This is a genomic window from Herpetosiphon geysericola, assembly GCF_001306135.1.
In the GTDB taxonomy this organism is placed as follows: domain Bacteria; phylum Chloroflexota; class Chloroflexia; order Chloroflexales; family Herpetosiphonaceae; genus Herpetosiphon; species Herpetosiphon geysericola.
Window position 1 is genome coordinate 402,033 of record NZ_LGKP01000022.1, and the last position, 57,010, is coordinate 459,042.

At 48.2% G+C, this 57,010-nt stretch carries 64 protein-coding genes, 4 tRNA genes and 1 pseudogene (1 of these 69 running past the window's edge); 37 read left to right on the forward strand and 32 right to left on the reverse strand.

Annotated features, from left to right (window positions below; all coding sequences use genetic code 11):
• Positions 1–23: 23 nt before the first annotated feature.
• Positions 24–827, reverse strand: a complete 804-nt coding sequence (locus SE18_RS14635; protein WP_054535205.1) for a YceI family protein — start codon at positions 825–827, stop codon at positions 24–26.
• Positions 828–853: 26 nt separating this feature from the next.
• On the opposite strand from SE18_RS14635, the gene SE18_RS14640 reads away from it, so the two are divergent.
• The 4 genes from SE18_RS14640 (at position 854) to SE18_RS14655 (ending at position 6,177) form a co-directional block, all read left to right on the forward strand.
• Entirely contained in the window at positions 854–1,807 is a 954-nt protein-coding gene (locus SE18_RS14640; RefSeq protein ID WP_054535206.1) for a phosphotransferase, read from the forward strand.
• A gap of 211 nt (positions 1,808–2,018) precedes the next feature.
• On the forward strand, positions 2,019–3,152 hold the full coding sequence (locus SE18_RS14645; protein WP_054535207.1) for a cystathionine gamma-synthase: 1,134 nt from the start codon (positions 2,019–2,021) through the stop codon (positions 3,150–3,152).
• A 95-nt stretch (positions 3,153–3,247) separates the two neighbouring features.
• On the forward strand, positions 3,248–4,294 hold the full coding sequence (locus SE18_RS14650; RefSeq protein WP_054535208.1) for a TPM domain-containing protein: 1,047 nt from the start codon (positions 3,248–3,250) through the stop codon (positions 4,292–4,294).
• On the forward strand, positions 4,288–6,177 hold the full coding sequence (locus SE18_RS14655; protein WP_054535209.1) for a coiled-coil domain-containing protein: 1,890 nt from the start codon (positions 4,288–4,290) through the stop codon (positions 6,175–6,177). The genes SE18_RS14650 and SE18_RS14655 overlap by 7 nt, the downstream gene beginning before the upstream one ends.
• A gap of 52 nt (positions 6,178–6,229) precedes the next feature.
• Here SE18_RS14655 and SE18_RS14660 read toward each other — a convergent pair whose 3' ends face one another.
• From SE18_RS14660 to SE18_RS14685, 7 genes are all read right to left on the reverse strand, one after another.
• A complete protein-coding gene (locus SE18_RS14660) occupies positions 6,230–6,562 on the reverse strand; it encodes a hypothetical protein (RefSeq protein WP_054535210.1) in 333 nt (110 codons plus the stop codon).
• Positions 6,563–6,652: 90 nt separating this feature from the next.
• Complete coding sequence (locus tag SE18_RS27190) at positions 6,653–6,982, reverse strand: hypothetical protein (RefSeq protein ID WP_152976659.1); 330 nt, start codon at positions 6,980–6,982, stop codon at positions 6,653–6,655.
• 34 nt (positions 6,983–7,016) lie between these two features.
• Positions 7,017–7,331: a hypothetical protein gene (locus SE18_RS14665; RefSeq protein ID WP_054535211.1), complete on the reverse strand. Its 315-nt coding sequence runs from the start codon at positions 7,329–7,331 to the stop codon at positions 7,017–7,019.
• 35 nt (positions 7,332–7,366) lie between these two features.
• On the reverse strand, positions 7,367–7,846 hold the full coding sequence (locus SE18_RS14670) for a hypothetical protein (protein ID WP_054535212.1): 480 nt from the start codon (positions 7,844–7,846) through the stop codon (positions 7,367–7,369).
• Between the two features lie 111 nt (positions 7,847–7,957).
• Complete coding sequence (locus SE18_RS14675) at positions 7,958–8,353, reverse strand: hypothetical protein (protein ID WP_054535213.1); 396 nt, start codon at positions 8,351–8,353, stop codon at positions 7,958–7,960.
• A gap of 71 nt (positions 8,354–8,424) precedes the next feature.
• A complete protein-coding gene (locus SE18_RS14680) occupies positions 8,425–8,925 on the reverse strand; it encodes a hypothetical protein (protein WP_054535214.1) in 501 nt (166 codons plus the stop codon).
• Positions 8,926–8,942: 17 nt separating this feature from the next.
• Positions 8,943–9,413: a hypothetical protein gene (locus SE18_RS14685; protein WP_054535215.1), complete on the reverse strand. Its 471-nt coding sequence runs from the start codon at positions 9,411–9,413 to the stop codon at positions 8,943–8,945.
• 250 nt (positions 9,414–9,663) lie between these two features.
• On the opposite strand from SE18_RS14685, the gene SE18_RS14690 reads away from it, so the two are divergent.
• The 4 genes from SE18_RS14690 to SE18_RS14705 all read left to right on the forward strand — a co-directional run bounded on the left by SE18_RS14690 (position 9,664) and on the right by SE18_RS14705 (position 12,125).
• Entirely contained in the window at positions 9,664–11,628 is a 1,965-nt protein-coding gene (locus SE18_RS14690) for a LamG domain-containing protein (protein ID WP_152976660.1), read from the forward strand.
• 147 nt (positions 11,629–11,775) lie between these two features.
• A tRNA-Arg gene (locus SE18_RS14695) sits at positions 11,776–11,851 on the forward strand.
• 27 nt (positions 11,852–11,878) lie between these two features.
• Positions 11,879–11,970: transfer RNA gene (locus tag SE18_RS14700), tRNA-Ser, on the forward strand.
• Between the two features lie 79 nt (positions 11,971–12,049).
• Positions 12,050–12,125 (forward strand) — tRNA-Arg (locus SE18_RS14705).
• Positions 12,126–12,158: 33 nt separating this feature from the next.
• On the opposite strand, the gene pnuC is transcribed toward SE18_RS14705, so the two are convergent.
• The 4 genes from pnuC to SE18_RS14725 form a co-directional block, all read right to left on the reverse strand.
• On the reverse strand, positions 12,159–12,794 hold the full coding sequence (gene pnuC / locus SE18_RS14710; protein ID WP_054535217.1) for a nicotinamide riboside transporter PnuC: 636 nt from the start codon (positions 12,792–12,794) through the stop codon (positions 12,159–12,161).
• Between the two features lie 7 nt (positions 12,795–12,801).
• Complete coding sequence (locus SE18_RS14715; RefSeq protein WP_054535218.1) at positions 12,802–13,806, reverse strand: AAA family ATPase; 1,005 nt, start codon at positions 13,804–13,806, stop codon at positions 12,802–12,804.
• Positions 13,807–13,815: 9 nt separating this feature from the next.
• Entirely contained in the window at positions 13,816–14,580 is a 765-nt protein-coding gene (locus SE18_RS14720) for a slipin family protein (RefSeq protein ID WP_083469918.1), read from the reverse strand.
• 293 nt (positions 14,581–14,873) lie between these two features.
• Positions 14,874–16,280, reverse strand: a complete 1,407-nt coding sequence (locus SE18_RS14725) for a DUF1986 domain-containing protein (protein ID WP_054535220.1) — start codon at positions 16,278–16,280, stop codon at positions 14,874–14,876.
• 318 nt (positions 16,281–16,598) lie between these two features.
• Between SE18_RS14725 and SE18_RS14730 the strand changes: the two genes are divergently transcribed.
• Positions 16,599–18,110, forward strand: a complete 1,512-nt coding sequence (locus SE18_RS14730; protein WP_152976661.1) for a helix-turn-helix domain-containing protein — start codon at positions 16,599–16,601, stop codon at positions 18,108–18,110.
• 73 nt (positions 18,111–18,183) lie between these two features.
• Entirely contained in the window at positions 18,184–19,632 is a 1,449-nt protein-coding gene (locus SE18_RS14735; RefSeq protein ID WP_054535222.1) for an outer membrane protein assembly factor BamB family protein, read from the forward strand.
• 45 nt (positions 19,633–19,677) lie between these two features.
• On the opposite strand, the gene SE18_RS14740 is transcribed toward SE18_RS14735, so the two are convergent.
• From SE18_RS14740 to SE18_RS14750, 3 genes are all read right to left on the reverse strand, one after another.
• A complete protein-coding gene (locus SE18_RS14740; RefSeq protein WP_054535223.1) occupies positions 19,678–20,463 on the reverse strand; it encodes a hypothetical protein in 786 nt (261 codons plus the stop codon).
• 50 nt (positions 20,464–20,513) lie between these two features.
• Positions 20,514–22,058, reverse strand: a complete 1,545-nt coding sequence (locus SE18_RS14745) for a hypothetical protein (protein ID WP_152976662.1) — start codon at positions 22,056–22,058, stop codon at positions 20,514–20,516.
• A 219-nt stretch (positions 22,059–22,277) separates the two neighbouring features.
• Positions 22,278–23,822 carry a hypothetical protein gene (locus SE18_RS14750; RefSeq protein WP_054535225.1) on the reverse strand — a complete coding sequence of 515 codons (1,545 nt, stop codon included), beginning with the start codon at positions 23,820–23,822 and terminating at the stop codon, positions 22,278–22,280.
• 222 nt (positions 23,823–24,044) lie between these two features.
• On the opposite strand from SE18_RS14750, the gene SE18_RS14755 reads away from it, so the two are divergent.
• The 5 genes from SE18_RS14755 (at position 24,045) to SE18_RS14775 (ending at position 28,274) form a co-directional block, all read left to right on the forward strand.
• Positions 24,045–25,526 carry a menaquinone biosynthesis decarboxylase gene (locus SE18_RS14755; protein ID WP_083469919.1) on the forward strand — a complete coding sequence of 494 codons (1,482 nt, stop codon included), beginning with the start codon at positions 24,045–24,047 and terminating at the stop codon, positions 25,524–25,526.
• A 170-nt stretch (positions 25,527–25,696) separates the two neighbouring features.
• Complete coding sequence (locus SE18_RS14760) at positions 25,697–26,524, forward strand: hypothetical protein (RefSeq protein WP_054535226.1); 828 nt, start codon at positions 25,697–25,699, stop codon at positions 26,522–26,524.
• Between the two features lie 119 nt (positions 26,525–26,643).
• On the forward strand, positions 26,644–27,831 hold the full coding sequence (locus SE18_RS14765) for a thiolase family protein (RefSeq protein WP_054535227.1): 1,188 nt from the start codon (positions 26,644–26,646) through the stop codon (positions 27,829–27,831).
• Positions 27,832–27,884: 53 nt separating this feature from the next.
• On the forward strand, positions 27,885–28,085 hold the full coding sequence (locus tag SE18_RS14770; protein ID WP_054535228.1) for a hypothetical protein: 201 nt from the start codon (positions 27,885–27,887) through the stop codon (positions 28,083–28,085).
• Positions 28,086–28,199: 114 nt separating this feature from the next.
• Positions 28,200–28,274: transfer RNA gene (locus SE18_RS14775), tRNA-Lys, on the forward strand.
• 433 nt (positions 28,275–28,707) lie between these two features.
• On the opposite strand, the pseudogene SE18_RS28350 reads toward SE18_RS14775, so the two are convergent.
• The 17 genes and pseudogenes from SE18_RS28350 to SE18_RS27200 all read right to left on the reverse strand — a co-directional run.
• A pseudogene (locus SE18_RS28350) lies at positions 28,708–29,697 on the reverse strand (recombinase family protein); the annotation flags it as partial.
• A 191-nt stretch (positions 29,698–29,888) separates the two neighbouring features.
• A complete protein-coding gene (locus SE18_RS14795) occupies positions 29,889–30,245 on the reverse strand; it encodes an ASCH domain-containing protein (protein ID WP_054535232.1) in 357 nt (118 codons plus the stop codon).
• Positions 30,246–30,254: 9 nt separating this feature from the next.
• Complete coding sequence (locus SE18_RS27530; protein WP_160319514.1) at positions 30,255–30,413, reverse strand: hypothetical protein; 159 nt, start codon at positions 30,411–30,413, stop codon at positions 30,255–30,257.
• Entirely contained in the window at positions 30,397–30,657 is a 261-nt protein-coding gene (locus tag SE18_RS14800) for a hypothetical protein (protein ID WP_054535233.1), read from the reverse strand. The genes SE18_RS27530 and SE18_RS14800 overlap by 17 nt, the downstream gene beginning before the upstream one ends.
• Positions 30,658–30,685: 28 nt before the next feature.
• Positions 30,686–30,916, reverse strand: a complete 231-nt coding sequence (locus SE18_RS14805; RefSeq protein ID WP_054535234.1) for a hypothetical protein — start codon at positions 30,914–30,916, stop codon at positions 30,686–30,688.
• The gene (locus SE18_RS14810) at positions 30,913–31,134 is read right to left on the reverse strand and encodes a helix-turn-helix domain-containing protein (protein WP_054535235.1); all 222 of its coding nucleotides are present in this window, start codon (positions 31,132–31,134) and stop codon (positions 30,913–30,915) included. Before SE18_RS14810 ends, SE18_RS14805 begins: the two co-directional genes overlap by 4 nt.
• Entirely contained in the window at positions 31,134–31,940 is an 807-nt protein-coding gene (locus tag SE18_RS14815; RefSeq protein ID WP_054535236.1) for an ATP-binding protein, read from the reverse strand. The genes SE18_RS14810 and SE18_RS14815 overlap by 1 nt, the downstream gene beginning before the upstream one ends.
• Entirely contained in the window at positions 31,927–32,991 is a 1,065-nt protein-coding gene (locus tag SE18_RS14820) for a hypothetical protein (protein WP_054535237.1), read from the reverse strand. Before SE18_RS14820 ends, SE18_RS14815 begins: the two co-directional genes overlap by 14 nt.
• 53 nt (positions 32,992–33,044) lie before the next feature.
• Positions 33,045–33,812: a hypothetical protein gene (locus tag SE18_RS14825; protein ID WP_054535238.1), complete on the reverse strand. Its 768-nt coding sequence runs from the start codon at positions 33,810–33,812 to the stop codon at positions 33,045–33,047.
• On the reverse strand, positions 33,809–34,270 hold the full coding sequence (locus tag SE18_RS14830; RefSeq protein WP_054535239.1) for a hypothetical protein: 462 nt from the start codon (positions 34,268–34,270) through the stop codon (positions 33,809–33,811). Before SE18_RS14830 ends, SE18_RS14825 begins: the two co-directional genes overlap by 4 nt.
• A 109-nt stretch (positions 34,271–34,379) precedes the next feature.
• Positions 34,380–34,607 carry a hypothetical protein gene (locus SE18_RS14835; protein WP_054535240.1) on the reverse strand — a complete coding sequence of 76 codons (228 nt, stop codon included), beginning with the start codon at positions 34,605–34,607 and terminating at the stop codon, positions 34,380–34,382.
• Positions 34,582–34,791 (reverse strand): hypothetical protein, encoded by a 210-nt coding sequence (locus SE18_RS14840; RefSeq protein WP_054535241.1) that lies wholly within the window; start codon positions 34,789–34,791, stop codon positions 34,582–34,584. The genes SE18_RS14835 and SE18_RS14840 overlap by 26 nt, the downstream gene beginning before the upstream one ends.
• Positions 34,781–34,999: a hypothetical protein gene (locus SE18_RS14845; protein ID WP_054535242.1), complete on the reverse strand. Its 219-nt coding sequence runs from the start codon at positions 34,997–34,999 to the stop codon at positions 34,781–34,783. The genes SE18_RS14840 and SE18_RS14845 overlap by 11 nt, the downstream gene beginning before the upstream one ends.
• Positions 34,983–35,333, reverse strand: a complete 351-nt coding sequence (locus SE18_RS14850) for a hypothetical protein (RefSeq protein WP_054535243.1) — start codon at positions 35,331–35,333, stop codon at positions 34,983–34,985. Before SE18_RS14850 ends, SE18_RS14845 begins: the two co-directional genes overlap by 17 nt.
• A 269-nt stretch (positions 35,334–35,602) precedes the next feature.
• The gene (locus SE18_RS14855; RefSeq protein ID WP_152976663.1) at positions 35,603–35,812 is read right to left on the reverse strand and encodes a hypothetical protein; all 210 of its coding nucleotides are present in this window, start codon (positions 35,810–35,812) and stop codon (positions 35,603–35,605) included.
• 106 nt (positions 35,813–35,918) lie between these two features.
• Positions 35,919–36,257, reverse strand: a complete 339-nt coding sequence (locus tag SE18_RS14860; RefSeq protein WP_054535245.1) for a hypothetical protein — start codon at positions 36,255–36,257, stop codon at positions 35,919–35,921.
• A gap of 23 nt (positions 36,258–36,280) precedes the next feature.
• Entirely contained in the window at positions 36,281–36,493 is a 213-nt protein-coding gene (locus SE18_RS27200) for a hypothetical protein (RefSeq protein WP_152976664.1), read from the reverse strand.
• A gap of 117 nt (positions 36,494–36,610) precedes the next feature.
• Between SE18_RS27200 and SE18_RS26795 the strand changes: the two genes are divergently transcribed.
• The 22 genes from SE18_RS26795 to SE18_RS14970 all read left to right on the forward strand — a co-directional run.
• Positions 36,611–37,012 (forward strand): helix-turn-helix domain-containing protein, encoded by a 402-nt coding sequence (locus tag SE18_RS26795; RefSeq protein WP_083469920.1) that lies wholly within the window; start codon positions 36,611–36,613, stop codon positions 37,010–37,012.
• A 388-nt stretch (positions 37,013–37,400) separates the two neighbouring features.
• A complete protein-coding gene (locus SE18_RS14870; protein ID WP_054535247.1) occupies positions 37,401–37,916 on the forward strand; it encodes a hypothetical protein in 516 nt (171 codons plus the stop codon).
• 566 nt (positions 37,917–38,482) lie between these two features.
• Complete coding sequence (locus SE18_RS26800; RefSeq protein WP_160319515.1) at positions 38,483–38,857, forward strand: helix-turn-helix domain-containing protein; 375 nt, start codon at positions 38,483–38,485, stop codon at positions 38,855–38,857.
• Positions 38,858–39,952: 1,095 nt separating this feature from the next.
• Positions 39,953–40,432, forward strand: coding sequence for a hypothetical protein (locus tag SE18_RS14880; RefSeq protein WP_054535249.1), 480 nt, complete (start codon positions 39,953–39,955; stop codon positions 40,430–40,432).
• A 2,390-nt stretch (positions 40,433–42,822) separates the two neighbouring features.
• Positions 42,823–44,013 carry a hypothetical protein gene (locus tag SE18_RS27990; protein WP_236706878.1) on the forward strand — a complete coding sequence of 397 codons (1,191 nt, stop codon included), beginning with the start codon at positions 42,823–42,825 and terminating at the stop codon, positions 44,011–44,013.
• 92 nt (positions 44,014–44,105) lie between these two features.
• The gene (locus tag SE18_RS14890; RefSeq protein WP_054535251.1) at positions 44,106–44,840 is read left to right on the forward strand and encodes a hypothetical protein; all 735 of its coding nucleotides are present in this window, start codon (positions 44,106–44,108) and stop codon (positions 44,838–44,840) included.
• Positions 44,841–44,919: 79 nt separating this feature from the next.
• Positions 44,920–45,828, forward strand: coding sequence for an excalibur calcium-binding domain-containing protein (locus tag SE18_RS14895; protein WP_054535252.1), 909 nt, complete (start codon positions 44,920–44,922; stop codon positions 45,826–45,828).
• A gap of 199 nt (positions 45,829–46,027) precedes the next feature.
• The gene (locus tag SE18_RS14900; protein WP_054535253.1) at positions 46,028–47,137 is read left to right on the forward strand and encodes a type I restriction endonuclease; all 1,110 of its coding nucleotides are present in this window, start codon (positions 46,028–46,030) and stop codon (positions 47,135–47,137) included.
• 51 nt (positions 47,138–47,188) lie between these two features.
• A complete protein-coding gene (locus SE18_RS14905; protein ID WP_054535254.1) occupies positions 47,189–47,656 on the forward strand; it encodes an SHOCT domain-containing protein in 468 nt (155 codons plus the stop codon).
• 47 nt (positions 47,657–47,703) lie between these two features.
• Positions 47,704–47,961, forward strand: coding sequence for a hypothetical protein (locus SE18_RS14910; RefSeq protein WP_054535255.1), 258 nt, complete (start codon positions 47,704–47,706; stop codon positions 47,959–47,961).
• A 418-nt stretch (positions 47,962–48,379) separates the two neighbouring features.
• The gene (locus tag SE18_RS14915; RefSeq protein ID WP_160319516.1) at positions 48,380–49,132 is read left to right on the forward strand and encodes a TIGR04255 family protein; all 753 of its coding nucleotides are present in this window, start codon (positions 48,380–48,382) and stop codon (positions 49,130–49,132) included.
• Positions 49,116–49,535 (forward strand): hypothetical protein, encoded by a 420-nt coding sequence (locus SE18_RS14920; RefSeq protein WP_152976665.1) that lies wholly within the window; start codon positions 49,116–49,118, stop codon positions 49,533–49,535. The genes SE18_RS14915 and SE18_RS14920 overlap by 17 nt, the downstream gene beginning before the upstream one ends.
• Entirely contained in the window at positions 49,536–49,943 is a 408-nt protein-coding gene (locus SE18_RS14925) for a hypothetical protein (protein WP_054535258.1), read from the forward strand.
• Between the two features lie 155 nt (positions 49,944–50,098).
• Positions 50,099–50,362 carry a hypothetical protein gene (locus SE18_RS14930; RefSeq protein ID WP_054535259.1) on the forward strand — a complete coding sequence of 88 codons (264 nt, stop codon included), beginning with the start codon at positions 50,099–50,101 and terminating at the stop codon, positions 50,360–50,362.
• 168 nt (positions 50,363–50,530) lie between these two features.
• The gene (locus tag SE18_RS14935; protein WP_054535260.1) at positions 50,531–51,031 is read left to right on the forward strand and encodes a hypothetical protein; all 501 of its coding nucleotides are present in this window, start codon (positions 50,531–50,533) and stop codon (positions 51,029–51,031) included.
• Positions 51,032–51,044: 13 nt separating this feature from the next.
• Positions 51,045–51,440: a hypothetical protein gene (locus SE18_RS14940; protein WP_054535261.1), complete on the forward strand. Its 396-nt coding sequence runs from the start codon at positions 51,045–51,047 to the stop codon at positions 51,438–51,440.
• Between the two features lie 3 nt (positions 51,441–51,443).
• A complete protein-coding gene (locus tag SE18_RS14945) occupies positions 51,444–52,199 on the forward strand; it encodes a peptidoglycan recognition protein family protein (RefSeq protein ID WP_054535262.1) in 756 nt (251 codons plus the stop codon).
• Positions 52,200–52,400, forward strand: coding sequence for a hypothetical protein (locus tag SE18_RS14950; protein ID WP_054535263.1), 201 nt, complete (start codon positions 52,200–52,202; stop codon positions 52,398–52,400).
• A 64-nt stretch (positions 52,401–52,464) separates the two neighbouring features.
• Entirely contained in the window at positions 52,465–53,031 is a 567-nt protein-coding gene (locus SE18_RS14955) for a terminase small subunit (protein ID WP_054535264.1), read from the forward strand.
• Positions 53,012–54,736: a hypothetical protein gene (locus SE18_RS14960; RefSeq protein ID WP_054535265.1), complete on the forward strand. Its 1,725-nt coding sequence runs from the start codon at positions 53,012–53,014 to the stop codon at positions 54,734–54,736. The genes SE18_RS14955 and SE18_RS14960 overlap by 20 nt, the downstream gene beginning before the upstream one ends.
• Entirely contained in the window at positions 54,736–56,301 is a 1,566-nt protein-coding gene (locus SE18_RS14965) for a hypothetical protein (protein ID WP_054535266.1), read from the forward strand. Before SE18_RS14960 ends, SE18_RS14965 begins: the two co-directional genes overlap by 1 nt.
• Positions 56,298–57,010, forward strand: partial view of a minor capsid protein gene (locus SE18_RS14970; protein WP_054535267.1) — the 5' portion only. 283 nt of this gene lie beyond the right edge of the window; the window shows 713 of its 996 coding nt (coding positions 1–713); its start codon is at positions 56,298–56,300; its stop codon lies off the right edge, out of view. Before SE18_RS14965 ends, SE18_RS14970 begins: the two co-directional genes overlap by 4 nt.

Sequence of the window (57,010 nt, forward strand, 5' to 3'; positions counted from 1 at the left end):
TTTACATTTCCTCGTCAAATCAACTATTGGGCAACTGCCTTAGCAACCAAATCCAAGGTCAACAACACTTCATCTTCGGCCTTGAGCATGCCGCCAATATCAGGAGCATCAACATTGAAGCTGCTCATATTGAATTTGGTAGTGGCTTTGCCGGTCAAGGTATCGCCATTCAACGTTGCGGTCACATCAAAGGTCATTGGGTTGGTGGTATCGTGAATCGTCATATCGCCAGTAATCTTGAAGGTGAATTCGACGCCTTCTTTGAGATCGCTTGGCAAGTCGCTAATCACAGCATTCTTGAACACAGCGTTGGGATATTGCGATGATTCCAGCCATTCGCGGCGAATTGCATTGTCGCGGCGTTCGCTATCCGATTGCAATTGGCTGATGTCAACCACAATCTCGCCAACTTGTGAGTTAGCTGGGGTTGCGGTATCGATCAAAATATCGCCAGCGATGGCTTTGGTTACGCCAACTGCATCAACGATTTGGTTATCTTTCAAGAAGGTTTCGCGCACTTGATAGCTAGCACTTGATTGGCTGGCATCAATGCGGTAGATTTTAGCACCAGCAGCGGCTGGCTGTGAAGCATCTGTCGTAGGTTCGGTGCCGGTTGTGGCGGTCGCAGCTGCGCCTGTATCGCTGGCAGTGGTTGGGGTTGCTGGTGCGGCAGCAGTTGTTGGAGCCGTTGTTGGCAAGACCAAGGTTGCGGCGACTGGTGTGCTCGTCGATACCTCTACATCAGATGTGAGCCACAAGCTATAGGCGATAACGCCAATGATTGCGACGGCAATAACGCCGCCAATAATTAAACCAATTTTCTTCATCGAAGAATCCTTTCGTGAGCTAAATTATGCAACAACTCGATCTTTTGTGGGAAACTGGCGATGCCGCTCAAGCATTGCAACAACGCTTTGGCTGGGATGCTGCCAGTGCCAACGCGTGGGTGTCCGCGTTGCTCCACGAGCACTATGGCCTTGCTGAGATTCAAATCTTGCGTTGCAGCATTAGCGCTGGCAATGCAATTCTTTGGCTCAACAATGATCATGATCGCTGGATTTTTAAGATCAGCGTTGATCAAGGCCGTCATGCGCAAATCGAACAAAGTGTTGAGCTTCAACACTGGCTTTCAGTACAACAAATCTCTGTCCCGTTGATCGTCCCAAGCAAGGCTGGCCAACGAACGCTTAAGATTAATGAACGATGTGTATATCTCCAACAGTGGCTCGATGGCACGCCGCCTGACCCTGAGTCTAGCCAACAGTTGTGGAGAATTGGTGAAGCAACTGCTAAGCTGCAACAATGCTTCACGAGTTATCCCGCTGCCGTAGATCTGCCGCAAGTTTTATTTCCGTTAGATCAAGTCTGCATGGGCTTGGCTGCATGGTTGGGTGATACAGCTGGAGCTGAGCCATTGCAGCACCAGCTTAATCAACTGGCGCAACAAGGGCTTGAGCATTTGCCGCGTGGCGTGTGCCATAACGATATTCGCGCCGCCAATCTGTTATTCAAAGCTGATCAGCTGCAAGCAGTTTTAGATTTTGAAGAAGTTGGCTGGCGCTGCTTGGTGCTGGAATTAGCGTGGACAGCAGTTCATGGTTTGACGCTGTATCGCAATTGGCAACCAGCTACGGTGGCTCAACAACAAGCAATTATCGCTGGCTATCAAACGATTCGGCCTTTGTATGCTGATGAGCTGGCGATTTTGCCAAGCTTGTGTCGTTTACAAAGTCTTTACCTTTTATGTTCGCAAGGTTCTACGGCGCTGGATGCAATTGAGCGCTTAAAAGAATTAAATTGGGATTAAAAATCACCCCTAAATCACCAGCATGTGGGATGGCGTTTGGCCTAAATTGCGCTATACTGAAATCAAACCTTCTCCTCTCTCTTCTCTCCCACAAGCGGCTCCATTATGCGAGCCGTTTGTGGTTTTAGGCGCTTCCTTCACTCAACAAAAGCGGCGTGCTATAATCGCAAGTAGGCAATGTCGCCTTTTTTGCATACGAAGGAGCACACTTGTGGATTATGGCTTTGCAACCCGCGCCATCCATGCCGGGCAAGACCCAGAATCAGTAACCGGCGCAGTCATTGTGCCAATTTATCAGACTTCAACCTATGCCCAACGTGGCGTTGGCGACCATACAGGCTATGAATATTCACGCACCGATAACCCAACCCGCACCGCGCTCCAAACCTGTTTAGCTGCTTTGGAAGAGGCAAAACACGCTTTGGTGTTTGCTTCGGGTTTGGGTGCTTCGACGACCTTAATGCTGATGCTCAAAGCTGGTGATCATGTGATTTGTGGCGATGATGTGTATGGCGGCACTTATCGCTTGTTCCAACGGGTGATGACCGAGCACGGCCTGAGCTTTGATTTCGTTGATATGGCTGATCCTGAGGCAGTGCGGGCGGCAATTAAGCCAAATACGCGCTTGATTTGGCTGGAAACTCCCACCAATCCGTTATTGAAACTGGCTCCAATTGCCGCAATTACCCGGGTTGCCCGCGAGCATGGCATTTGGACGATTGTCGATAATACCTTTGCCTCGCCCTACAACCAACGCCCAATCACCTTGGGAGCCGATATGGTCTTACATAGCACGACCAAATATATTGGCGGCCACAGCGATGTGGTTGGCGGCGCAATTATGACCTCGAACGATGAGCTGTATGAGAAATTGAAGTTTTTGCAAAATGCCGCCGGTGCTGTGCCAGGCCCCTTTGATTGCTGGTTGGTGCTGCGTGGGGTCAAAACCTTGAGCATTCGCATGCGCGAGCACGAACGCAACGCTTTGGCAATTGCCCAATTTTTAACCGAACATCCTGGGGTTGAAAAAGTAATTTACCCAGGTTTGCCATCGCATCCACAACACAATTTGGCCCGCGAGCAAATGCGCGGCTTTGGCGGCATGATCTCGATTTTGCTCAAAGGAGGCGCCGAAGCAGCCAATGCGATGGTCACCAAAACCAAGCTTTTTACCCTCGCTGAGAGCCTTGGCGGGATTGAATCGTTAATTGAAGTGCCAGCGGGCATGACCCATATGAGCGTTGCTGGCTCGAAACTTGAAGTACCAGCCAATTTAGTGCGGCTTTCGGTAGGAATCGAAGATATTAATGATTTATTGCGCGACCTTGAGCAAGCACTTGCGTAGTAGTAACGGTAAGGCGCTATAGCCATGGCTTGGATTAGGCTATGGCATTCGCGCTTCCTAATCCAAGTTTGGTTCTTTCTTGTTGGAGGTTGGCTATGAAACAACGTCGCTGGGGCATATTGATGCTCTGGATGCTCAGTTTGATGCTCTTTGCTGCGCCTAGTTTTGCCCAAAGCGGCAAAGTGGTGATCGATAACAACGGGGTTGATATTGACGAAAGTCGGATCAATACCGCTGCCCGCCAATTGACTGATAAAGGCGCATTGGTGGTGGTCGTGCTGACCGACAGCACTGGCGGCCAAAGTGAAACCGCCTATTTGGATAGCCGCCTCAAAGATCTGGGCATTGGCAATAGCTCAAAGGCTGGCGATCGTCCAAACAACGTTTTGATTTACTATGTCTCGTTTGATCCACGCTATAGCTCAATTTTGCCAGGCAGTGCCTACAATCAAGCGCTGACCACTGGCAATCAATCGGACGCGATTCGCAATAATCAGCTGAATGCAGGGCTTAAGGCCAACGATCCTACGCGAGGATTGGTCGATGCGCTGACCGCAACCTCGCGGGTGATCAGCGATCCTGCTGGCGCAGCTTCGAGCAGCTCGCAAAGCAGCAGTAGTAGCAGTGGGATTGGCTCAAGCCTGGTTTGGATTATTGTGATCATTGCGCTGGTGGCGATTGGCTTCTTTGTGGTGCCGGGCTTGCTCAAGCGCCGTTCAAGCCAAGCTGCCGAAGCAGGAGCACAAGTCAATACGCGGGCACGCTTTGATCAAGCCAAGAAAAACGCTGGGATTGCGATTGCAGATCTTGCCCAAGCAATGCGTGATGCAGGCGAAAAACAACGCTTTGATAAAATTAGCTATCCAACCACCCAAGCCAATGAATTAGAAAAGCGGCATCGGGCTGCTGAAAGTAGTTTTACCCAAATCAAAGTTCAATTTGATGATATTAATGAACGGATTGATAACGTCGCAAATCCTTCAGTGACCGATTTGGAAGGCGCTGCTGGAGGCTACGATGGCATTACCAACCAAGTTCGTCAATTGACCAGCGAATTGCAAGCAATGGATGGACTTCGCAAAGAGCTGGATACGATCAATGCCCAAGCGCCAGCAGAGGTTGACCGCGCAAAAAAATGGTAACCGACGCTGCCGATTTGTTGCAACGGATTGGTGGAAAACAGGCACAAGCCCAAGTTGCCACGATTCAGCAACAAGTAATGCAGGCCGCTCAATCATTAGCATCAAAACATGCTAACGATGCTCGGCAATCTGCGAGTGTAGCGTCGGAACAATTGATCAAACTGCAACCATTGCTTGATCGGCTCAAAAGCGCCGAGGCCCAACTTAAGGCCGCCGAGGAATATTTGCCAAGTATCAATGGCAAGCGGGCTGCTGGCGTAAAACAGCTGGTCGCCGAAGGCACGCAAGTGTTGCAAAATGCCGCTGTGCAAATTACCGAAACTGATGCCAGCGATTTAGTTGATGAAGCTGAGCGGATTGCCCAACGTGCCTATAAACTTGGGCCTGATTTCGCCAGCACCCAACAATCGTTCAATCAACGGCTCGAAGCAGTTAATGCTCGCGGCCTTGAATTGAATGGTCGTTTGGAAGCAAGCCGCAACGAGTTTGCTGAAGTCAATCAATATGCGCCCGAATCGTGGAGCGATATTCGTGGCAATGGCAGCGAAGCAGCTTCAGCAGTTGCGCAAGCGCACCAACTTTGGCAAACAGCGCAAGCCAAAATCGCCCCCGACCAAGATGATTGGGCTGGTGGCTTGGAAGAGTTGGAAACTGCCGAAGAGCGTTTGGTTTATGCCGATACCTTGTTAAACGCAATTAGCAAGCGTTTGGCCGATTTGCGCGAAGCCCAAAAGAGCGCCACGAATCAAATCGAAGATGCCAAGCGCGATATTAAACTTGGCTGGGGCTATGTGCGAAACAACGATGCTGATGTGGGCAAAGCGCCAGAAAAAGCCTTATCCCAAGCTGAATCGTTGTTGCAAAATGTCGAAAGCCAATTGACGCGCGAAAAGCCCAATTGGATTAGCGTTTTGCAACAGGTAACCCAAGCTCGCCAATATGCCGACCAAGCCTTGGCTGGTGCGCGTTCTGAAGTTGAAACCATGAACGCCAAGCGTGCCCAAGCCAAAGATTTGGCCAAAGCTGCCCAAGCAGAGCTTGGCAAATTGCAAAACTTTGCCCAGTTGCACCCTGTCGATGCCAAACCTGAGCATCGCAAAAAAATCGATGCCATTGGGCGCACGCTCTCTGAAGCCGATACCGCGTTGCTTTCAGCCGATCGCAGCGAGGAAGAAGCACGGGCTGGTGCTTTAGATTCGGCAATTGGTGGCTATAACACGGTTATCAGCCAAGCAGCGCCATTGTATAGCGCGATGTACGAAAGCTTTCAATCGTTGGAAGTGTTGCGGCGCGAAGCTTCGGAAGCGGTGCAAGTGGCCCAACAATCGCTCAACAACGCAAACCAATGGTATACCCAATATGGCCATGTCTTGCCTGCTAATTCCAATGGGCGGAGTTTGCTGAGCAAAGCCCAACAAACGCTGCGCCAGTACAATCCGAATGCTGATGCAGAGGAATTGAAAAAGATTGCGGCCAGCGCCCGCGAAGCCAATGGCTATGCGCATGAAGCGGCCCAAATTATTCAAACTGCGTCGCAAAGTTATCAACAAAGCCATCAGCCACAGTATGGCGGCCAGTATCAAAGCGGCCACTATTCTGGGCGGCGCGATAATGATGTTGGCGATTTGCTGACTGGGATGTTTATTGGCTCGATGATGAACAGCGGTCGTGATCATCACCATGGTGGTGGTTGGGGCAGCGGTGGCGGCGGCTGGGGCGGTGGTAGCTCCGGCGGCGGCAGCATCTTTGATAATAGCTCTAGCGGCTCCGGCGATTCCGGCGGCGGTTGGGGCGGCATGTTCAGCGGCGGCTCTGGCGATTCCGGCGGCGATTGGGGCGGCGGTGGCGATAGTAGCTCCGGCGACTCCGGTGGTAGTTGGTAAATAAGCAACGAGCGCTGTACTCAAAAAATGAGTGCAGCGCTCGTTTTTGTAATTAAACCATGATTGATAGCAACCAAATGGTTCCAACAACGAGTTCGATGGTTGGTAATCCAAGCATTATCCAACGCATCAATGGTGATGTTTGTTTAATCAATATAAAGCCAATAACCAATAATGCGAGCGAAAATATCACACTCATTATTAGGCCTAAAAAGATCATGCTGATACATATACCTTCACGATCAAAATCACAAGTGCCAACTTTAAGTGAAAAAAAGCCAATCCCAAATAAGCTCGTATTTAATATATTCAAACTCGCTACTATCATAATGCCAAGCTTCGGTTTTTTCGGGTTTGTTGGCACATGATAATCGATTTCTGGCATACAAATCCTGTTCAAGTTCAATACCCTTCATTTGAGCACAGAAACGGACTGATGTAAGGGGAGATGTAGGCTATGCTGCTAAAAAATAAGTTATGACCACATAAACCAAAGAATGATGAAGCTCAAAACAGTTAGGCATGGCAGACCAAGCGTAATCCAACGCATCAATGTTGATGTTTGCTTAATTAATATAAAGCCAATCAACAATAATACTATTGAAAATATGCCACTTATGACTAGTGCTAGTGCTAGCATGCCGCGACAAACGGCTTCACTATCAACGCCACATGCTCCACCGATAATCGAAAAATATACAAGGCAAAAGAAGCCTGTATTTAATAGATTCAAGCTTGCTACTAAAATTACGCCTAAGCGGGATTGTTTAGGGATTTCTGGAACATGATATTTGGGTTGGGGCATACAAATCCTGTTCAATTACAAAAATCAAACCAATTTAGCCAAAGAATGGTGCAAAATATACCCCAAGCATTGGAATTAATGGTAACCCAAGCGTCATCCAGCGTAATGTTTTTGGCGTTTTGTTGAAACGATAAATTCCAAGCAACAAGATTACAATTGAACTAATCAGGCTGGGGAGGAATAAGCCGATCAAACTCATAAAACCGCAGATACTATTATTGCAGGTTAGCAAATTAATCAGTGCGTAGCCAAATAACCCAACGCTAGCAACATTTAAAAAGCATAAAATTTTTATTCCAAAGGTCGTTTTTGCTTGATTATGCGGCACATAATACTCAGGCTCTTGCATTATATCCTCTCAAACAGCAACATTTCTCACAGCTTTTACAAATATTCGCTGGTGGTTTCGTTGAGTAAATTTGGCATCACCAAGCGCACGAGCACGGCGCTAATGCCAATCGCAATTGGGTGCAAAATCAATGGCCACAAAGCAGTATGACTGGGATCTGCACGAAGCATCAGCCAGCGGACGCCAAGCAGCAACCCAATGATGACGGCTGGTAACAACCATAGCAACCACTTTTCGGCTCGTTGTTGAGGGTCGAGCCAGCGCCGCCAGCTATAAATGCCCAGGGTTAAGATTACGCTCTCAGCCATTCCCAAGCCCAAGCCAAAAACTGCCCCCAAGCCCATTGCCAAAGCTGCCGCTGCCAAAAATGCTGGATGGCTAATGCCAACTAAACTAATGCACAGGCCATAGGCTGCGCCTGCAAGGCAACCAATTGCGAGACCAAAGCCTAAACTGAATTTGCTAATCGTCCAGAGATTGGGCTTGGGATACGGAGCTGTGGTTGAATGAAGCATCATCTCTCCTTGATTAAAGTTCATCTAAGCGACTTAAAACGGCTGGGAAGGCTAATCCCATAAACAAAACTAGCAGCCAATTTGGGTAAACAATATAGATATGCAGGAAACTTAAATTACTGCCAATGCCCATAAATGCAGCAAAATAGGCTGTGATCGAGTAGTTGGCTGCAAAAAAGGATACCAACTGAGGCTATGCAGGCTACTCAAGGTGATTGGCGTTATGCGCCATAGCCCGAAATTGCTGATAAACCCTGAAGCAAACTTTTTGCGCCAGTTGTGAATGATGATTGCAACAATCGGGCTGCCAATCAAGCCCATCGCTGCCCCATAGAATACCCCAATAACCTCCGTCACTAAGGCGACCGCAAAATCAGCGAGCAGGCCAAGGGTAAAACCATAAATGCCGCCTACAACGACAGCCAAACCAATGCCATATTTAAAACATTCGTCGATTAACTCGCCTAAACTGGGTTGCGGGTTTGCCTCGCGCTGCTGTTGATACATCGGGCATACTCCCGTAGTAAAGCAGATTCTTCGCTCATAAGCAAGTATGCCAAATGGATGTTACAAGCTTGTTACAAACGCTTAATCTCGGATGATTGCGCAGGTTGGGAATCCAGAAGCTTAGGCAAGATAAGCCGAATCGTTATTGCAATTATTAAACTTGGCCCAATCGCATAGCCGAGGGTCTCAACTTCCAACAACCCTGCCAATGGATGCTGCTGATAATGATCATCATTCAGCAATACCTTGTACCAAAGGCCAAAATAGCTCAAGCTAATGCTACTGGGAGCCAGCCAATAAAGATTTTGTTCGCCTAGATTGCGTGGACTGAGCCATCTGCGCCAACAGTATATTTCCATTGCTAACAGCAATCCGCCAATTGAGCCAACAAACATCCCTATAATGAGTCCAAAAATTGCCCCAAAAATCATTCCAAGGAGCAGATCGACCATGAGTCCAACCACTATTCCATACAAGCCGCCAAGAATCAGGCCTAAGCCCGCACCATATTCGAGACATTGACCTGCGATAGGTATAAACCTCATTTGGAGGTTAGCCGGAACCTGATTCATAAACGCTCCTCGCTCAATTAATCCTGAATTTTCCCTAAAATGAGTGGTAGGCCAAGGAAGGTGCTGGCGCTAATGATCAAACTTGGCCAGACGACCAACCTGCTAAGGCGTGTATTCTGGGTACTAGTTAACAGCAGATCGTAGAGATAGTGATCAAGCCCGAGCTGCTGGCCAAGCAAGCGATAACTGATCAACAGATAGCCAATCACAATCATCAGTGGGGCCACCCACAGCAACGAGTAGCGGTGCTGGTTGAATGATGGAAACATGTGCTGCCAAGCATAAATCATACTGGCTAATACCATGCTCCCAACAACCCCAACGATGCCACCAACTAAACTACCAACGATAAATCCACGCGCTACACCGAGATACGAGCCGTAGATTGCGCCGATGCTTACACCGAGGCCTGGCCCGCGCTGAATACATGCCTCTAAAATCGTTGCGAACGTTGATTGAATGTTGGGATTATTGGGAACATGATACATTGCTCATACTCCTTGGTTCTGGTTAATATCTTCGCTCACACGCACTATGCCACGCGCGTGTTACACCAGCGTTACAAGCGACAAACTTTGTAAAAGCAAATGTTTAAGCCTATACTGGTTTATAACAACTTTTAGGCGCTAGCTGTGTATTGGTAGGCGTAGTTTGTTAGAGGTAATTCTTGAAGCGGCTACATTAAACGGATGAGCCTCTTGATATGGGCGTAGATGGCTCATTGATCATGGAGAGACTATGATGAAGAGTATGCGTTCTGTACTCGTGATTGCCGTGGGACTGATCGTGATTGTTGGGGCCTTATATGTTGGGTTTAGAAATCAAAACGCCGATGAAGCAACTGACGTTCCTACGGGCAAGCCGCTTGATTTTAGCCAACATCGTTGCGAAGAGATCCTCTATGGTCGTGGTTATAGAACGAAAATTATTGCTCCCGATAATGAAATTGAATCCCGCCCGATCAATCAAATTAGGGTTCCTAGTTCAGGGCCTGTGGGGTCTATACTGCTGTTTGATTATCAAGGCTATAATTACGAAAAAGCATGTCCTGATCCACTTAATGTAGCTGATACAAATATTGATCAATGGCAATTAGTCAAAGGTCAATTGTATGAAAATCTTCATAAAATGGGCATCGAGCTGTTTTCTGATCCCATCACCGACGAACTCTATACGGGTTTTTACCTGGCTGAGCGCACCCATGAGCCGCTTTTTACACTTGAAACCAAGTTGGTGATGCAAGATAAGATGGATAAAGATACCAATGAACATGCGGCTGGCTTGATGTTTCGGGTTCCTGCATTGGCTATTCCTGAACGAGCGACTGGGTATGGCGTTGCCTTGACCACCAAAGGGCCAGATAATCAGTCAGGGGTTAAGCTCTTCAAATATGATCCAGCGAATACGGTGATTCAGTTTGTGCCATTTGAGGTGAGCACAGAGCGGCTGTACCAGCTTAAAGTTGCTGTATCGCCAGCACCCGACCCACGGATCAAGGTTTGGGTTGATGATCGTTTACTGATTGATGTGGCTGATCCCGAGCCGAACATTGTTGGCTATGCAGGAGTAATGGTCAGCAACGAAGTCGCGCATTTTGATCATATGTATCTGCATAATCAAGGATCGCCGCTTGCTGCCAGCGCGCTTAACACCAATCTCCCAGCGCCTTGGGTCAAACTACCACTGAGCGATTCGTGGCTTGAGGCTGGCGATAGCCTACGCGGCAGTGGTCAGGACGATAGTTTTTATATCAGCGATAGCAAAACCGCCAATGGCCAATTGAGTGCTGATATTCGCTTTGATGACCAGCCAGCGACTGCTGCCTTGCTCTTTCGGGTGAAAGATAAAATTGCGCCAACCAATGGCAGTTATGCGGTTGGTATTTCGACCGAAAATGGCGGCGAGCTTAAATTATTCAAATTTCCCTATCAACCAATCAAAATTGTCAAAACCTCAATTCTGCCCGATCTTCCCTACACCCTCCAGATCGAATTTATTGGCCCATATCTTAAGGTGCTGCTCAATGGGCAGATGCTAATTGACTATACGATGGATAGCACTTATATCGAGGGTTTTGTTGGCTTGAATGTCTATCGTTCAACCGCAAGTTTACAAAATATCCAATTGACCCAGCCGCAATTGATAGAGAACTTTGCCACCAATTTGGCCGAACCATGGCAGGTTAGTGATCTTTTGTGGCCAGTGAATGCCCTAACAGCCCAGAAAATCAAACGTGGTTTGTTGGTCTCGGCCATTGGGTTCTACCTATCCAACACTGAAACCCCTAATGAGTTTATGTTTGAAAGTGACATCATGTTGGTTGCCGACCCAGCCCTTGAACAAGCAACAGCTGGGTTGGTCATGTTTCACCGCTATAATGCTAGCAATCGATCGCTGATTGCCTATATGAGTACCAATAATGGTGGTGAGCTGAGCTTATTTGAGTATCCTGATGGGAAGGGTGGATCGCCGAGGTATTCTAATGCTCCCTTGGCTCGTTGTAAGCTGCCAATTTATAAAGATGTGGTCTACAAGCTTAACGTCAGCTATAAAGATGCTGATCAGATTACGATTTTGCTTGATGGCCAGGCTTGTATCAATCATCCCCTCACTGCATCGTATTCAGGGGGCTATTTTGGCTTGGCGATGCACGAGGGCAATGCGCTGTTTAATAATACCGTTGTGCTCACGCCTTTGAACTAGTAGAAGCTCATCATTAAAAATGCCTACGAGCAAACCCTGCAACCTGCACAAGCTAGGGTTTGCTCGTAGGCAAGCGCTAAACTTGCAAAATAGAAAGAGCTGTGCTATACTCTCAAACGTTGCTGAAACGCAATACAAAACGAATGCGACTCCGTAGCTCAGTGGATAGAGCGTTTCCCTGCGGAGGAAAAGGTCGGGCGTTCGACTCGCCCCGGAGTCGCCACTTCTTTTTACAATCAAAACCCCACTAGGGAAGGTGGCAGAGTCCGGTTGAATGTACCGCCCTCGAAATGCGGCAAGGTGTAAAAACCTTCGTGGGTTCGAATCCCACCCTTCCCGCCACCAACATGGTAGCACGCAAATGTGCTTTTTTTATTTAATGCAGGGTGTATACGCTAAACAGGCCTGCAAACCCTAATGCGACTCCGTAGCTCAGTGGATAGAGCGTTTCCCTGCGGAGGAAAAGGTCGGGCGTTCGACTCGCCCCGGAGTCGCCACTAACAAAGAGCACCCTTGGGTGCTCTTTTCGTTTAAGCTGTTTTGCGCCATAAACGCCAACCATTGCTCGCCAAGACCAAAAAGATGGCGTACAGCAGCGCAACTAACAGCGTGCCCTTGACTGCATACAGCCAAATTGCAATCACATCAACCGTAATCCAGTAATACCAACATTCGATCCTACGTTGAGCCATCAAAATCGTGGCGGTGAAACTCATGACCGTTGTCAATGAATCAATCAGCACATAACTGGCTGGCACAGGGAAATATTGCGGCAGCCATTGATCAATATTGCCGATGATCCATGCCAATACTAATGTGCCAAACACGGTAATTCCCAGCGCGAGCAAATTATAGTTGCGTGAGCTATAACGCGGTTTTATTGCCGCCTGATCTGCTGGCCGCGACCAGTGCCACCAGCCGTAAATCCCAGTGAAAAAATAATAGACTTGCTCAAACGTATCTGCATAGAGCTGAATTTGGTAAAACAGCACGAAAAACAGCACGACGCCAATTAAGCCAATGGGCCAATTGCTGACCTTCCCGCGCCCAACCAGCCAAACCGACCACAAATTGAAAATCGTGCCCACCAATTCGAGGTAGCTCATTGGGTAGTCAAACAGCGTGAAGGCAATCGTGTTTATATCGAAGAAGCTGGCAAGATCCATAAACACCTCAACTTGGGTTGGCTAAGAGATTCTGAAACAGTTGGTGGCGTTGTACTAAGCTTTGCACTTGGGTGATGCGTTGTTCAAGCGTACCCTGAATTAAATAATAGGGTTGGCGACGTTGATGCAACTCGGCCAGCAGTTGTTTTTGGAAGATTGTACGGTGGACTTCGCCCGATCGATCCCATGTGTCGTCGTAGGGAATATCGGTATCGCACACCAAGACCAAATCGTAGCGCTGTTGGGCTTGGTCGGCCAATTGGGCCAAGCGTGGCTCGACCATGCCATGGTAGCTCAGGCCAAAATGATAGGTGGTTAAGGCATTGGTATCAACAAATAGATACTGGTTGCTTTCTAGTAAGCGCTGTTCTTCGCGAACCAAATGACCCTCGGCAATTTCGACCAATTGTTGTGGGGTGAGCCGCCGATTGCTCTGATGTTGCTCCCAATATTCGCGGCCATATTCTGGCATCCATTGGGTATTGAAGCGCTCGGCTAAGGCCGCAGTAAGCGTGGTTTTGCCAGTCGATGGTGCCCCAAGTAGCACGACCTTCATTATCAAATCGCGATAGACCAGCGGGTGTAAAAACTCGCGGTAGCGATAGGGATCGCTGCGAATTTTTGTGGCTGAAATTGGCACTTGGCTGCGCGTTGCATCAACTTGACGATTAATCGCTCCAAGCGCTTGACTCATATGCACACCATAAAATTCGCTCGAATAAAAATGGCTGATATTGCTGATCCCAAGCTGCTTGATGACATAATCTTCGTGGAGTTGCTGAATCTCAGGAGTGTTGCCGATTGCAGTTGGGCCATGCCAGGCCTCAATCACGTGGGCCTGAGGATAAAGCTTGCGCAGCCAAGCGCTGCGGACCGATAAGGGTACGTTGGTTTGTTCTGGGCTATCGTAAATGATGATCTGCAGCTCAGCCACTTCGCTGAGCGCAGTTTCAATCATCAATTGATGGCCTTTGTGCAACGGGGCGAATTTACCAAGGGTTAAACCACGCATCGATCTTTCCTACACTTCAGGTTGGCTAAATGCACTATCAATTGTTTGATCATTGTTTGATTGATGCACATGTAGCACAATCGTATTGCTCTTGTTGCTATCGAGCGCTTGCAAGACCCGCAAATTCATCAGCGCTGGATTGTGATCGAGCATGCGCGAGGCATTGGCCAAACTGCGTAGCACTGCTTGCTCGCCACGGGCTTGCTCAAGGGCAGCGGCTGTTTCCCGTTGAACTTTGGCATGCTGCAAGGCGGCGCGTTTCAACTCGGCTGGCAAGCTAAAATCTTTGATTTGAACAGCGCTAATGCTTGCGCCAAGTTCGTTGGCTTTTGGTTGTACTAGCGCAAGAATTTGGGGTGCGATGCCACTACGATCAGCTAAAAGTTGATCGAGCGTATAACCTGCAATTGCCTCACGTAGGGCAACCTGCAACTCGTGATAGATCACGGTTTGGGCACTCGCATGGCTATGAATCCAACGCTCAGGCTGATTGATATGCAGATTAGCGACCAGATTGAACTTTACGCTAATCAAATCGGCGCTGAACATTTCTTGGCCACTTAAATTAAGCAAGCTTGGCCGCACATCGAGCTTTGTAATATGATGGCTACTCCGCATGAAGCGATGGCTGCCTGGTTCAAGCAGCGCCTGAAACTTGCCATTTTTATAGAGCAAGCCTCGTTCATACTCATAAATGGTGGTAAGAGGAAATAAACGGGCTACAACGATCGTGATCATGATTAGGCTGAGGAATCCAATTACAACTGTTTCCATACTCTCTCGCTTGCAAAACGATGTTACACGCTTACCCAAATCGCGCAATTGACGGAAAGCCCGTAGCCTTGCAGAGCCAATTGCATGTACAATAGATGGATAAGCGTGTAACGGGTCAGGATTCGAACCTGGCGTTCCAAAGTGATAAGCCAAAAAGGCAATTGCTTGGTCGCTACGCAACCAACAAGCATATGCTCATCAGCTTAAGCATAACAAACAATCAACAATAACAAAAGCCCCAATCTACTGATGTAGACTGGGGCCTGCGATGGAACTATGGTCAATCGTTGGGCTTATTGCAGGTTTACATCGTCCACGAAGAACGACGTTACCAAACTGCTGTCGGTCGTGCCCACGAATTGGACGCGCACGCTTTGACCAGCGTAGGCTGCCAAGCTCACGCTATCAAAGCTCCAAGCGTTCTTAGTGCTTGCATTGCTCCACGTGCGCAAGGTAGTGATCAAGCTGCCACTGTTGCTGTAGAGGCGAACATACAAGCGGTCGTAAACAGTGCTGCCACTTTCTTGGGTGCTCATATACCAGTAGTAGCTAAGTACGCCGTTGGCTGGCACGGTTACGGTTTGATAAATGCTATCGTTGCCGTTGTTGTAGCCACCAAGCCAAGCGCTGTATGAGCCAGTGCGTGGGCGATTGGTTGCGATGATGCCGCTTGGTGCTTGAACCCAGTTAGCGCTGGTTTCGAAGCCACCATTTTGCAAGCTGCCGCCTGGAACTGGCGTGCCAGGAATTGGTGTGCTGGTTGGGACTGGCGTGCCAGGAATTGGCGTGCTGGTTGGGGTTACACTGCCAACATAGCCGTTGATCCAGCTGGTGTAGTTGGCAACTTTGGTGTACACGCCATATTTATTTGGCTGAGCACAACCATCGCCCCAGCTGACGATCCCGGTCAATTTCCAAGTGCCGCTGCTTTGGGCAACGAATGGCCCGCCGCTATCGCCTTGGCATGAGTCTTTGCCGCCAGCTGCGTAGCCAGCACAGACCATGTTGCCAGTGATTTGGCCGTTGTAGGCGTTTGAAGCATTACAGGTTGCGGTTGAAACAACTGGTACTTGCACTTTGTACAAGACGCTTGGTGATGAACCACCTTGGCTCAATGCACCCCAACCGGTAACGGTTGACACAACCCCAGCGTTGTACAAAGCATTATCGACAGTGGTTGCGAAAGGAATTACTGCAACTCTGCTGTTGAGGGTCACGGCGCTGCTGAGTTTCAACAAGGCAATGTCGTTATCGTAGGTCGATGCGTTGTAGCTTGGGTGAACAATCGCTTGGGCAATTGTGCGGCTTTGTTCGGTGCCTTCGTTGCTCGTCCAGTTGTGGTCGCCCATCACGACGCTCAACGATGAGACCGAAAAGCCTTGAACACAGTGGGCAGCAGTCAAAACCCATTGTGGTGCAATCAACGAACCACCACAATGTAGGCTGTTATTGCGCGAGACCCGGGCTTGCCAAGGGAATTCACCAGCGGTAGCTGCTGAGCCACCAACAATCTTATCTGGTGGAGGCAATTTTTCGGAATCAGGTTGCTTTTGGTCAACGACGGGGAGCGGATAGACTTCGACTTTTTTGCTGTCTTTGGCTGAGGCAGCATAGCCGCCCAACAATACTGATGTGCTCAACACCGTTGTAATGACCGCAGCCCGTACCCGACGAATTGTCCAGCGTCCAGATCGTTCCATGATAGCTCCTTATCCACAGACCAAACGATGTTTGTGTTATTGCGCCAAAGCTAGGTTATAGAAACCCTGCTTGCTCAAAAGTAAAAACTTCTTAACACATACATATACGCTACTATAATTGACGAAATTGTTTGAATCAACTAGATTGTTTGTTAGATTGTTTGATGATTACGGCCTTTTCATGACGTGGCTCAAGCAATAAGACAGCCGGAGAAGCGCGAAGGCGCACACCTCAACATCGTCGTTGCCAATCATCAACCTATCAATTGTGAACCCGCTGGACAGCTCATCCAGGTGTGGTTTACTGAGGTACTGCCTGTGGGACGCAAATCCAAGCAAGGTACGTCGTACCTTCGTCTACTCCGTGAAGAACGTGGGATTTCACTAACCGAGATGGCCGGGCTGGTTGGCTATACTAAAGGCTATATTTCTGCGGTCGAAACTGGGGTTTCTAAGCCAACGACTGCCTTTTTACACGCTTACGAGCGAGCCTTGGGGGTTGATGAGGGGAGTTTGGCTGCAAGCGCCGAACAAGCTATTAGCCAAGTGCTTACCACTGCCCAAGCAGGCTTGATGCCTGAGCCACCAAAAATCGACCCCAGTTTGCTGCCTGTCGCCAATAAAGGCGCGGTGCTCGAGGGCGTGCAATCGATTCTCTTGCAGGCCATCGCCATGGTCACTGCTGCCGCCAAACAAAGCCCTTGGCCAGGAGCCGAAATCGTCGTGACCTTTCAAAGCGAGCACGATCCTTTAACGGTTTTTCCTGAATTGGCGATCCCTTGGCGATCTGCTTTGCGCCAAGCACTGCATGCTGGCTGGAATGTGGTGCATCTTTGGCGCTTGCGAATTGAAAATCAACATCGTTTTGAATTGATCGCGCGCATGCTTTCGATGCTGGGCTATCGGGGCAAATATCAGCCCTATCTTTTTCCCAATCATGTTTTGCCTGGTGCGCCTGCCGATGTGATTATTGTGCCTGGCCAAGGAGCATTGTGGCTGTTTGGCAGCCGCCAATCCAAACATGTGGATAGTGGCTTTTTCTTTGCGCCTGATAGCCCGCATTATCAATTAATGAGCCAATTTGCCACCATGATGCGTTCGCAAACCCAACCATTGTTGGAGGTGTATCCAGAGCGATCATTGGATTTTAAGGCCTTGGCGTTGCAATTCGAGGCCGAGGATGGCGCCCAATTGTTGTTAAAAGAAGGGCTTAGTTTTCAATCGATGCCAATTGCGATTCGCAGTGCCTGTATTCAACGGATTTTGCAAGCACCCTTGGTACGGTCGTTGCAAGAACAAACCCATCTGGAGCTGTGGTGTCAACAATTATTGGATCATCATCGTCAGCGAGTGCATTTATTTGAGCAATTTTTGCAAGATCGCCAACACGAGGCGCGTCATGTTGTTACAAAAACAGCAATTTTGCGTTTATTGAGCGACGGCGAGCTGCCTGCCGATGATTGGCTGCGCGATCAACCGCAAAGCCAATTGACCTTGGCCGAGGCTTTGGCATGGTTGCGCCATGTGATTTGGCTCTTGCAGGTATATCCAAATTATCAGCTGGCGATTGTTGATGCGATTGACCCTGCCTATTTTCCAGTCGCCTGGAAAGTTGAAGGTCGTCAAACCTTAATTTTAGAATCATGGCAGGTTACTGATACCGAAGATGGGCGCGAAAACGTCAATATCATTATTCATGATCGCACGATTGCCCATTCATTCCGTGACCATTTTTTCACCTATTGGGAGCGTTTAGCCAATCGCGAACGCAATAAAGATGCAGTAATTGATTGGTTGCAGCAGCATGTGAGCCAGCCAGTTAAGCTGTAACGGCGTTTGAATTGGCGGCGTACTCGCAACGCTCTTATCTCTGTTGAATGCTTGTGTGCCGAAGGAGCCTCAAATGTCGCAACAATGGAATAGTAATATGGCGCCCTATCGCCAAGAACGTTCTTCGTGTTTGCCCATAATCCTCGTGTTATTGATTTTGCTTGCAGCGATTGGTGGCGGGGTTTATTTCTTGGCGAATCAATCGTTTGATTTAGCAAAGGCTCCACTTCGAACCGTTCAAGGAACAGCGATTGGCATTCGTGAGCCTACAGAGGGCCAACAAGCAACCATCACTGGCTCAGTGCTCTATCGTTCAACCCAATTGGCCTATGATCGTAATGGCGATGAACGCAACGAAGTCCTAGTGCAAGTTACTAGCAAGAGTATCTATTCAATGGCCTTGCTCGATGGCGCTGATGGCAAGGCGCTGTGGCAAACAGAGCTTGGCAGCGAATCCTATGATTTGGTGGCGCTTGAAGCATATATTGCGGTGGTAAAAGAGCGTGATTTGCGGCTGTTTAATGCCAAAGATGGCACGCTTGCTTGGCAAACACGCCTATCGGATCGGATTCAACTTTACCCACCAATGCTCTTTATTAGCGGCGATTTAATTGTGGTTCAGACCTACGATAATATTTTGACCGCCTTTGAAGTAGCAACTGGAACGCAGCGTTGGCAAAAAACCTTGGCTGATCGCTATGCTCGTGCCTTGACCAAATTTGGCGATGAATTATGTGGCACCGAGCGCGATGCTGAATCAGGCTTGGAATTTATCATCTGCTTTGCGCTGCAAACTGGCGAGCAACGCCAAGCAATTCAATTAAATCAAGATTGGACAGAGCGGATCGAGTGGATGGCTGATCCGCAGAATAACACTGGCATTTTGCGCCTGCGCAGCGATAGCGATCCGGCGCAGCTCGCGGCAATTGGGCTTGATCAACAACAGCGCTGGAGTGTCGAGCTAGCTGATGATTTTGCTGATAGTTTTAGGAGCAGCGACCGCAGCTTGGCGAGCAGTGCCGATATGTTGGCATTTGGTGCTGGTGAACAGGTTGCGATTATTACGCCTGAGCATCAAGTTGTGACCTATAGTTTGAGTGATTATGCACTGCATCCAATCGGCTTCGATGGAGAGGTTTTGTATCTTGCTGCGGTCAAACAGCGCGGCACGAATACAGTCAGCATGGTGGCAATCAATGCCAAAACCGCTGAATTGTTGTGGCGGCTTGATGATCTTGGCACGGCGAGTGATTGGAGTGGCAACAACCCAATTCAAGGGGTCATTGTGCCAGGCGAGGGCATTATTTTTGGCTGGCTCGACCAAGAAATTGACGATTTAGCGCGAGTGCAGTTGCTCAAACGCGCCGATGGTACCGTTGGTTGGTCGTTCCAACAAGAGATGTTTATTGGCCAATTGCCGACGTTAACCCGCAGTGGCAATGCGCTTTTGATTCAAACTGGCGATGGTTTGAGGATGGCAAACTTGCGGACTGGCGAAGGTTTGTGGACGCTGACCCGCTAAAAAACAACATGCCCCTTGATTGATCTCAAGGGGCATTTTTGTGGCTTATTGAGGATGAGCAAAATTGTGCAGTACTTGCACGAGCGCCGTGAGATCGAGATTGCGCACATACAGCTGGCCCTCCGCTTCGGGCACAAGCAACCATTGTTGTTGTTCGCCACAGACCAGCGTAAAGGCTTGTTGGACGCTACTTTCTGGCTTGTTTTTCAAGAGCGCCAAGGCGCTGATTGAGCGCAATTGCTCGAATGTTTGGCCAAATGCCTCGGCGACGTTTGGCGCTAAACCGCCAGTTCTTAGTTGCGTAACCACCTCTGCACGTTTGATGGTGCGGGTGCTTGCGATGCTGCGAAAGACCGTTTCGCTTAGGGTTCCCTCGAGCGTTTCGCCAAGCTCAAGCTCAAGCGGCTCAATAATATCCAGCGCTGCTTGCACAATCTCGCGGGCTTGAGGCAGGGCGATCACTTGGTGAATGCCACCTTGGCCACGGTGAAAAAGATACTGATTGTTGGCATGATGAATATAATTTGCCTGTTGTTTTTGGCCAGCAGGCTGATGCAAAATCACCCACGTTTGGCTTGGTTGGCTGATAATGCTCAACCATTCGGCCACCATTGGCTCTAAAACTGGCTGGTCTTCGGTTAATTCCAACAAGCCATGAGCAATCAGGCTGCGTTCGGCAGTTCCGAGCACATAGTTTTGATATTGCTCAGGTAGATCGCCAAAAACGTGGTTGGCTAAATCATCAAAGCCCAGTGGCAAGGGCAAATCGGCCACAATCAAACAAACAAATAATTCTTCTTGGCTTAGCGAAAAGCCACGTAATTCACTCATAATGTGCTCCACGGATTGAATTGAACATCAGATTATACCAGTCGCGCCACCTATTCTTGTGCAAAGCGAAATTCAGTGCCCTTGGGTAAGGTTTGGCTAAATTGCTCAAGCAATTGGCGCACTTGGGCACTCGTATTCGGGTCACGAACATAGAAGGAAACATCTGGCTCCTCGACTGAAGCATAGCGAGATTCTAAATGAAGCTTGCCAATTTGCGTCCAGTCGCTCGGTAGGTATGTTTTAAACCAACTATCGTAAATCATAATTAAATTAACATCATATTGACTTGCTATTGTTTCCATCCAATTAGGTGAATTCGTTCTGCGATAATCAATGACATCAATATTCGATAGACCGAATAAATCTAATGTATAATGCGGGTTGAAATATGAAACAAGCCCAATGTCATTAACTCCAACGTTAGCATTATAATATTTACTTGCAAAGAGAGCCATTTGATATTGTTGACTATAAATACTGTTGGACATTGCTGGAGCATGTACCATATTATAAATATATTTTGAGAAAATGAGAACTGTTAATAATAATAAAATTGTTGCTAAAATATTTCTGGTATTGCTAATTGCTACTTGAATAGTGTTTCTGTATAAATAAATAAATACAACTGTTGCATAGATAAACATAAATGTTTCGTAGCGATGAAATGAGCCTAAGGTTGTACCAAAGATTAACTGTAATACGATAGATGTCATTATAGTGAGTTTAAGATAGAAATTGGATTTTTGGCGCAATTTGATTCCAATTAAAATTAATAATCCTAATAAATAATACCATGTAGCTTCTTGCATTGCGAACGATATATTAATTAATAGAACTTCAAAAGAACTTTTACTTGAAAAGAATGATGTTTTAATAATCACTGATGTGGGTAGATAGCTTAAACCAATCCTATGGAGAAAATATGAGAATGCTGCTAATGGCGCAAGCGTTAGGATTAATCCAAGCAATGATAATAAACGATAGCCTTTAAAATAAAGATAGATCAACAATGGAACAGAAATTGCCAAATTTTCGTACCGTATTAATGAGCTTAACATAATCGTAATGATTATCGATTTGTTAAGCTTATTATTGATTTCTAACTCCAAAACGTTATAAATAAGAATCGAGGTTAATAATATTTGAAGGATGTGTTCCATTCCTGACCATATCAATGGAGTTAATGAAGAAATAATAATAAATATTGAAATAATGACTGCCTTCTTGGTTGTACTAATAGTATCTTGAAATATCAATCGAATCGATTTAGAGATGAAAAATAATATGCCAAAGCCAAAAAGGATATTAAGTATTAATGGAATATATTCAAAAAAGGCTAAAGGTGCAAATAGCGCTAAAATAAATGGCCAGAGAATACTGGAGGATGGCGCTGATGGCTCGATTAGCTGCAATCCATAATGGCCTGCATAAATGTTGCGTGCTAGTGCTAGGTGAATATAGGGATCATCAAGGGTATACATGAATTTCCCTGCGTTCAAGCTATACATCACCACCCCTTGGATCACCAGGATGAATCCGAGAATCAGATATGGGATGGCACTGTGGATTGATTGGAAATTTAGGAGTCGTTTCATAGTCCCTCAGTCTATCTATAAACTAAACTGGTTCCGCGATAATGGTGAATCAGCGCCCATTAGCTCCTGCTCGCTAGGTTAGTAGCGCCAGCCTAAACCATTATAAGGCCAAAAATCCTAGCTTTGCGACCAGAAAGCGAAGTGACTAATTTGCGATTCATCAGAGCCAATCGATCGTCGGGAATCGTACTTTTCTGGTTTGCTCTCAAGCTTTTGTAGCTATTCTTGTGCAAAGCGAAATTCGCTTCCCTTGGGTAAGCTTTGGCTAAATTGCTCAAGCAATTGACCTATAGCCTCGGCATTAGCTGGATTGCGCACGTAAAATGCGACATCGCGATGGGCCGCTGCCGAAAGTTGGGTACTTAAGTGTAAATCGCCTAGTTTTGTCCATTGATCTGGGATAAAAGTTGGAAACCACTCAGCATAAATCATAATCAAATCAACGTTATAGCTACTCGCTATTTGTTCCATCCAGTTTGGGGTTTGATGTTTACGATAATCGATGACATCGATGTTGGATAAACCAAAAAGATCTAAGGTGTAGTCGTTGTTGAGGTAGGAAACAAGCCCAATATCGTTAACGCCAACCCTGCCCCGATAGTATGTATTGGTAAAGCGCGCCATTTGATATTGTTGGCTATAAATATTATTTGACATCACTGGAATGTAGATCAAATTGTAAACATAATCAGATACAGTTAACATAACTAAAATGACGAGGATGGTAATTGTGGTTTTGATTGGAGTAATGAATGCAGCTGGAACGCTCTCTCGATATAAATAGAGACAGATAAGGGTTGAAAAAACAATCATATACGTTTCATAGCGATAAAACGCACCTAAAGTTGTGCCAAAAATCAATTGCAAGCCAATCGCGGTCGCTGTAATTAAGCTCAGTTGCCGGCTTATGTTGTTGCGTACTTTTAGCCCAATCAAGATTAACATTCCAAGTAAATAAAACCAGGTTAATGCTTCCATTGAAAATAGCAACGTTGTCATCAACACTTCGATTGAACTTTTATTGGAAAAAAGCGATGATTTAATGATGACTGATGTTGGGAGATAGCCCAACCCAAGGCTATGCAGAAAATACGAGAATCCTGCTAAAGGCAATAGTGTGCCAACTAATCCAATCCCTGCAAGTCTACGATAGCCTTTTAGATACAGAAACAGGAGAACTGGAACCGAAAGTGCCAAGGTTTCATAACGTACAAAGGGATTCAATATAAGCGCAACGATTAATAGTTTATTGAGTTTCTGATTAATCTGAAGTTCTAAAAGATTATACGTAATAATCATCGTTATTACTACTTGAAGTACATGCTCCATTCCAGAGAAGATTAATGGTACAAGATTCGCAATAATAATAAAGCCAGTTATGATCGATAAATGCTTAAATTGACTTATTTGATCTTGAAAGATTAATTTAATCGTTTTTTGAATAAAGAACAGCGCTAAAAAACCAAGAATTAAGTTAAGTAATAACGGAACATATTCAAACAATGGCAATCGGGCAAAGATGGCGAGGATAAAGGGCCAGAGAATACTGGATGATGGCGCTGATGGCTCAACCACATTAATCCCATAATGGCCATGGGCAATATTGCGGGCTAAACTCAGATGAATATAGGGATCGTCAAGAATGTAGAGGAATTTTCCAGCGTTCAAGAAATAAATCGCCACCCCTTGGATTAACAGGATTAATCCAAGAATGAGATAGGGGATGGCGGTGTGGATTGATTGAGAAGGCAGTACTGGTTTCATAATCCCTCAGTTTATCTACAAGCTGGTTCCGCGCCAAGGCTCCATGAATCAGCGCTCATAAATGCCTGATCGCTACTATACCATAGGCGCTCTTGATTGCTTTATGACCAAATAGTTTGCCAGTTGCTGTGTGGTTCTTGCTGCTGTTCTGCCTGCTGATCGACGATAAATCGTGATACAATGCACAAAGATTGACCAAATCATCTGCAATGGAGCGTTATTGTGGCTGCAAAAATACCTGCAACTTTCGCCGATTTACGCGAATGGATCGCGTTCTTGGAGAAACGCGGCGAATTAAAACGGATCAAAACGCCAGTTTCTTCAGACCTTGAAATTACTGAAATTACCGACCGTGTTTCGAAAATGAAGCAAGGGCAAGGTAATGTCGCATTATTATTTGAAAATGTGATTGGCTCGGATTTGCCGGTCTTGATTAATGGGGTTGGCACGGAGCAACGTATGGCTTGGGCCTTGGGCTTAGAAAAGCTCGACGATTTGCGCGCCCGCTTGGCCAGCGTCGTCAAGCCCGAAGTGCCCGATGGCGTTTTCGATAAGCTCAAAAAGGTCAGCGAGCTTTCCGAAATTGTGCGCTATCGGCCTAAAACGGTCGCCAGCGCTCCTTGCCAAGATATTGTTTGGACTGGCGATCAAATTGATTTGAATAAGTTGCCAATTCTTAAATGCTGGCCCGATGATGGTGGCCGCTATGTGACCTTGACCACTGTGATCTCCCGCGATCCGGTCAAAGGGATTCGTAATGTGGGCATGTATCGGGTGCAAGTGTACGACGAAAAAACTGTCGGTATGCACTGGCAAATTCACAAAGGCGGCACTGAACATCAACGTGAAGCGCTGCGCAAAGGTGGGGTGAAATTGCCAGTTGCGGTCGCGATCGGCGGTGATTATGCCACGATCTACTCAGGTTCTGCGCCCTTGCCGCCAGGCATCGACGAAATTATGTTGGCTGGTTGGTTGCGCCGCGAACGAGTTGAGATGGTCAAGTGTAAAACTATCGATCTCGAAGTGCCAGCCAACGCCGAAATTATTCTTGAAGGCTATGTTGACCCCAGCGAAAGCCGGCTTGAAGGGCCATTCGGCGATCACACTGGCTACTATTCGTTGGCTGATCAATATCCTGTGATGCATTTGACCGCAATCACCATGCGCAAAGATGCGATTTATCCCACCACGATTGTTGGCTATCCGCCACAAGAGGATTATTGGTTGGGCAAGGCGACCGAACGCTTGTTCTTGCCATTGATGCAATTGGTCGTGCCCGAGGTGATTGATGTCAATATGCCAGCAGAAGGCACGTTCCATAATCTGCTGGTGGTGAGCATCAAGAAAAAATACCCTGGTCAGGTGCGCAAAGTGATGTATGGACTTTGGGGCTTGATGCTAATGTCGTTGACCAAATTTATTATCGTGGTCGATGATGATATTGATGTGCAGGATATGAACCAAGTTTTATTCCATGTCACCTCGAATGTCGATCCGCAGCGCGATACGGTGATTGTTGAAGGGCCGCTTGATGCGCTTGATCACTCAGCCGACCACTTTGCCTATGGCCACAAGATGGGGATTGATGCAACGCGCAAGCGCCAAGATATTGATCGCTTCCCGCGCGAATGGCCGCAAGATATTCGCATGACGAAAGCGATTGTTGATCGGGTGACCAAACGCTGGCGCGAATACGGCTTCTAAATTGAATTGATGATCACAGAAACAGCGCTAACCATTGCGGTTGGCGCTGTTTTTTTATTTCCTGCGACAACGATTTGGCCCAAAAAATGTCGCATCGCTGTCGCATGGCCTTCGCTAAGGTGTAGCTGTGTCAATGGAGAATGACCAGCTATTCAATGGTGGAGGCCAGAATGGAAACGCACGCTTGGTATGTGGAGTTGGTGGCAGCAGTTGCCGTGGCTCAAGGCTGGAATTTAACCGCTGAAGAACAGACTGATTTAGCCGAATTAGTTGCAGATTATAGCCAACAAAGCGCTGGAAATAAACAGACGAAACTGAGCGAAATCACGATCAATCTTTGGCATGATTACCCAACAGTTCAGCGTGCGCTTGATCCGCAACATCCACAGCATGAGGAAGCCCTCGATCAGCTCTATCAACAGATTAATCATTGTTTGAAGCAAATCCATGTTTTTGAGGTCGATGCGTTGTATCTTGATGAACGTTCGCCTGATCTCTGTGCCTATGCTGATCTAACCCAAAAACTGAGCCAATTTCGCTTTGAAGCGCGTTTGAGCACCTATATTTATCAGGTGACATGGCGCGCCGTATTGCAATGGCGCCGCTCGACCAACGCATTAAAGCGTGGTGGCGCTGGCTTTAAGCGCCAACAAGCCTCTGCTGCGGCCCAACAGGTCTACTATTTAAGCCAGGCGCAGCAGAATCAAGATTTTTTGCTGGAAGATATGTTAGTTGCGCCCGATCCAGCAGTTGATGATCTGGTTGCAGTGCGCCAACTAAAACGTGAAATTTCACATGTGGTGGTGCGCATGCACGATGATCCATTGTATGCAGTGGCGCAACGGCTTTGGCATGAACTCTTGTTTGAGCAACCCAATATTTCGGCCTTGGCTGAAACCGAGGGCTTGGCAGCTGGCGCCTTATTCAATTTGCGTGCGCGGATTGGGCGGCGTTGCCGCGACGTGGTTGAGCGTTGGTGCGTTGGTTTGGATGAATAAAAATTTACCTAGATTGCGTCTGCGCTTTATGGTAAGATAACGCTGAAAGCTTGAATAGATAAGCCAGTGGCAAAGGCGCTGCTGGCTTTTAGCTAGTTCAAAACAAGGAGTATGGCCCCATGAGCAACGAGCGCGAAGCGGTGTTGTTGAGTGCTGCCCGCACGCCAATTGGCAAGTTTGGCGGGAGTCTGGCTGATTTAACTGCGCCTCAACTCGGTGCGATCGCAATTAAGGCCGCATTGGAGCGAGCCGGGATCAATGGTGATGTTGTTGATGAAGTGATTATGGGTAATGTCGTTGGGGCCGGGCTTGGCCAAGCTCCAGCGCGCCAAGCTGCCTTGGGTGCTGGTGTGCCCGATAGTGTCAGCGCCCTGACGATCAATAAAGTTTGTGGTTCTGGCTTGAAGGCCGTGATGCTTGCAGCGAGCATGATTAAAGCTGGCGATGCTGAGTTGATTGTGGCTGGGGGCATGGAAAACATGTCGCGAGCGCCCTATTTGCTGCCCCAAGCGCGCTTTGGCTATCGGCTTGGCAATGGCGAAATTCAAGATTCAGTTGTGCACGATGGCTTGTGGTGTGCAATTGAGCATCATCACATGGGCAACTCAGCAGAATGGGTGGCTGATGCTTGTGGCGTGAGCCGCGAGATGCAAGATGAATTTGCCTACAATTCGCATCGCAAAGCTGCCGCTGCAATTGCCCGTGGCTCGTTCAAAAACGAAATTGTGCCAGTGGAGCTGAAGAGCCGCAAAGGCACAACGATTTTTGATACCGACGAGCCAGTGCGCGCTGATAGCACCGTTGAAGCCTTGGCCAAACTCAAGCCAGCCTTCAAAGCTGATGGCACTGTGACCGCTGGCAATGCGCCTGGGATTACTGATGGCGCTTCGGCCTTGGTGGTGGCAAGTATGGCTAAAGCTCAAGAATTGGGTGCTAAGCCATTAGCGCGCATCCTTGGCTATGCCCAAGCAGGCGTAAAACCCTTGGAAATCTTCACTGCGCCAGCATTTGCTGTGCGGCGTTTGCTTGAAGTAACCAACACTAGCTTGGCCGATTATGATTTGTATGAATTTAATGAGGCCTTTGCCGCTCAAGCCGTGGCCAACGGCCAAGATCTCAATATTGATTGGGAGCGCTTGAACGTCAATGGTGGTGCGGTTGCCTTGGGTCACCCAATTGGTGCAAGCGGTGCTCGGGTTTTGACGACCTTGGTCTATGCCTTACAAGAGCGTGGCGGCAAGCGTGGCCTTGCGACCCTTTGTTTAGGTGGTGGCGAAGCCGTGGCCTTGGCGATCGAGTTGATCTAAGTCTGAGCGAGAAGGTTGATGACGGCAAAAAACAACCAGTATAAGGAGGAACAATGGGTACTGTTGAGTTGATCTCTACTTTGGATGAAGGCGTTCGTGAAGGTCGGATTGCGCCCTATTTGGCCGATTTTATTGCAGCGCAAGCCCTGAATGTTTCAGCCGACGAAGTTGGCTTTAGCGAATGGGGCAGCCCCGACCACGACGTGCTATCCCGCGTTGGAGCAACCATCGAATCCCTTTCCCGTCATCAATAAACCAAATGCGGCGCTACTTTATTCGTAGCGCCGCATTGCTAAAATTGCCTGAAAAAAGTTTGTGAACCTTGTCATTTGCAATTTTATTCAGGCTGTGCTATACTCTCACGCGTTGGGCCGGTAGCTCAGTGGTAGAGCATCGGACTTTTAATCCGCTGGTCGTGGGTTCGATCCCCACCCGGCTCACCAAGCGGGATTGTTGCAAACTTGCTACGAGTTCTAGAAATGGTTCTCGTGGCTGGTAGGCGACAATCCCTTTTTTTGTGCCCCAAACGGCTGCAATGAGTGATTGTAAGGCTACGCGCTTCTCGGCTAAGGCTCCCTTCTGCTTAAATGTCCAACTAATTGATTCCAACAGATCTAAGGCTTGCTCCATATTAAAGGATGCAGCTGGCTTTTGGCGTGGTGCTTGTGCTTGGGCCAACAACGCTGATTTGCGCTGCTCATATTCATCAGCCCGAATGTGATCGTTGAGAAACAAGCGCTTGAGTGCGGCAAGCTCGGCTTCAATGTTGGGTGCTTCGGGTTCTGGTTGTTGGCGTGCGGCCCACTGTTGCTGTGCAACTCGGAGAATGTCGCGCTTCCAATCGCTGGGAAACGCCAAGGCATCGAGCACCGCAATCATATGCTGATCAATCACATCGTTTCGTACCATGGCCATGGGGCATTGGTTATAACGGCGTTGGCTGCACTCATAATACACAACATTGGTTGTGCGCTTGTAGTGTTGCCACATGCGGCTGCCACATTGCTCACAATATAGAATTTCACTGAGTAGCCCACGGCCTTGGCTCACGGGTGTCCAGCCACGCTTTTGGCCGCGCCGATCAAGCAAGGCTTGTACCGCGTCCCATGTTTTTTGATCAATCAGCGCTTCGTGTTGGCCAACATAGTTTTGGCCTTTATAGCTCACTTTGCCAATATAGATTTGGTTGCGCAGCATCGATGCAACATTATCTTTGGTGTAGGGAACATAGCGTCCTTGCTGCGTATTCCAAACCCGCGCACCACGTTGATTCATTGCATCGGCGATGGTGCTGAAACTATAAAGTCCAGTTGCATAGAGGGTAAACAGCATGCGCTGGTGCTCGGCATCGGCTGAAGGAACCAGCACCCCGTGCTCATTGCGTTGGTAGCCGGTTGGCACTGGGCCTGGCAACTTGCCTGATTCCGCAGCTGCACGGCGGGCGCGTGCCACCCGTTCCCCTGTTAGCCGGCTATAAAGTTCGGCTCCAGCTCCCAACATGGTCAGATTGAAACGGCCAGCAGCAGTATCCATTTCAATCGGCTCGGTAATTGAAATGAGTTGAATCCCCAGCGCGTGGAATTCATCAACCACCCGCAGCTGAAGCGAGGTGTTACGGGCGCAGCGGTCGAGCTTCCACACTAAGACAACATCAAAGCATCGTGGTTTCCGAGCGGCATCTGCACGAAGCTGCATAAACGCGGGACGATCAGCATTGCGGCCACTCTTGCCCGCATCTTGATAGACCTGCACAACGTGCCAACCATGGCGTTGGGCATAGGCCTGACAATCACGCTCTTGGCTTGCAAGGCTGCTGTTTTCAGCTTGTTCACGGGTTGAAACCCGCGTATAGATAACGGCGCGCATGAATAATCCCTTCTACGCTGCTTTCGATTGAGGCGGTTGTGCAGATGATTGATCCGCTTCATGGTCTTTGTCAAGCATCAATGCAACCAACAACGCTGCAAAGGCTTGAACAACGGTTTCACGTTGCCCATTGGCTTGGCCCCTTTCAATTGGTGTTGGTGGTTGGGTTAGCTTGATCGGGTAAGGTTGGTCTAGCTCCATCGAATTAGCTCCATGTTTTCAATGGGCAATCCATCATAGACCGCGCTGAAGAAGCTGAGCATTTCGGCAACGCTGGTAAATCCATCGGCTTGGGCCAATGCTAGTTCATCGGCGGCGGTCATTTTTGCTCCATCAAGCTCAATTCCATTGGCGCTGATGCGCACCGACTGAACGCTCGTGCAGGTTGCTTCCCGCAACAGGCGGCAGTGCTTTGTGCGCATTCCGGTATAGAGCTTGAGTTGATCACCAGGCTTGGTTGGGTGCTTGCGCTTTGGGCGAATGGTGCAGGATTTCGTGCCGCTAGCAACCGCCTCGGCAAACTGGGGCTTAAAGTTATACGCTGGCATGTATTGTCCTCATGTTGGTTGGTGTTTATCGCGTAAGCGGCGAAAGCACTCTATCGCTGCTTGTTTTTCTGCATCGGTAATCGGTTTGGGTTCTGGTTGTGGTTGATTGGGTTGGGGATCGGGGGTTGGTGGTTGGTGATCAGGCGTAGGTTTATTCTCGGTAGCCACAAAGCACCTCATCAATGAATCGCTTGGCCAACGTCACCGCATGCTTTTTCGATTGCACATTCGCCATAATTTTGGTATGGCGTTTGCCGTGTTTGATGATCTTGATGACTGTGCGCTCAGGCGAATGATAGATGGTACAAAACCCATAGGGCGTTTCCATCAAGTAGAATTCATCGGTATGCCAGAGACCGCCAGAGCCTGATACAGGATAGGCAGACTGGTCAATTAGAAACGGTTTGCTCATCGTGTGGTTACTCCTCATGTGGGGTGTATCAAACAAGCTCCAAGGCTAATTGGGTTACTTCGCGTTTGGGTTGGTCCATGGGTTCGTTGGGGAGTGGTGCAGCGAGCGCGGCCTGTTGGGCTGGAGTCAACCACTTGGCCACACGCCACGGCGCAAGCATGCGATTGGTGATGAGGTTGCGAGCTGCGGCAAGATTGCCATTGTGTAAATGCTCTTGAATTTCCAAGCGCGTGCCAACCAGATTGATCAGTGTGCTCATGCGGCAGCCAACAAGGGAATGATAATTTTGCGGCAGCCGCAGCGCTGCGGGGTGAACTCGATATAGCCAGCATCGCGCAGCACCAACAGCGCTTGGGCAACGGTGCTATACCCGAGTTTGACTTCAGTAGCAAGATCGCGCACGGTCGCTTGAGGTCGACGACTGACTGCGGCCCACACCAACCGCACGGCGGTAAAACTGACAGGTTTGCGGCGCATTAGGCGGCCCCCAGTCGATCCATCGGATCACGGCGACGATAATCGGCAGCACTCAACACCACCAACTGACCTTGCACGGCATCGAGCAGGCGACTGCATAAGCGCATGCCAAAGCGACGATTGGCTTCGGCAGTGTTTGGGTGCAAGTTGCTGGTGATCACGGTCGGACGTTGATATTCGTAGCGCTCGTTGAGCAACTGGAACAAGGTTTCTTTGCCCCAATCGGTGGCATTCTCGGCCCCAAGATCATCGAGCAGCAGAATTGGGGCTTTGCGGAAGAGTTCGAATTGCTCATCGAAGCTATTCTTGGGCTTGGCGCTAGTTTGGTCGAAGGTCGAACGGAGCAAGCGCAAAGCATCGGGTGCAGTTGACCAGACAACTTCGAAGCCACTGGCTTGCAGCTCGTTGCCGATCGCTTGGGCTAAGTGGGTTTTGCCACAGCCTGGATTGCCAACCAAGGTCAAAAATCCATCGGGGTTGGCCGCAAAAGCTTGGGCGGCCCCAACCGCAACCCCAACGCCAGCAACCGTGTTATCGAAGGTGGCGAAGGTCTTGCCGCGAAATGAGGCTAGGCCGCTTTTGGCATGTAATTCACCACGTCGGCGCTCATTTTGGCGTTGTTGCAGGCATTGGCAGGTTTGCAATTTGCCAAACATCTGGTGATGAATATCGACATCGTAGACAAAATAGCCTGCACCGTTGCAGTGTGGGCAGGTTGCGTTTGGTTCCCACGGTAGGCTGGGCGGTGATGGTTGTGGCTCTGGTGGGGTGAGCACACTGGCCAAGGTTGAATTAATGCGTTGCATAGATTCCTCGTAAGTCAGCTTCAAGCGGGGTCAGCCAGTAGCTGAAGCGTCGCCGGAAGCGCTCGTTATGTTTGGGAATTTCAATTTCGCCGCGTTCCTCAACCCAGATGGCCTGTTGCATCCACGCGACCATCTCTGCGGGCAAGCCATGATTTGCTGGCAGCCACGTTGGCCAATCGGGCAACGGCTCAGTTGGTTGGGCTGGCTCGGTAGCGGCAGGTTGTGCAGCAGGCTGGCGATGCAAGCCAGCGCGCAAATTCTCGACGATCTGCGCAGGGTGATAGCCTGCGGCATCGGCATGGGCTAAATAGGCTTTGACTTGGGCATAATCCTCATGGGCAAATTCGCGAGCAGCGCCAATGGGCGGATTATGGTTTCGAAGCAGAAGATAGGTCTCGGTCGCAACTTGTGATCGGCGTGATGGTTTCTCGACGACAACAACATCATCATTTGCATCATGCGACGCAGGAGTTGATGTTGTTGGGAAGTCTTTGGGAAGTCTCTGTGTAGTTGTTGTATTTGTCTGCGATTCTGTTGGGGGAGGTGTGTCATTAGAATCACCCACCTCTGCCATTCTATTGGGAGAGGTATGCGATTCTGTTGAGGGAGGTATCGCATTAGAATCACAGAGGGGGGTGCTAATCTTGGCAATGGCATGGGCGATCGGGGCAACATACAACAAATTGGTTAAGCGCTGCCCATTCACGGTTTCCGAGCGAAATTCGCGCACAATTAACCCCTTTTCGACCAAGGCGTTAATGCCTGCTTTGACTTGGGCTTTGGTAAACCCATATTGGTCAGCAAAGTTGTCGTAGCTGCGCTGGAGCATATCCGCGCGAAATTTCTTGCGACTGCCTGTGACATGGCCCGTGGTTTCGTTGCGGAGAATGGTTGGGCGATACCAATAGACAATGTCGGAAAGCAAGATCACCGCACAGGCATGGGGCTTTCCATTCTCGAATGTAATATGTTGAAACCACGCTGGCGGTACAATATTGCCCTCGATTGGCAGTTGGCCAATCGCATCAACCCATGCATTTCCGGTTGTCATAGCACACCTTTAAACAAATGAGCGCCCCGCAAGGCGCTCAGCAAAACGATCAGTTAGTTATCAAAGACTTCATCACGCTCGGCCTGTTCAGCAGCGGTTGGGCGCTTGGTTCGGCGGAAGAGATGGGCTTTGGGGCAGGTTTCCCAATGGGTTTGCTCGATTCGTTGGCCATGGCCATTGGTGTTGTAGGGCATCGTGCCAACCCATACAATTTCGGCTGCGCAGCCACGGCATTTGGCAATCCGTTCGCGCTTGGTTGGTTGTTCAGAAACTGGGCTAGGGTTGGGCTGAGGTGGTGCAGCTGGCAGCGATCGTGATTCCGATGTGCCAATAATTTCGCCATGCTCATCGATCGTGACCACTCGCGCATCAGGGATACTGCTCGTTTCCGTTTCATCAAGCATGCCCAGCCCAGCAAACGAAAGCGTTACTCTGCGCTTGGCCTTGGTCTCGGCTTTCATCATGGCATTTGCACGGTTATCGCCTTTCAAGCCCTCAATAGCCACGGCTCCAATTGCTTCATCGCGGCGACCGTGATCATTTTCAGCCCGCGCGGTAACAACGTAGACCCCTTCAACCAGTTCGCGGCTCACAATCGTCACGCTGATGTTATCGCGTTTGCGCAGCTGCTCGGTGCAATCTTTACTGGCATACAACTGGAGCTTGCCGTTGAGTTGCAGATATTGAAATGGGCGGGTTAATGGATTTAGCCCCAACGATTCGCAAACCCGATGATAGTATTCAACCCGTTGCGGTGGGGTGAGTTTGGCAAGATCGCCCTGGACAACGACTTGCTCAATCAGCGATAATGCAGTGCTCATACATCCTCGCCATCTACTGCATTCAGTGTGCTGTGGCTTTTAGCATGGCCTTCAATAGGCTCACCAAGTGGTAGCAACCATGCAAATCGAGTTTTATCTTCCCCTTCTTCTTCCTTGTGCCATGTAAATTGTAAAAATGGAATGCCATCGCGGCGCTTGCAAAAAGTTATTTTGAGACTGGAACAATCAGCGTCGTCAATATCTCCATCAAACCCAAGCTTCTGCATAACAGTGTCAAGTAAGAGCGGATCGACAAGCATTGAGCCGATGGGTTTACTGGCTGCTAAAATCTTATTCAATTGCCCATCTAACTCATTGGCAGCTTGACCAACGATTACTTGGCCAATGGTGTCATGAACTTCAAGAAGATCGGCATTGGGTTCACGAAAAACTAACCCACTATCGGAATAGGTTGTTATCGTGGTTTGATTTGTAATAATGATGCGGCTAATAGGCATTGGTAACTCCTACTAAACATGCTATACTGGCAAAAGTCTCAAACAAAAAGCACCAATTCATCTAGTCCATGAATCGGTGCTGGTGAACGAGAAACGAAAGCCCATTGGCCTATGCCGTGGGCTTTTTTTGTGGACACAATGTCCTTGCAGCAGTGCGAAGTGCTTCTTCGCGCTCGGCGACCTCAATCCAAGCCCTCACTTTGGGGTCGGATTTGGCTGCATGGAACGCCGCACGGCGCTCAGCTTGATCGGCCTTGCGTTGTCGCTCTCCATAGGCTTCAATAGCATCACCGAGATTTTCGAATTCACCATCACTGGTGTGAATCCAAGCGGTCATTGACATGCTCCTCAACATAGTACGATGGCAAACAGTCCAAGCCGATAACACCAATATCTGCGAATACTGCTCGCGCAACAGTGGTAAGTTGGCGCTGAATAATCAGCGCCTCTTCTTGGTTAAGCGTGCCAATGGCCAAGGCCACGTCGGCCTCGCCATAGTTCATCACAATTTTATGGGTCATTTTTCGTTTCCTCTTTGGCTGTATCTCGTATGGCGATCAGGCGTTGGCGCTGCTTGTCCAACTCTTCACGGCCTTTTTTGACAAACTGCAAAATTATTGGTTCACGGGAACGCTGGGCGATTTCGACGAACGCATCATCCGCATTGCCCCGCAATGCCAATGCGTCAGTTATTTCAGCCCAACGCTTATTTTTATCGGTCGCTGCCATCAATCCATTCCTGCGTGATTGGCGATGGAACCGACCGACTAAGCTGCCCAGCGGTAAACGCAGCTTGATCTTTGGCGCTGAAGACACGGCGCAGCCAATAACCAAGAATCACCACCAGCCCAGCTCCGCCCGATAGCAAGAGCAAAGCAACCCCAAAAAAGAGATAAATCGGGCTAACCAGCCAACAAAAAAGCGAGAACCATGCAATGATCGTGAGCATGCCGATCATGTAGGTGATGGGTGGGCGTAACCTCCATGGGTTATCCCACAAGACAAGGTGCTCAGTGGCCAAGCTAATGGCACAGCCAAGCGTGCAAATAAGCAGTTCAATCATCACAACCTCATCAATAAACTGAGATACAAAAACGACTCCCTGTAGTAATCTTTTGATAGTGTGTTTTGGGCAGGCTTACGTGAATTCCTGCCTGAACAATTGCAAGGCTCGTCCATGATCGCAAAACAAAACCGTGCGATCATCGGACTGGCAGATCCCGCGCTGGGTGCGCGCAACATCTTGCAATGTCCTTCGAGACTCTTGTGGAATCTCGCAAATTGTTAAGGTGCGTGTGGTGAGCAGGTTATGGACTGCTCAGGCCAAAGCTTTTACTCGGTATAAGCAACGGCAACGGTATAGGTATGGCGCTTTTCGGCAATGTCGGTTTCGGGATCAAACGCATACGCCGTAGAGAGACTCGTTGGAACGATGGTTGGATTACTTTCAAGCCATTCATTGACTTTCCGCTCGGCTAACGCTGCTGCGAGGTAGGCATCATCTTCACGAGTGACCGAAAAAACTTTGACTTTGGCTGCCATCAAAAACTCCCTGTTGGTTGATGATTGATAATCGGTTGCTGGTGACGCTTCCAGCGCTGCAATATGGCTTGCAGCCGATAGCCACACTATCCTTCAAAGGAATAAACTAGGCAGCTGCCTTGGTCAACGATGTGTAGAGGTGTTGGCGCATCAATGAATCGGCCTCGTTATAGGTCGAGCGATAGCCCAATAGTTGGCCGCTGGAGTACACTCCCCACTCACTCAAGTTGAGGCAGTAGAACGCACCCGTTTCGCTGCCAAACTGGCAACTTGGGCACGTGCATTGCGGCTTTTTGGCTTTGCGGTTCTTCTTGATTTTGGTTGTTGGTCGTAGAGGACTAATTGGGGCAGCGGATATTGGAAAGGTCTGAGTTGGGACAGGATAGTATGGGGCGAAGGCTTGCATTGATGGCCGACGAATGTGAATGGTATCAATCGTTTGCATGGTTGGCTCCTTGGCTAGTCCAGTTAAGCAGCTTGTTGATTAAGCTTTCGATCTTGTTCGTCTTGAGAAACTTTTGTCCCTTCATCGGGACAGTTGGGTAAATTTTTTTGAAGATAAGAACTAATGGCCCATCGCACTACGACAGCACGAGAAACTTGCATTTGCTTGGCTATTAATGCCATTGCATTCAAATCATCTTTTGGGACATGGACAAGAGTTCGTATAAGATTCGACAATGACCACCTCCATGTACAAATGGACTTTCTAAGGGACATTCTATCAGAGGGGTATACTATTGTCAACGAGGTATATATCATTTATACTGCGATTCGTATTAAATTGGGGTTATTACTATGTCAGAATTGTCAGTTTTTGTCGATCAACAACTTAAGCAACGTAACTGGAGTTTACGTTTTGCCGAAGAAGAGACAGGAATATCAAAAACTGCCTTATCCAATTTAATAAATGATGTTCAGAAGCCTGATTTAGAAACACTAGTCAAGGTTAGTCGCTCTTTTTCAATCCCGCTCTGGCGTGTCGTTGAAATGGCTGGCTACGACTTAGGATTTCAAACAACATCCCCTTCCATAGCTGAACGGATTGCCTCACTTATTGAGGCTGTTCCTGAATTTCAGGAGGGACTTGAGCGTTTGATGAAGGCAACCCCTGATGATATTGAAGGAATGCTAGCATTTCTTGAAGGTCAGCGACTGGTTCGAGAGCGCCGGACTCAACATCATTCAAAGTCAGAATAATATCAAACCATTTTGCCAATGCGATAATCTCTTCATAAGGCATATATAAACCCTCATTAGAAGCTGCGTTCGATTCTATCATTCAATATAGGCAGCAAAGATTACAACATCATTTTGACCGGAACAGAAAGAGCACTATGGAGTGCTTAATTTGTTGTATGCAAATTATTGCATGCTATTTCTGTTTGGCAAAGGTGATGTTTCTTAAGTAAACGTCACCGTTAAATATTATCTATACCATGACGATAGTAATATGGAACTATTGTAGTGTTTCTATACATCATACTATTTTTCTCTTCCTTGTTTCAAAAATTCATACTTATGAAACAAGGAATTACCATAAGATTATCCATCAATATTCTTTTCAGAATAATTAGTAGAGGTTCATATGCCAGATCCTCAAGAACAGAACAAACCCCAGATACCAAAGCTCATTGAAAGCGACATTCTTATTCCTTTCTCCCCAAAACTAGCAAAAGTTCTAGGGGATCTTGAAGCACTCTTTCTTCAGCAACTCCACTATCACACCTATTACCGTTCCCATCCTTATCTTTTTGTTGGGCAGTATAGCTGGCATCGAAAATCCTACGACGACTGGTGCTTAGAACTGAGGCATAGCAAGCCAAAAACCCTCCAAGTAGCAGCACGTAAACTTGAGAACCATCACATCATTTATGGTTGTCCTGTGAACGTGCAAAACCGTCAACAAAAGTGGTATACCATTAATCATCAAGCAATCCAAGTAATCAATACATCACTGGAGGAGCTGGTCCGGCTTGATAAAAAACAAGCTTATGAGCGTTTACTCCCCATGATTGAGCCGCATTATGACCGGAATGTAAGTGATCGATTCTTGGCCGCATTAAGGAACAGCGAGTACCCTATTAGTAGTCAACGTGGTTGACTGGTCTACTTCGTTGACTAACACAATATGATAGCTGTAGCCATTGCTCGCTGCTACACTGGGTATATGATTCTGCTGAGGGAGGTATAGCAATAGAATCACATACCTCCTAAATTAAGGATCTCAAGATCCTTAAAAACGGATGCCTTAGAGATCCTTAATTTAAGGTGCTCTAAGATCCTTAAATACAGAACCTGTTAATTAAAAATAATATATACATATAGCAACTACTACTAAAGCAAGCACCCGCTAGCGCGGGTGAGTAATAATAAGAGAACGTTGTTGTTGCTATGATCTCCATAGGAATACTAATTACTCGGTCAAACTTAGCAAAATCCATAAAACATCCCTTCACATATAGAAACTCTATATAGCAACTATCTATTTTTTCTTGAACTGTTCTGCAAATCGAACATTTTATCCAAAAAATGCTCCACCTGCTGTGGAGTTCTGGTTTGGTTGATTGTTTCCTCAACCTCGTGTATTATGTGTCGGATTGTACACTAAATCGAACATCTGTCAATCCCTTAATTTCGTCCTATTACCATTCCCTTGAGAGGTGTTTCATGCTTGGGTTATCCAGTCTCCTGTCGCAAGAACTGGCTTCCCGCAACTGGTCGTTGCGGGAACTTGCCACACGCTCTGGCATTGCCGTTTCAACCCTCTCCAATCTCATCAATAAGCCCGATGTCATGCCCGATCTTCGTACCTTGAATGCCTTGGCTATTAGCCTCAACCTGCCCATCCGCCAGCTTGTTGAAGCCTGTGGCATTCCTGTGGACGCTCACCCCAGCGATGAGGATGCCACCATCCAAGCCCTCATCACTGCTGTCCCCGAGGTACGCATGTTTCTGAACTTATTGGGTCAACTCTCGCCCGATGATCGTGCCGCTATCCTGTCTCATTTGCGCTGGAAAGTCGAAACGTCGACGAACGCCTGATCGCCATCCTGACAAGCGGGTTGTCCCCGACCCGCTTTGTTTTGATCATCAACCACTGGTCGCTCCCCCACTGATTGACTCTCGTCGACAAGCTGCCGATCAATGTCAACACTTTCTATCCAGTCAAGCACAGCGGTCTTATTGTTGTGTGCTGCCGAATACTGCTCCAACAGTTCTACACCGACACGAACATGGTGAACTTGGGCATCAGCATCAGCAGGCGTGGCATGATGCATTGAACCAGCGGTTACGCGACGGGCATTGACCACAAGATCAAGCCCTCCACAAACCCCTGAGCGGAGAAGATGGTCACACGACATGGTGTTGTCCCTCTAACTGGGGTGAATGAGCGAGCATCGACAGCGAAGAAGTGAGCAAATAATGCCGATGCAATAGTAAAAATTATGATTGAAACGTTTTATTTTTGCAAGTACAACAAACGCAACAATTACGCACAAATAGCTTTTCTTGTGCAGATATTAACGATATTCTTATAAATCATCATTAAATAGCATTAAAAGCGCATAAATTTAGCCTTCATGACGAAATATATTTCTATTCCAGACAAGGAATAGTTAATGTAATTATCTCGTTATGCGTTGCAAATAATCCTCTTGAGTGATCCAAACGTGGAATAGTTTTACACCGATTAACCCAAAAGAATTATTCCACATGTGGCACTATCAATTGTAAACAGGGCAGAGTGCTGATTGTTTACAATTGATAGCAATTGATAACAGCATTCTGTGGGAGTGTTATCAATTGATAACAGGGGCAAGAATCAAAGCTACAACAAACATTGTTAGTTTATTGTTGCTCGCTGCGGCTACTGCCAGATCGACAACACATGATGCTGGTTTATTGTCGAAAGCGCGTAGGATCATTCATCAACAACAACAAACCAACAACATAGCGCGAATAGAGCGACAACATAGCGCGAACAATTGTTGTTGTTGCTCCAGCCTGGCCACCAGCTGCTGGTACTCAGCTATGGATCGTTCCACTATCTCACACAATCGATTGAAGGTATTGCAAAGCCTTAATAAATAAGGTATAGTCAGAACACTATAATCCTCGTCAAGGATTAAAACGTCCATGTCGGCAGCGGTGAGCTGGTCGGCAGCGCTATCCATATCGAAAGACCTCAATCCTCGTACGGGGATTAAAACATATTCAATTGGTAAGGTGCAACAACAGGTTTTTGGGATTCGAAAGACCTCAATCCTCGCTTGGGGATTAAAACTCATGGGTAATATAGGCAGCTCGATCCCAAATGTCATTCGAAACACCTCAATCCTCGCGAGGGGATTAAAACGGGGCAACAGCATAAATGGTGAGCGTTGGGTGGATTCGAAACACCTCAATCCTCGCGAGGGGATTAAAACCAATCCTCGGCGTTCTCACTTTCGTAATCGTCGCCGCTTTCATTCGAAACACCTCAATCCTCGCGAGGGGATTAAAACGGTAGCATTTGAACGCATCCGCAAACCTGACAAGTACATTCGAAAGACCGCAATCCTCGCGAGGGGATTAAAACGTAGAACTCAGGCCAAAGATCGCGCTCGTCGTGCATGATTCGAAAGAGATCAATCCTCGCGAGGGGATTAAAACTCCCCAGACAGGCGTTTAGCGCTGCTCATGTTGAATTTAATTCGAAAGACCGCAATCCTCGGTAGGGGATTAAAACTCAGCAATATTGTAACGAGCAGTTACAGGTCGAGCATTCTTCGAATGGGCACAATCCTCGCGAGGGGATTACAACATTGATGGCTTTGTTTCCGCATTCTCCCATCGGGTTAGATTCGAAGCACCGCGATCCTTGGCAGGGGATTACAACAGATTTGTGTAAGATTATCGGAAAATTAGCGAGAAATATACTCGCAACACCGCAATCCTCGCGAGGGGATTAAAACCCAGAGCTTGTACGCTTCATCCATGAGCCGTTGCATTGTTGGATTCGAAAGGCCTCAATCCTCGCGAGGGGATTAAAACTTCAGTGCAACGGGCTTGCCCTTCGCAGTTGCCATAATTCGAAACACCTAAATCCTCGTGAGAGGATTAAAACGCAGCGCGGCCAATTCGATTCGATTGCAACAATCGATGATTCGAAACACCTCAATCCTCGTGCGGGGATTAAAACTCAAGCTGACTTTCTTTTGAGCTTCAGCGGTCGAAACAGATTCGAAACACCGCAATCCTTGCGAGGGGATTAAAACGCCAACTGGAAGTTGATTGCCCAGAGCGCTGTTGTTTTCATTCGAAAGACCTTAATCCTCGCGAGGGGATTAAAACCAACGACCTGTCAGCTTACCGTATTCAGTTACCATATTGGATTCGAATGACCTGAATCCTCGCGAGGGGATTAAAACATCATCGGGCTACGAATGAGCCACCAGTTCCAATTGACTATTCGAAAGACCGCAATCCTCGTCAGGGGATTAAAATGGCTACTCGGCTTGTTTATTACTCGCTTTACCGTCGCGTCCATTCGAAGCAGCTAAATCCTCGTCAGGGGATTAAAACTTAAATGTGCTAAAGTAAACCTCTATACTCTCGTCTTGTTATTAGAATGGCCGCAATCCTCGTGCGAGGATTAAAACATAACCGTTGCATGGGCTAGTACGTCGCTGCGAAAGTTATTCGAATGACCTGAATCCTCGCGAGGGGATTAAAACCTAGGGCGGTTCGTAACACGCTCAGAGCGTCCTGTTATTCGAAAGACCTCAATCCTCGCTCGGGGATTACAACAAATCCAACCAATGGCTTGTAATGGCTTGCATTGCAAGATTCGAAGCACATCAATCCTCGTCAGGGGATTACACCATAAATCCTACGCTATCTATATCAGGGCTTGTGTGGCTAACGACTCGAATGACCTCAATCCTCGCGAGGGGATTAAAACGGGGAAACTGTATTCGCTTGGTTCCCAAGGCCGTCACTTGAACCACCACAATCCTCGGTAGGGGATTAAAACGCAAGCTGGTAGTTCAGCACGTCTGTTTGGTCGATATCAAATTCGAATGACTCAATCCTCGTTAGGGGATTAAAACATTGGTGTTCGATAGAAGATCCAAGCGGGAGGATAAATTCAAAACCTTGAATCCTCAGCAGGGGATTAAAGCCCAATAATGTTTAGCTGGCAGATGACCGCGCCTGTCCCTAGATTCGAAGCACCGCAATCCTCGTCAGGGGATTAAAACCAAACACCATCCAACATCTTGTAGCGATAGAACGAAATCCATTCGAAAGACCTCAATCCTCTTTGGGGGATTAAAACTGCATTGGTTCTGCATACTGCGGTACTAGCCCAGTGGTTTCATTCGAAAGACCTCAATCCTCGTGAGGGGATTAAAACCCATCGCTGACGAAATGACTTCTACATTAACTTCGCTGACATTCGAATGACCTAAATCCTCGTGAGGGGATTAAAACGCAATGATGCTAGCAATATTCCGCTTCATTCCCATAAATTCGAATGACCTAAATCCTCGTGAGGGGATTAAAACCGACGTGGAACGTAGCTGCCTGAACTACGGCGAATTGCATTCGAATGACCTAAATCCTCGTGAGGGGATTAAAACTGGTTGAGGGACATCGAACTGCGGGCGGCGCGACGGTTATTCGAAAGACCTCAATCCTCGTAAGGGGATTAAAACTCATCGTTGAACGCTTGACGATATTCCTCGCGAAACTTCGATTCGAAAGACCCCAATCCTCGCGAGGGGATTAAAACGCAACACCACCCATTGAGGTGGTATTTTTGTTTAAGCACATATAGCGCTGAATAAATTGAGCGAGCTGTCCTTTATGGTTTATTAGAGTAAGAGTATTGAGGCGTTGCATTATCAATCATGCTTATCACCTGCGCCAGACTGAATCTTCAAACATTCCTTTATTCGATGCAAAATCACCTGATCGATTGCATCTAAATACAATGAGGATTCTTTTGTATTAGGAGTTTTGTGATGCGTCGTTGGTTTTCTATCCTTATGCTAGGGGCGCTCGTGATTGCAGGGATACCCAGCATCGCTGCGGCCCACAATCTTTGTTTCAACGAAACAGGTTTCTGTCTCGAAGATCCTTTTAGTGACTACTGGGAAAGTAATGGAGGATTGCCGGTCTTTGGGTATCCTATTAATGCTGCTACCGATGAAGCGAATAGTGATACTGGGCAAACCTATAAAACCCAGTGGCTGGAACGCAATCGCTTTGAGATTCATCCGGAAAACGCAGGCACACCCTATGAAATTCTGTTGGGATTATTAGGGAAGAATCGCCTTGCGCAACTTAATCGCGGCGTAGAACCACGTGAGGCTGGGGCGATTGCAGGCTGTCTCTGGTTTGAAGATACCGGACACAATGTCTGTGACCAGGCACAAGGTCTTGGCTTCAAAAGCTATTGGCAATCCAATGGCTTAAAAATCCCCGGCTTAGATGCCTATGCACGCTCGCTACAACTCTTTGGACTCCCATTAACTAGTGCCACGATGGAAACCAATGCCAATGGCGATACGGTGATGACCCAATGGTTTGAACGCGCACGCTTTGAATGGCATCCCAACAATCCCGATCAATATAAAGTGCTTCTTGGATTACTCGGGAAAGAAGTGCGGGAAAACACCCCTCCGCCTCAACCAATCATGCTGAGTGGGATTGGGCCAAAAGTGACCGATCCTCTTATGATTCCGTTTGGTTATGCACGCGCCACCTTTACCCATGATGGCCGCAGTAACTTTATTGTTTGGGCGTATCAAGGCTCGGATCGTGATCTGATTGTCAATGAAATTGGTGGATATAACGGCAGTCGCTTCGTTACTGGTAAGAAAGAAACCTTCTTTGAAATAGATGCTGATGGAACATGGTCGTTACGGCTCGAGCCTCTCGGCTACAATCAAGGGATTGCCTCTGGAGGAATCGAAGGCCGAGGAGATACGGTCAGCGATCTTTTTGAGCCAGCTAAAATCGGTAATATCCCCTATCGATTTAGCCACAATGGTAACAGTAACTTTATTGTTTGGGTCTATTGTGCTGGTGGGCGGGATCTTGTCCAAAACGAGATTGGCCCCGTACAGAGTGAAGCAGTAGCACGGTTCAGCAAAGGCCCATGTTTCTATGAAGTGCAAGCTGATGGTGATTGGAGTATTGCCCCCAAATAACCATTCTGCTAGTATCTAAATGCTGGGTAGAGAGGCTGGAATTCAGATTTCAGCCTCTTGTTCACTTTCTTTCCTATGGAAGGTGTCATCAAATGGATGTAACAGCTCTGGCTTTAGAAGCATATCTCCATATCCTTGAAGCATCAGTTAATGATCAATCTATTGATACTCATCAATTACTAGCCTTCGTTAAATCATCGGTATTGAATGCTATTCGCACTGGAATGTTAGATGTTGCGAATAAAACTGATCGAGAACTCCAAAGAGCAGTATTTTCTTACATTGCAGAATGGGGTAAAGAACCTGTCTTAACGACGCATCTTAACCTCAATTACACCAATGAATTATTGGATGAAGCTCTAAATGCTGTAGAACGTGAAAATGGACTTCTTGCCATCATTTTGTATGCAACGTGGTGCGAACATTGGATTAATGGCATTATTACAAGCATTGCTCAACGACAAGGTATGACTGGAGTGCAGATAGAGAAATTATTCAAGGGGAATAGATCATTATTTTTGAAATATACCAAAGTGCTCGATGGCCTTGGCCTGCCCCGTTTTGATGAGTCAATTCGCGAGGCATTACTTAAGCTTGCGAAACAACGAAATGATTTTGTTCATTACAAGTGGGAATCGTTGATTGTCGATGATTTAGCTTCGCTCAAGTGGTTTGAGGAAATTGACCAGTTACTTGCTTCTATGCCAGCCAATATCGAAGCCCTCAAAGACTATGAAAATCACCATATATATTTTGGAGTTATTCCCTATATTGATAGGCTTTTTGAACGGCTTGCTGAGCAATTAGCCCGACAAACACAAAAATAAACTTCTTTACTTCACATCCAAAAAATGCATGAAGAGTGCATCTAAATAATATAACATCAGTCTGTTAAGGAGTCTTTGCATGCGTCGGCTCATCTTCCTTGTATGCTCTCTGAGTCTCATCGTCCTGCTTCTTCCACAAGCAGCCAATGCACACAACCTTTGCTTTCCACAATCAGCTTTTTGCCTTGATGATCCATTCTCGGATTATTGGGAAGCCAATGGTGGTCTCGCAGTGTTTGGCTATCCCATCAGCGCAGCTGCAGGCGAAGCCAATCCTGATACTGGGATGGTCTATCAAACGCAATGGGTTGAGCGCAATCGTTTTGAGCGCCATCCCGAAAATGCCGGTACTCCTTATGAAGTGCTTTTAGGATTGCTTGGAAAAGAGCGATTGACACAACTCGGTCGCACTACTAATGCCCGCGAAGCTGGACCAATCCCAGGGTGTTTGTGGTTTGAGGAGACCGGGCATAATGTCTGTGATCAAGCTCCAAACCGAGGATTCAAAAGCTACTGGCAATCGCATGGATTAACTATACCTGGGCTTGATTTATACGCGCGATCGTTACAACTTTTTGGACTCCCGCTTACTAGTGTAGCCACTGAAACGAATGCCAATGGCGATACCGTTCAAACCCAGTGGTTCGAGCGTGCCCGATTTGAATGGCATCCCAATAATCCTGATGAGTTTAAGGTATTGCTGGGGTTACTTGGGAGCGAAGTGCGAAGCGTAGCCCAGCCAACCGCAATCCCAATTCCGCAACCAACGGGGATTCCAATGCCGACGGCAACGGCTCTTCCAACGGCAACACCGACACTTACACCAACATCTGTCCCACGATGCGATCCTTCCTATCCTGATGTCTGTATTGCGCCACCACCGCCTGATCTCGATTGTGGCGATATCCCATATCGTCGATTTAGAGTTTTGGCACCCGATCCCCATCGTTTTGATCGTGATAAAGATGGTATTGGCTGCGAAAGCTAATAAAATAGGTTGGCAGCATCACCTCCTCACTTAGATAGCGCTGCCGACCTATACCTGAATAACACAAATGTTTGTCTTGTAGCGTTCGTTAGGAGGTGGTAGACTTCAAGGCACTTCGTTTGTTAGGCGTGTAGAGAGCGCTTATCGCAGTGTGTGTAGGAACTAGGGTAACCGCATTCTTGTTTAGAAGGGAATGACCATGGATCTGATTGACCGTCTGCGCGATCTGGCCACCCGTGTTACCAAGCAGCTGGAGTATATTCAAACGGAAGAGGCAACCAAAAATGCCTTAGTTATGCCCTTCTTAGCTTCGCTGGGCTACGATGTTTTCAATCCTCTCGAAGTAACCCCCGAATTGAATGCCGATATTGGCTTGAAAAAAGGCGAAAAAGTTGATTATGCGATCCTGCGTGATGGCAAGCCAGTGATGCTCCTCGAATGCAAGCACCATAATGCCGATTTAGGCAAGGCCCATGCTTCCCAGTTGTATCGCTATTTCAGCGTAACCGAAGCCCGCTTTGGGATTCTCACCAATGGCCTCTCCTACTGGTTTTACACCGATCTCGAAGCGCCCAACAAAATGGATACCAAGCCCTTCTTTGAATTCAACTTGCTTGATATTCGCGAACAAGATGTTGACGAACTGAAGAAATTTACCAAAGCCACATTCGATGTAGCTGGCATTGTAACGACTGCCAGCGAGCTGAAATATACTCGTGAAATCAAGCGGATCATGGGCGAACAACTCACCAATCCCTCGGAAGAATTTATCAAGTTCTTTGCGACCCAAGTATACAGTGGTCGGATGACCGCCAACATGCGCGAGCAATTTGGCCAGACCACCCGCCGAGCACTACGCAACTTCATCAACGACCAGGTGAATGATCGGCTGAAAACCGCCTTGGGCACCGATACACGGATCACGATCGAGGAAACCCCAACAGCTCAAGCTGCAACCGATGAGCCAGTGACCACCGCTGCCGACAAAGAAGCAACTGGTGTGCTGACCACGATGGAAGAGCTGGAAGCCTTCTACATCGTGCGCTCGATCTTGCGCGAAACGATTGATGCTAAACGCATCGTTATGCGCGATAAACAGAGCTACTGTGGAATTCTGCTCGATGACAACAATCGTAAGCCCATCTGCCGGCTCTGGTTGAACTCAACCACTACAAAATCGATCAGCCTCTTCGATAACCAACGCAAAGAAGAAAAAGTCCAAATCAAAGATATTGATGATATTTATAAATTTGCCGAGCGACTTAAGGCTACTATTGCCGCATATACTAATTCCAAGACTGAAGCTTAGACAAGCTTATCTTAAACCAGGTGCAGTCAATAGGCGCGATAGGAGTTTGTTGTGGATAGTTTTCCGTGTTTTGTTGTTATTGGCGTGGCCGCATTTATTATTGTCATGATTTTGCGTGGCGCGGGGGAGCGTGAACGAAATAAGCAAAAAGCACATGCTGAATACCAACAGGCACTTAATGCACTTCGGGCTAATCCCCTTGACCCCAATTTAAAGCAACATACCCTTATGCTTGGGCGGGCCTACTCGAATCTTACTCGGGACAGTAAAGGTGTGACGGTTTACGACGAAATGGCGATTATGAACGATATCAATGCCGCAACTGCTAGTGCCTATATGCAAGCCCAACAGCATGCACCAGTGGCTTATCACCCGCCACAATCATCAATTACTAGTACGCTTGCCAGCGTTCCAACCATAGCCGAGCGCTTGCGCAAACTGGATGACCTCAAAGCCCAAGGTTTAGTGAGCGATGACGAGTATACAGCCCGTCGCACAAGGATTCTTGATGAAGTATAAGTTAGACTTTCGCATCCAAGCCAAGTATAGCCAGTAAGGAGTATCCTATGTCTGAACCGATTAAGTATCCATTCGAACATGAGGGTAAAGAGTATGAAGTGTGGGTGCATAGGGATACCACTGGCCGCTCACTGCATGTCTATAAAGATGGCAAACGGATTGAGCAAGCCCACTACATCTTTAACACCCATGAAGAGCTTCAAGATATAGCTATGCATAAAGGGCCTGCGAGCGCAGAAGTTTCGGCTGGTGAACTGATTAGGATATTCAAAGAGCACTTTCATCGCTACAACCTTGACCAATAACCCTCAATCGCTTGAGTAAAGAAAGTCGGTTTGTTTTTGCCATCCTTGGTCAGGGTGGCTTTTTTCTTGCTCTCTTTATCATCAAACGAGGTCACGCCAGCGTCGTATCCATAGGGAATTTCATTGTGGATAGCCTAGTGGATAGCCTGTGGACTATCTGTGAGAAATCTCCATCCTTTGACCCTTGTTTTCGGTGGGAAAACGCACTACCATAAAGGCCCGCCCGCAAACAAGACTAATGGGTATTGACGAAACATGTCCTTTTTAGTACTCTAGTACTATACGCTTGCCCAGAATAGTACTTGATAATTTGGGGTATAATAGCGTAAACCTATCCGTGACAAGTGTCACAAACTTGCACATCTGTGCGGATATCATGTTGATAAAATATCTTGTAGTGATTGATAAGGACGATATTGTGGGAGCACAGTATGAAAAACCACCTATTATTGAGGTAGTGGCAGAGGTTCACTTTGCTACTACTTCGTGGAATGAAACTATGCCTGAGCGATTTGCTAGACGAATCAAAGGTAGTTTTACAGAATTGCTCCCACCAGGAGATGGTGAATCTGATTTAGATACTTCTATATGGGAAGGGCGTAAGGTTTTTAAACATTATACCTATCATGTTTTAGTACAAATAGGTGAAGGTGTTCTTGTAGTCAATAATATTGACAAATATATCGCTTGGGATAATTTATTACCTGTTATCAAGGAAGTGTATACAGCGTATAAAGCCTTGGATAAAGAGGTGAAAATACAACATATTATCCTTCGGTATATCAATCAAATAGATATACCTCATCAAGGCAGCCAAATAAGTTTAGAGAAGTATTTCAATCTTTACCCATACTTTAAGCTTCCTTCTTATGAAATCTATGTTGGCTTTATAGTCGGCTTACAGTTTCCATTTACTGGTGGGAATATAAAAGTCGAAATGCGAACAACCAACAGTGAAGCACCAGAAGTTACATCCGTCATCTTAGACATGGAATGTTTTATTGGGAAGCTTAAGGACTCAACAGCACGAACGGCTTCAAGTAAATTCAATCTAGCTCACCAGCAGGTCGAAAAACTATTTGAAGCAATTATCAATGACAACACACGGCAATTATTCATTGAAACTCGTAGTGAGGGAGTTAGCGATGATTTGCATGACAACTCCATATAAGCGCATAAATTCTTCAAGCGCAAACCTTTTACCTAGGTCTGTAGCTGGAAAACCTGAAAGCAGGTCTGCCACATCTTTTATCGAAAAGAAGGTAACTTCTCTGAGAGAAGTCTATGAGTTTGGTTCAGCGGTAGATAAAATTGAGAAATTTGTACGCGCCTACAGCCACCTAGTGGATTTTCTACTTGATGCATACAAGCATGTTCAAGCCAAGTTCCCAGAGGCAACTATTAAGTTAACAGTCGATGTTGAAAGTAGTGCAAAAACCCATGAGGCCTTCATTCGTGTTACTCCACACATCCCATTCCCTGAAGCGCGACAGCGGCTCGATGAATTCGATGATGCGTGGTGGATTAAAAACCTTGATAGGGGAGATGGCCGTATTACGCTTGTGGTGCGCTAAATGTTTGAATGGGATCACTATCTAGTTATTGCTAATAAACTTGTGGAGATAGGTGATACATCTCCCAAAATATCAGATGCCGCATATCGCTCTGCTATTAGCAGAGCGTATTACGCGGCCTATAATAAGGCTAAACTAATTTACAATAGAGAAACTAAATTACCAAGTGAAGCCGATTCCTATGATGGTCATGGATTAGTCTGGATGCATTTCAAGAGAGATAAAGCGGATATTAGAAAAAAGCTTGGAGAACTAGGGGTTCGGTTACGAGAATTCCGAAATCTCGTTGATTATCAAGTTGTTGTTACACAAGAAGAGGTTCGTCACCACCACTTTCCCTTATCAATAGCTGCGGTATATGCAGTTAAGGATGCTCAAAAGATTGTAGATGATTTGGGAAGATTATAGCTTCCTCATCCAACTTCCCATGATCGCATGCCCCGCATAGCACATCTGTGTGTTAATGTGGGATATGTGGGATAAATTGCCGCATTTTCATTGACAAGTAGTACATGCGTGCTATAATTTTCGCAATCGTATCGACGCAACCAAATGGGGTCATGATGACAGCACGATTTCATGGCAAAGTTATTTTTGTTTTGGAATCGCCAGGCAACTGGCCTGAAGTTGCGCGGATAGTCACCATCAAACGCAACAACAACGAATCAGCGCTTTCTTTTCTAAAACGCTGCCAGCGCAATGGTGAAACGTTCAAACACCAACGATTTGCTTCAACCAAGCAATCCCTAACGGCGACGATGGAAGTTGACTACACAGACGACCAGCCAACGCTGGCGAAAATCATCCTCGCGCCAACCACCAATTAATGAAGAGCGAAGCTCGCTCTTTATGTGACTAGCAGACTTTTACGCTAGCCATGGCGACCTAGGCAACTAGGCGCACGACTGATGCGATACCCGCAAGGTCGATACTCCCCGAATGCATTTGGGGCGTGTTGATCCTGCGGGTTTTTGTTGTTTCAAGGATTTTTTTCTATGGCTGAGGCTGAGTCAATCATCAAATTAGTGAATAGTAACGGGTTGCTCAGCGTGATCATCGTGCTGCTCGTGTTCTTTGGGAAGGCTGCAATGCCATCCATTACAAAAATGCTTGATCACATTGCAGAGTATTTCAATCCAACCCGTGCTGATGCGAAGGCAAAGCAGCAGAAAGAGGATGACGATCGCGAAGCTCGCTTACGCAAAGAAGAGCTCGATCTGTTGACGCATGCCTATGATGGCGAACTGCTCGATGCCTACAAGAAAAATGCCGAGGTTAATGTCCAAGTCATTATGACGATGCAGGCTATTCAGACCAAGCTCCTCGATAGTGATTTGCTGACCCAAGCGCAACTGTTACGCATTAGCCAAGGCGTTGCTGACAACCAACTGGGCGTTACCGACATCAAGACCGATGTTGCCCGCATTTTCACCGTGCTGCAACAAGAGCAGCCGAGCCGGACCCAAACGAAGCCCAACCAACCATTACCCATGTAGGAGGAAGCACCCCATGCTCGCAACCGTCAATTCCATCGCGAACACCCTTGTTCCCATCTTACTCTCGATCATTTTTGGCATCATCGCCAGCTCAGGCCCAGCACTGATTAAGCTTGGTACAGCCTTTATTAACTCCAAATTGACCGAGCATCAGCAAGCCGTTCTCTACGCCGCCGTGAAGGTCGGCGAACGGGCCGCAGCTGCGCAAGGCTTTACCCCTGAGAACGCATGGGAATCGGCCAAAGACGTTGCGGTCAAAGCAGCCATCGAGTATGCCAAGCGGTTTGGCATCTCCCTCGACCCAAAAACGCTCACCCCGTTGATTGAGGCCGAAGCGGCCAAGCAAGAGCGCCTTCGGCCAATGGTGATTGATAGTTCGTTCGTGCCAGTTGTGACCGACGGAGTGTAGCCAATGGGTATCCTTGATTTGCCAGTTGTTGATATTCGGCATCTGCTGCTGCGTCGTCCATCGCGGTTTCTCGTCACGCGGTTGCTGAAGCTTATTACTGGGAGCGTTGATCACTACAACGGCCCCGAAACCGCGATTGCAGCATCGATCGATGCAGAGATTCGGCATCTTCAGGCGATTGCGCAATATCACGTTGGCAAAATCTGGGGGTACGCCAATGGGATCGCAATTTATGGCCACGGCATTATGTATCACTACGCCGTGGGCGCAACGGGCACGATTTATTGGCTGCGCAACCTGAGCGACATTCTTTGGCACTGTGGTCATGGCATCGGCAACAACACAACCGTCGCCGTCCACACGCCGATTGGGGGTCAGCAACACCCAACCGATAAGCAGTGGAATGCAAAGGTCATGCTTTTTGATGCATTGGCCGAGGATCGTGGCTTCAATGCAAAGTCGAACACAAAAGGGCATATGGAGTGGGGGCAGAGCGAATGCCCCGGCCCAGTGCTTATGCCAATGCTTGATGCATGGCGCAAGGAGCCAGTCATCAAGCGCTATCGCATTAAGTACAACGATGCGAATTGTCGGCAAGGCCCAGGGCTGAACTTTCCTATAGCCGCCACGTTCCAAGCAGGTCATGAATTCGATGGCAAGCGCATCTTGGGTCAATCCATTAATGGCAATCCATGGTGGATTCATCGCGATACCGATGGCATCGGAATGTTTCACGACTCGTTGTGTGAGGAGGTCTAATTGGACGTTTTCATTGGTATCACGTTGATTGTGCTGTTGATCGTTCTTGTGGCGCGATCCCTTGCTCGCTTGCATGTCGATGTCAACAACCTGCTGGCTGGCACCCATCATTTGATTGATCGCCCACCAGCGTGGCGCACGGGCAAACCCGACCGCTCCCACCGTCGCCGGAACGCACGCAAAACGACGTCACGCCCATAAGGCGTGGAACGCAATCTTATTCCTATCCGCCGCGCCAGCGGCGACATCACTGAAGTAGGCCATGATGACCAATGAAGTACACGACAACCTCAAATATGTAACAGATAAGCCCTTAACCAAAAAGGAGCAGGCGTTTGTGTATGAGTATGTCAAAGACTTCAACGGTACGAAGGCCGCTCAGCGAGCAGGCTATTCGGAGGACAATCCTCGCGCTGCATCCGTGACCGCAAGCCGCATGCTAACAAAAGCTAACATCATGCGCGCGATACGAGCCTTAGTGTCCGAACGCGCCATGAGCGCCGATGAGGTACTTGATCGCTTAGCCCGCATTGCACGCGGCACGATCGAGCCATTCATCACTAAGGCCAATGCGATCAATCTGAAAACTGTGGAGGCGCAGGTGGACATCGGGCTAGTGCGCAGTTTTCAGGAAGGAACGTCCAAAGTCGGTGCGAAGCTGGAGTTGCACGATGCACTGAAGGCACTGGAGCTGATTGGCAAGGCCAATGGCGCACTGACCAATATCAAAGATTCGTTGTTGGCCAACCTTGATGTGAGCAAGCTCACACCAAACCAAATTCGGGCTATTGCCGCAGGCGAGGATATCATCGATGTCTTACTTAATCCCTAATACCAATCTGCGCATTAAGCCGCCACTGACCCTGCAAGTGCGTGCGAAGGCCATCCTTGAACTGCGCGAACGCGGCTTGGAGGATGTATCCCCGTTTGAGGAGTATCAGTTTAATCCTGAGGGCTACACCAAGGACAAGCTGGGCTGGCAGCCATGGCGCGGTACGGGCATCGACGAGCCTGGGCAGGTTGAGATTTTCGAGGCCTATACCCATGCGTTACGCCAACAGTTTGAACGAGAAAAGTACGAGAACGGCGAAGCCTACGATGAAACCGTGTGGCAGCCCGGGCAGATCATCAAAAACCGGATACGGATCGAAGCAGGCCACGGGGTAGGCAAGACCAAAGGCATGAGCGCCTTAGTCAGCCATTTCTTAGATTGCTTTCGGCCCAGCATTATCTACACCTTTGCTCCGAGCTGGGATCAAGTGAAAAAGCTGCTCTGGAAGGAAATCAAAACCGACCGCAAAAAGGCCAAGCTGCCCGGTCGGATCCTGGAGACCTGTGAAGTCATCATCGACGACAACCATTTTGCGAGTGGAAAGTCAACCGATGATAGCAATGGCAAGGGTGGCGAGCGGGTGCAAGGGCAGCACGGCAAGTTTTTGATGTTTGTGCTCGACGAGGCCGAAGGCATTCCCAAGTTTGTCTATGAGGCTATCGATTCGATGACGAGTGGCGGGATTGTGATTGTGCTCATGATTGCCAATCCCAAGACCCGCAATAGTCATTTCTATCACCAAGCGAAGTACAGCAACGTGCTCTCGATGCGCATGAGTTGCTTACAGCATCCGAATGTGGTGGCTGATAAAACCGTGGTGCCAGGGGCCGTGAAACGCAGTTATGTCACGGACATGATCGAAAAGCACTGCCACGAAGTGGATGGGCCAAACGCGGACTTATTCCACTTCCAAGTGCCATGGGATGCTACAACGTGGTATCAGCCAAATAATGAATTCATGTTCCGCGTGCTTGGTATTCCACCCGAGAACGCCAGTATCAATACCTTCATTCCGGTTGGTCGGTTCGAGGCAGCGGTCAAGCGTGGCAAACAGCCCATGGCCACTGGAACTGTTGACCAAACCAAAGCGCGGATCGGGGTGGACTGTGCGCGCTGGGGTGATGATACCGGAGCGGTGTATTTGCGGCACAACGGGCGGATTAATAAGGTTGCGCGCATCGAGCAGCAAAACACCTTTGTCTATGTTGAGCACATTAAATTCGCTGCCTTGAAGCTGCCTGAGGATGTAACCAGTCTGCATATTCGCGTTGATGGCACCGGTGGCTTTGGGGCTGGGATTATCGATCGCTTATTAGTTGATCCCGAATTGCGGCGACGCTTTCGCGACTATCAGGTGATCGAGGTCCTGTTTGGGGCGCTGCCCTCGCCGCATAACAGCGACGAGTACGCCAACTGCGTGACCGAGATGTACGCTGAAACCGCAGAGGTCTTGAAAGATATTGCCATTCTTCAGCCCGCCGAGCAGCTCGAAATTGATTTGACCGATCGTCAGTATGGCTATCAGTCGAAGGGGCAGTTAGAGCTGAAACGACTTGAACCCAAGGATGATTTTCGCAAACGCCACAAGCATAGTCCTGACGATGGCGATGGCCTCGTCTTATGTGGCGCTCCTGACTTTTGCTTTGATCACCTGCTAATAAGCAATGACGATGAAGCAATGCCTGGCTCATGGGGGAGCTATTAATGCCAACGGCCTTTGACAATCTTTCCGTGGAATCAGCAAAGAAGCGGCTGCCTGTTACGCCCGAAAGCGTCAAGAGCGCCGTGCTCTTTCGCGATGGCGATCACTGGCAAGGTGGCGCAGCGTGGACTGGGCCAACACCCGCCGCGGGCGATAAAAATGCCTCTGAGGTTATGACCCGTATCCAACGCGAGTTTGTCTCCAGCAACGTGATTGCCGAGGTGGTTGAACGCCACATGAACGGTGCAATTGGCCGTGAGCCACAGTGGGGCTATGCCGTCCGTCGCCCACTGCTAGATGAGGAACAACCAACCGATCCCGAGCAAGGCTTAATCGACGAGGCCGAAGCGGCCATGACGAGCTGGTGGGATCAGCGCAATGTGTTAAGCATTTTGCAGGAATCAATTGCCACTGCCGTGGTGTATGGACGCGCTGTCCTGCGCTTGTTTATTCCCCCTGCTGCGGTCGAAGGCGGGGTGATTCAACGGCAGCCAACCTTGGCCGATGCCTTGAATCTCATTTGGCTCGATGTGCTGGCCCCAGAGCAAGCGGGTGTCAGCCGCGACAAAGCCACCATGCAAGCCTGTGGCGTGTATGTCTACACCAACGACGACAAAACAGAAGTTGCGGAAGTGACCTTTCTTGATGGTCTTGATACGGTGGTGCGCACCCTCGAAGGGGAGGCCGTGACGGGCGAAACGCGGCTGCCGCTGATGGGTCACTTACTGATGCTCGAAATTACCTGCAAGCCCATCATCAGCCTGTCGATGCAGCAGATGCAAAAGGCCTTAAACATGACCTTGACCATGCTCCAACACAACATCGTCATCAGCGGCTTTGTCGAACGGGTGTTGTCGAATGCCCAAATGCCCTACGACGAGGTGGACGATCCGGCGAATCCCAATCAAAAGATGCGCGTGTATAAGCCCTATGACATTGGCCCCGGCAAAACGACCAATCTCGTGGGTGTACCAATTCGGGATGAGCGCACGAAGGCGATCACGGGCTATACCAATCCATCAGTGCAGTGGCGCGACCCATCGCCCGTCACAACCTTTGTTGACACCGATGCCGCCATTTATCGCCGCATGCTCAACGAGTGTAAGCAGCTGCATGCGCTATTGAGTGGGGATGCCGTCGCCAGTGGCGAAAGTCGCAAACAGGCATTGCTCGATTTCGCGATGGCGCTTGGGCCAACGGCCACCGCCATCAAGCAGCTGGTGCGCTGGCTGCTCGAAGCGACCTTAGCCTTAGCCGCACACTTTGCTGGCCGACCGAACGCCTTTGATAGCCTGCGCGCGGATGTGACCCCACGCCTGTGGCTGGGCAGCTTAAGCAGCGAAGAGCGTAACTTTTTATTAGCAGCCTATGAAAAAGGGGCTATCAGCCACGACCTGTTCTTAAGCTTGATCGATGTTGAGGATGTGGATGCCGAGAAAGCCCGGATTGCGGCGGAGCAGGAAGCTAAGCAGATTCAGCAAACCCGCACGCTGGCAGCCGCGCTCGCAACCAACCAAGCGCGGCTCGATAGTGGTGCTGCCAGCACCGGCTTGGAGCAACCCGAATGATCGACGCGGTTGCCATTGCCAATCAATTTCGTGCTGAGCTGCTCGCAATGAATGCGAGCGCCATGAACGATCTGACGAAACGCTGGCGCACAGTGGAAGCCGCCTTGAAGGCTGAAATTGAGGCCTTAGCATTTCAAATGAGTCAGGCCAAAGCTGACGGGCAAACGGTCAGCGAATCGCAGCTGTATGCAAACGATCGCTACCAAGCGTTGTTGATCCAACTCCAGCGGGAATTAGCGAAATATAACGCTGATGCAGCGGCGCTGATTCAAGCCCAGCAACTGAGTTTTGCCAGTATGGGAGCCGAGCAGGCGACCGCGTGGTTGCGCTACTCCGGCGCGATTCAAGGGTCATTCAATCAGTTGGGCAGCGGCGCATTTGAAAACATTGTTGCTTTAGCCCGCGCTGGCAATCCCTTGGATGTATTACTGAACAACGCCTATCCGGCAACGGCCCAAGCTATCACCGATGAACTGCTGAAGGGGTTGGCGTTGGGAAAGAATCCACGCACAACCGCGCGGAATATGGTCAACGAAGGGCTAACAACCAGTCTTAATCATGCCTTGCTAGTGACGCGGGATCAGTCGGTTCGGGCATCACGGTTGGCCACGTTGCAGCAGTATCAAACGAGTGGATTAGTCGTGGCTTATAAGCGAGTTGCGGCACGCCAACGGCGCACCTGTCTGGCCTGTTTGGCACTCGACGGCAC

Bases quoted from the DNA above. Each gene is read 5' to 3' on its own strand.
- SE18_RS14795 (WP_054535232.1), bottom strand. From the start codon at position 30,245: ATGCCAGCGTATAACTTTAAGCCCCAGTTTGCCGAGGCGGTTGCTAGC.
- SE18_RS14815 (WP_054535236.1), bottom strand. From the start codon at position 31,940: ATGCAACGCATTAATTCAACCTTGGCCAGTGTGCTCACCCCACCAGAG.
- SE18_RS14770 (WP_054535228.1), top strand. From the start codon at position 27,885: ATGGGTACTGTTGAGTTGATCTCTACTTTGGATGAAGGCGTTCGTGAA.
- SE18_RS14740 (WP_054535223.1), bottom strand. From the start codon at position 20,463: ATGAGTGAATTACGTGGCTTTTCGCTAAGCCAAGAAGAATTATTTGTT.
- SE18_RS14660 (WP_054535210.1), bottom strand. From the start codon at position 6,562: ATGCCAGAAATCGATTATCATGTGCCAACAAACCCGAAAAAACCGAAG.
- SE18_RS14955 (WP_054535264.1), top strand. From the start codon at position 52,465: ATGACCAATGAAGTACACGACAACCTCAAATATGTAACAGATAAGCCC.
- SE18_RS14910 (WP_054535255.1), top strand. From the start codon at position 47,704: ATGTCTGAACCGATTAAGTATCCATTCGAACATGAGGGTAAAGAGTAT.
- SE18_RS14765 (WP_054535227.1), top strand. From the start codon at position 26,644: ATGAGCAACGAGCGCGAAGCGGTGTTGTTGAGTGCTGCCCGCACGCCA.
- SE18_RS14920 (WP_152976665.1), top strand. From the start codon at position 49,116: ATGACAACTCCATATAAGCGCATAAATTCTTCAAGCGCAAACCTTTTA.
- SE18_RS14855 (WP_152976663.1), bottom strand. From the start codon at position 35,812: ATGGCAGCCAAAGTCAAAGTTTTTTCGGTCACTCGTGAAGATGATGCC.
- SE18_RS14965 (WP_054535266.1), top strand. From the start codon at position 54,736: ATGCCAACGGCCTTTGACAATCTTTCCGTGGAATCAGCAAAGAAGCGG.
- SE18_RS14860 (WP_054535245.1), bottom strand. From the start codon at position 36,257: ATGCAAACGATTGATACCATTCACATTCGTCGGCCATCAATGCAAGCC.
- SE18_RS14845 (WP_054535242.1), bottom strand. From the start codon at position 34,999: ATGGCAGCGACCGATAAAAATAAGCGTTGGGCTGAAATAACTGACGCA.
- SE18_RS26795 (WP_083469920.1), top strand. From the start codon at position 36,611: ATGTCAGAATTGTCAGTTTTTGTCGATCAACAACTTAAGCAACGTAAC.
- SE18_RS14925 (WP_054535258.1), top strand. From the start codon at position 49,536: ATGTTTGAATGGGATCACTATCTAGTTATTGCTAATAAACTTGTGGAG.
- SE18_RS14650 (WP_054535208.1), top strand. From the start codon at position 3,248: ATGAAACAACGTCGCTGGGGCATATTGATGCTCTGGATGCTCAGTTTG.
- SE18_RS14760 (WP_054535226.1), top strand. From the start codon at position 25,697: ATGGAAACGCACGCTTGGTATGTGGAGTTGGTGGCAGCAGTTGCCGTG.
- SE18_RS14680 (WP_054535214.1), bottom strand. From the start codon at position 8,925: ATGAATCAGGTTCCGGCTAACCTCCAAATGAGGTTTATACCTATCGCA.
- SE18_RS14895 (WP_054535252.1), top strand. From the start codon at position 44,920: ATGCGTCGGCTCATCTTCCTTGTATGCTCTCTGAGTCTCATCGTCCTG.
- SE18_RS14940 (WP_054535261.1), top strand. From the start codon at position 51,045: ATGCTCGCAACCGTCAATTCCATCGCGAACACCCTTGTTCCCATCTTA.
- SE18_RS14820 (WP_054535237.1), bottom strand. From the start codon at position 32,991: ATGACAACCGGAAATGCATGGGTTGATGCGATTGGCCAACTGCCAATC.
- SE18_RS14720 (WP_083469918.1), bottom strand. From the start codon at position 14,580: ATGGAAACAGTTGTAATTGGATTCCTCAGCCTAATCATGATCACGATC.
- SE18_RS14715 (WP_054535218.1), bottom strand. From the start codon at position 13,806: ATGCGTGGTTTAACCCTTGGTAAATTCGCCCCGTTGCACAAAGGCCAT.
- SE18_RS14945 (WP_054535262.1), top strand. From the start codon at position 51,444: ATGGGTATCCTTGATTTGCCAGTTGTTGATATTCGGCATCTGCTGCTG.
- SE18_RS14735 (WP_054535222.1), top strand. From the start codon at position 18,184: ATGTCGCAACAATGGAATAGTAATATGGCGCCCTATCGCCAAGAACGT.
- SE18_RS14935 (WP_054535260.1), top strand. From the start codon at position 50,531: ATGGCTGAGGCTGAGTCAATCATCAAATTAGTGAATAGTAACGGGTTG.
- SE18_RS14670 (WP_054535212.1), bottom strand. From the start codon at position 7,846: ATGCTTCATTCAACCACAGCTCCGTATCCCAAGCCCAATCTCTGGACG.
- SE18_RS14800 (WP_054535233.1), bottom strand. From the start codon at position 30,657: ATGAGCAAACCGTTTCTAATTGACCAGTCTGCCTATCCTGTATCAGGC.
- SE18_RS14870 (WP_054535247.1), top strand. From the start codon at position 37,401: ATGCCAGATCCTCAAGAACAGAACAAACCCCAGATACCAAAGCTCATT.
- SE18_RS27990 (WP_236706878.1), top strand. From the start codon at position 42,823: ATGCGTCGTTGGTTTTCTATCCTTATGCTAGGGGCGCTCGTGATTGCA.
- SE18_RS14665 (WP_054535211.1), bottom strand. From the start codon at position 7,331: ATGCAAGAGCCTGAGTATTATGTGCCGCATAATCAAGCAAAAACGACC.
- SE18_RS14900 (WP_054535253.1), top strand. From the start codon at position 46,028: ATGGATCTGATTGACCGTCTGCGCGATCTGGCCACCCGTGTTACCAAG.
- SE18_RS14810 (WP_054535235.1), bottom strand. From the start codon at position 31,134: ATGCGCCGCAAACCTGTCAGTTTTACCGCCGTGCGGTTGGTGTGGGCC.
- SE18_RS14675 (WP_054535213.1), bottom strand. From the start codon at position 8,353: ATGTATCAACAGCAGCGCGAGGCAAACCCGCAACCCAGTTTAGGCGAG.
- SE18_RS14880 (WP_054535249.1), top strand. From the start codon at position 39,953: ATGTCGGCAGCGGTGAGCTGGTCGGCAGCGCTATCCATATCGAAAGAC.
- SE18_RS14840 (WP_054535241.1), bottom strand. From the start codon at position 34,791: ATGACCCATAAAATTGTGATGAACTATGGCGAGGCCGACGTGGCCTTG.
- SE18_RS26800 (WP_160319515.1), top strand. From the start codon at position 38,483: ATGCTTGGGTTATCCAGTCTCCTGTCGCAAGAACTGGCTTCCCGCAAC.
- SE18_RS14850 (WP_054535243.1), bottom strand. From the start codon at position 35,333: ATGATTGAACTGCTTATTTGCACGCTTGGCTGTGCCATTAGCTTGGCC.
- SE18_RS14805 (WP_054535234.1), bottom strand. From the start codon at position 30,916: ATGAGCACACTGATCAATCTGGTTGGCACGCGCTTGGAAATTCAAGAG.
- SE18_RS14890 (WP_054535251.1), top strand. From the start codon at position 44,106: ATGGATGTAACAGCTCTGGCTTTAGAAGCATATCTCCATATCCTTGAA.
- SE18_RS27190 (WP_152976659.1), bottom strand. From the start codon at position 6,982: ATGCCCCAACCCAAATATCATGTTCCAGAAATCCCTAAACAATCCCGC.
- SE18_RS14685 (WP_054535215.1), bottom strand. From the start codon at position 9,413: ATGTATCATGTTCCCAATAATCCCAACATTCAATCAACGTTCGCAACG.
- SE18_RS14930 (WP_054535259.1), top strand. From the start codon at position 50,099: ATGACAGCACGATTTCATGGCAAAGTTATTTTTGTTTTGGAATCGCCA.
- pnuC (WP_054535217.1), bottom strand. From the start codon at position 12,794: ATGGATCTTGCCAGCTTCTTCGATATAAACACGATTGCCTTCACGCTG.
- SE18_RS14960 (WP_054535265.1), top strand. From the start codon at position 53,012: ATGTCTTACTTAATCCCTAATACCAATCTGCGCATTAAGCCGCCACTG.
- SE18_RS14835 (WP_054535240.1), bottom strand. From the start codon at position 34,607: ATGACCGCTTGGATTCACACCAGTGATGGTGAATTCGAAAATCTCGGT.
- SE18_RS14655 (WP_054535209.1), top strand. From the start codon at position 4,288: ATGGTAACCGACGCTGCCGATTTGTTGCAACGGATTGGTGGAAAACAG.
- SE18_RS14745 (WP_152976662.1), bottom strand. From the start codon at position 22,058: ATGAAACGACTCCTAAATTTCCAATCAATCCACAGTGCCATCCCATAT.
- SE18_RS14830 (WP_054535239.1), bottom strand. From the start codon at position 34,270: ATGCCTATTAGCCGCATCATTATTACAAATCAAACCACGATAACAACC.
- SE18_RS14825 (WP_054535238.1), bottom strand. From the start codon at position 33,812: ATGAGCACTGCATTATCGCTGATTGAGCAAGTCGTTGTCCAGGGCGAT.
- SE18_RS14750 (WP_054535225.1), bottom strand. From the start codon at position 23,822: ATGAAACCAGTACTGCCTTCTCAATCAATCCACACCGCCATCCCCTAT.
- SE18_RS14640 (WP_054535206.1), top strand. From the start codon at position 854: ATGCAACAACTCGATCTTTTGTGGGAAACTGGCGATGCCGCTCAAGCA.
- SE18_RS14690 (WP_152976660.1), top strand. From the start codon at position 9,664: ATGATGAAGAGTATGCGTTCTGTACTCGTGATTGCCGTGGGACTGATC.
- SE18_RS14635 (WP_054535205.1), bottom strand. From the start codon at position 827: ATGAAGAAAATTGGTTTAATTATTGGCGGCGTTATTGCCGTCGCAATC.
- SE18_RS14725 (WP_054535220.1), bottom strand. From the start codon at position 16,280: ATGGAACGATCTGGACGCTGGACAATTCGTCGGGTACGGGCTGCGGTC.